This window comes from Actinomadura livida (assembly GCF_014648675.1).
Lineage (GTDB): Bacteria > Actinomycetota > Actinomycetes > Streptosporangiales > Streptosporangiaceae > Spirillospora > Spirillospora livida.
Genome location: NZ_BMRO01000007.1, coordinates 207,184 through 253,530, shown reverse-complemented (window position 1 = coordinate 253,530; position 46,347 = coordinate 207,184). Strand labels below are relative to the sequence as shown.

Genomic DNA, 46,347 nt, shown 5'->3' with positions numbered 1-46,347 from the left:
ACCAGTTCCCCGGTGTCCTTGTCCCGCGCCTGCACGAAGTTCTCCCGGGTCGACCGGTCGAAGTCCCGCACCGGCTCGACACCGCCCTTGATGAACGCGCCGTAGGGGAACACGTCGGCGAACGCGACCTTGAACGGACCTTGCACTGCCATCTCTGGCTACCTCCAGACATTCACCCATCCGCTTGTCCGGACGAGTGCATGCCTAGAAGATACCTCGCACACTCGACCGGACAACCTCCAACTAGAGTGACCTGTGTCACATCACGGGAACGGGCAGGTCAGCCGGACGCCGGTCAGTCCGGGACGCTGTACACGTCCTCCAACTCATGCAGCGACCCCGGCATCACAACCTGCGCCACGAACCGCACCGCATCAGAGGCGTCATGCAGACTCGCCAACGTCGACAACACCGGCTCACTCTCCTTGATCCCCAGCAGGCCGGGTTCGTCGCCGGCTGCAAGCCGGGCGGTCAGCCGCTCGGTGATGTGGTCGATGCGCAGGCCCTTGACCGTGCGCAGATGATCCCGCAGCCCGACCGGCAGGGGTTCGGGCTTGTCCAGATCGGTACCGAACGTCAGCTCTTGTGGGAACCAGCACGTCACCACCTCCGAGACGATGCCGTCCCGCTCAGTGACCCAGCGCCGCGCCAGCACCCGCGCCCCACCCGAATCAAGCAGCCCAGCGACCGGGCCAGGCGCCTCCACCTGACCGACATCGACCAGCCGCACCCCCGCCGAGGTCTCCGGCTGATCCAACACCGCAAGGCCCGGACGCGACGGCCGCGCAGCCGAGGCAGGGCGCCCCTTGACGAAAGAGCCGCGCCCGTGTTCACGGGTGATCCATCCATCCTGCTGAAGCATCTGCAACGCCCGGACCACCGTGGTACGGCCCACCGCGAACTCCCGGACAAGCTGAGATTCCGAGGGCAGCAGCGAGCCGGGCGGGTAGTCCCCGTTCTCGATCCGGCGCCGCACCTCCAGCACCACCCGCGCATACTTCGGAGGCTCGAACTCCAAGCTCGACATTACAACCACCTGACTACTAGGACGCTTGACCACACAAGCGGCTCACGTGGGCAGGGTAGCGACCACATCCGCAGACGTCACGCCCCCAGGGCCGCCGCAAGCAGTACCGACACCGCCACAGCCCCCACGACACCGAGCATTCAGCGAATCAAAGGATTCAGACCACGTGGTGCGGCACCGGGAAACCGGCGGCAACCAGAGCCGTACGCACCTCACCGACCCGCCGAGGTCCGATGTTGCGCACCTCGGCCAGCTCACGCGACCGCAGCAGCCCGAGCACATCCCCCACCGTCGCCGTACGCCCGCGATCGTTGCGCAGCGCGTTCAGCACGTGAGCCGACAACCCCAGACACTCCACCGGGCACGCCACCGTCACCCGATCACACTCATGCGGACCATCACCAGGCACCGCCACCGACTGCGCATGCAACCCCGAGGCCCGGCCCGCTTCCACCAGCAGCCGCAGCAGATCACCGACCGTCCGCACCCCAAGACAAGAGACCGGGCACTCTGGCCCGATCTCTTCATGCCCCGCCCGATGTGTGCGGTGGTCTGTGTCGATCATCTCGGCCACTGCCACCCCCGCGCGTGCACGATCGCCTCCCGCAACTGCCCAGGGTCGCCCGCCTCCACCAAGCGCACATCACGGCGGATACGCACCATCGCCCACCACGCCCCGGTCGCTTGCCCGTACCAGGCCACCACCCCGGAGAACTCCCGCTCAATCTGCGCCGCCACCGGCCGCCGCGCCGTCTCGTCCGACGACGCCACCCACGAGACACCCATCACCCACACCCACCCGACGAGACCGAGGCGGACGAGGGGCCGGCGAACGGCACCGCCAACACCCGCGCGATCCGATCCGCCGCGGTGGCCGTGTCCGCCACCGGGCACAACGGCTCCAACTCCACTGGCGAACTAGGCGTCGGCCCCGACCACACCCACAGCCACCACAACACGCCCTCACGGGGACGGCAAAGCACCTCTTGCCGCAGCCCCGGGGCGAACACCTGCCCCTGGGGGTCATCGGTGTCCGGCTCACCGGCCGGGTTGCGGACCCGCACCGCGCCATGCCCCCACACCTCGGCCACCAGGCCCCGCGCCTCCAGCGCATCCACCAGCGCCAGCGCCCCCGACCTCCACGACTCACCCAGCGCCACCCGAGCCACCACACGACCCACGATCACCACTCCACTCCCAGAAGAAGACAAAGCGGGACCGGCAGGGCGACGACCATCCGGAGGAGACCCACCAACCCCGAACGCGCAGCCACCTGACGGGGATCAGGCCGCGCCATGCCGCCGCAACACCCACCGGCCCCGCAGCCCGCTACGCCGCACGCACCCCACGAGCCGGAGCGCACCAACCACACGGCACCCGCTCCACCACCGGACCCGAACCACCCGGCACACCCACCAGCACCGCCCGACGAGGATGGACGAACTTCCACCCCCGGCCGCTGCAGGACCGGCAGCCGGTGTCGCCTGTTCCTTGCTGCTGCGTCATGACGACCACGATCGAAGAAATTCGGCCCGGCACCCATTCCCAGGCGGTATCCCACGACGGGATATACCCTCAGCAATGACGAGTCACGCGAAGGGAGACCCGATGTCGGGACGGGCGTCAGACCCGATCGCCATCCCCGAATCACTGTGGCAACGCCCACAGATGACCCAGGCCCTGACCTCCCGCGACATCCGGACCGTCTTCCACCTGGTGCGCCAGTACACAGGCGCCAGCCAGACCCAAATAGCGATCGCATGCGGCATGACCCAGGGCAAGGTCAGCGAGACCATGAAGAAGGGCGGCCGCCAGATCCTCACCCTGGAAGTCTTCGAGCGCATCGCCGACGGCCTCCAGATGCCCGACACCGCCCGCATGACACTGGGCCTGGCACCCCGCCACTTCCCCCCGCCGACCACCACGAACGCGGCGGTCATCACACCGCGGGATGAGCCCGCGGGGTTGGTTCCTGCCTCATTCCTGGGTTCCCTGGACGTAGAGCCCGACGTCGAGGAAGGGGACCCCGTGCGTCGAAGGACCTTCACCAAGCTGGCGGGGGCAAGCCTGTTCAGCGCCATCCTGGCCGACCTACCCGACGACGGCGCGCCCCTCGAAGGCGTCGAGGCATTCGCCGCCGCTCTCGCCGGCTACCCCGCTCTCAGCAGCGACCCCAGCCCGGCCGCGCTCAGCATGCCCCGCCTGACCAAGGCCGTAGCCACCGCCAAACGCACCTACCAAGACTGCCAATACTCCACCGTCATCAAGTCTCTGCCGCAACTCCTGGCAGACCTGCGCACCGCATGCGCCACCTACGAGGGAGACACCCGCCTCCAAGCCGAAGCGCTCTCAGCCGAGGCCCACCACGTGGCCGCCAGCATCCTGCTCAAGCTCGACGAGGAAGGCTTGGCATGGGTCGCCGCCGACCGCAGCATGCAGGCCGCCCGCAACAGCCAGGACCTCACGATCATCGGATCAAGCGCCCGCATCATCACCCACGCCCTGATGAACGACGGCCACCACGGCGCAGCCACCCAAACCGCCAGCACCTATGCCGAGCGCATCAGCCACGACACCGACCAGCGCACCCCCGCGTTCCTGTCCGTCTATGGCGCCCTACTGCTACGCGGCGCCGTAGCCGCCGGACACCGCACCGACCGCCACACCGCCGCCACCCTCCTGGACGAGGCCCAGGACGCAGGCCGCGAACTCGGCGGAGACTTCAACCACCGCTGGACAGCATTCGGCCCCACCAACGTCCAACTCCACCGCGTCAACATCGCCCTCCAGCTCGGCGACGCCGGAGCCGCCATCCAGGAAGCCCGCCGCATCGACCTGGACCGCATCCCCCTCACCGAACGCAAAGCAACGCTCCTCATCGACACCTCCCGCGCCCTCACCCAATGGGGCAAGCACGCCAAGGCATACGACGTCCTACGCTTCGCCCACCAGCTTGCCCCCGAAGAAATCTCAGCCCGCCCCGCCGTACACCGCATCCTGCGCGACCTCATGGCCACCGCCCCACCCAGCACCAAACGCCAACTCAGGGACTTCACCACAGAAATAGGGGTGCACCTGTGACCGACGAGCCCGACCGCCGCAAAGTCCTCTACGTCATCGTTTGCGCAGCAGGCCCCGCCGGCGACGTCGGAAAACTCGTCACACTCGCCCACCAACGAGGCTGGGACGTCCAGATCATCGCCACCCCCTCCGCCCTGGACTTCATCGACACCGAAGCCCTAGAAGCCCAAACCGGCCGCCCCGTCCGAAGCGAATACCGCAAACCAGGCGAACCCCGCTCCCCCAAAGCAGACGCCATCATTGTGGCCCCCGCCACCTACAACACCATCAACAAATGGGCCAACGGCATCAGCGACACCTACGCCCTAGGCATCCTCGCCGAAGCCCCGGGACTAGGCATCCCCGTAGTAGTCCTCCCCTTCGTCAACACCGCACTCGCTAACCGCGCCGCCTTCCAACGCAGCATGAACACCCTGTGCGATGAAGGAGCCCGCGTCCTCCTAGGCCCCGGCAAGTTCGAGCCTCATCCACCTAGGAGCGGCACCGATCACCTAAGCGAATTCCCGTGGCACCTAGCTCTCCGCCAGGCCGATAGGGCGGTCCGACAGTCATCACCCTAGTCGGAGCCGTGCATCTCCTGCCATAGCTTCTTGATCTTAACGTCAGGGTGTTCCTGCAACAATTCACGCGCTCCACTGACTCGTGAAACTATGGTCTCTCTTTCATCCAAATCGAGGGACTGGAGTCCCAGGAGTACGGACAGCGGAATATCGACACCATCGACAGCTAGGAGTTCGCCAATCTTCGAGAGAATGACTTCACGCATGCCCTCATCAACCATAAAGGCCAACGGGGGTAGGTATCTCGCTGAAGCTGCTCTCACCACCACAGAGGCATCGCGCGCCAGTTCCATTGCGACAGAAGCGACGAATTCTGGAGAGACGATAGGTGCCATGAGAGTCAAGCTCCTGGCACACTCCAGTCGACTCTGATTATCAGGTGCTGAACAAAGAGTATCTATAGCTCTATAGACTTCCTGGGAATCGATAGCCCCAGCTCTACATCTGAATCGCAGTGCAGCTGCGGACTTCTTCCAGTCAAGGAACTCATTGCGATGTTCGGGCTTACGCTGCAAACCACCCGAGTGAATTACAAGCCTTTGTCTTACTTCACCCGGAACCTTATCTAGATTCGTCGTCACCCATTCCAAGGACGACGCCTTGTCGGAGTCAGGAATAAGAGGGTCTGTAAGACAAGAAGAGATCTCTTCCCAGGTTTCATGACTCTCACACAGATGCGAGAAAACAGTAGCAAGATAGATAACGTCTATACCCCCGACACTGAACGACCCATGGGCGGCATCATTCCGCTTCTTACGCATCGCATCAAGAACTAGATCACGAATGCTGTGACGGGCGTCATCGCTGATAGAAAATGAAGTACGTGTGGCGATATCAACCAATCCAGCGGCGAGAAGCGGCGATCCTGCGTCCGTCGACATGGCTTCTTTAATGGCATCCGCGAGACGAAGGTCTCCGGTAATAGCCAGTCTCTCAGCAATAGAAACACTGAGCTCAGCGCCATCTCCTGCGAGATTATCCGCAGCCCACTCCAACCACCACTCTCGCGACTGATCGTCAATAACCGACCAGTCCATCTTGCTCGCTACATCAGCGAGTCTGCGCAGGACGAGGGAATCGCTACTCTCGTTGACTGCGTCAAAGAGGTAACTATGAATGAAGCCGCTATCGGACACATAAGGCGTAAGAGCACTTACTACGGACCAGGCCTCATCATCCAAGCGGTACATACCCGCAGCATCGATAGCAATCCGATTGCTACCATGCTGGAGAACTCGTGCAATGAGCGAATCCACTACTTCGCTCGGAATCAGCGAAGAGGCACCACGGATAATAGCTAGATGGCTCCTACCCAGTTGACGTGATGAATGTTGAAAGATGTCATCCGCCAACTCCTGGAGTGCAGCAAGCGGCCCTTCCCGCCGGATCAGCCGTACAGCCCGAGTTACAGCTTTAGAATCTCCGCTCCGCAAGAGAAGCGCCAATCCATCCTTGCGATAGGAGAACGAGTTTGCGTCCGGGCGTTGAAGGAAACGATCTCGCCCTAGGACCTTTCTAGCTTCGCGCGCACGAGCCCAGTCACCCGTAATCTCTGCCGCCAAGGCATTCGACTCTAGTGTCTTGTAAAAAGAGGCTCCTCCACTGAAGATTCGTCGCTGACCTAGTCTTGCAGCAGAATCGATGCGCTCATCGAACTCCTTCGACTGCCATCGACTTAGCGAAGACAGTGAGCCGCGATCGTGCGTAAGCCAAAAGCGCGAAACCGCCCTTCGTACAGTCTCCGTCCACGCGTCATCATCGCCCAGTTTCATACGAAGATTGACAATATTCAAATGTGCCGAATCAGCCAGTCCCTCCTTAACGAAGGCTAGTACATCGGTACTCGTCGTAGTTGAGCCCTCCGAAAGTTCGAATGACTCGTACTGGTCTGTATGCAGATCAGCAAGATGCACGGACGCATCCTCGTACGCCGAAAGCGCGTCTTCGTAAGCATCGAGGTCTGCTCTCCTGCATCCAGTCTGGAGATGAAGAACAGCTTTCGTTAGAGGGTCAAGTTGCTCCATCACAGTGTTGCCCGTGAATGCTTCCACCACAGCCAAGGCAGCTTCGGGATCGTTCATGTCGGAGTAAGCGCAAGAAGCGAGCACAGCTGCAACCGCTCTGCCCAAGACCGGAAAATCTTCGGACTGCGAGATCGAATTAAGATCACTAGACCCCAGCGGCTGCGTCTCTACAAAAAGCGACCTTCCAAAAGCTTGAACCAATTTCCAGTCCTGGGTCCACTCAGATGAACCCTTGATTGGGTCGGGGACAGCGCCTTTTCGCGCCAGTTCACCGTACTCAGAAAAGTGGTGAAGGCAAAGCATTCCCAAAGCCGCAACCGGGTCGACACTATGGACAGTCCAATTCGGATGCGGCGCTATTTCAGCCGGGTAGAGGATCGAAACAAGCAATCTGAGGTTCATGTCTTTGGCATCCTCTTACGGAGTCGCTGTATCCTGCTTCGATCGTCTTCCGCTGGAAGCGGACTTGGTCTTTGAGAAAAGATACCCCGGTCAGCTAGGACCGCAGTTCTTACGAGTGCTGCCCATACTACGGAGACTATGCCGGCTCTTCCAGAGGTACCAATGAACTCATACGCGCCCGGTTCCCCCACCTCTCTCAGCCCTTGAGAGAGGGCGGCTGACGGGTGTTGTGTATCCAGGAGTACATATAGCGGTATCCTGGATTCCACTGCCGAGGCCCCGAGTTGCGCGCATCCACTCGGTAGACCACTTTCATCGCAAATAAGGAAAGCGGCCTGCGCTTGCTCAACAAGCAAATCGACATCTACTTCCTCAGCATAGGCCCCGCCGGTCTCACTCTTGTACCTCATTGTTGACACGAGTGGTCGCGGATCTGGCCAATGCCTATCCAAGGAAAGCGTAACTTCGTTGAAGAAGTCTTCGGTTTCATTTCCAGTTGCCCCGCAAGCCCAAACGATGTTGATGCGAGGGCGAGTCGCCTCCTGAACGTTCGTTTCGTCCAGCGGTCTCATCTATTTTCCACGACCGCACTGATCCAGGATCGCTGCACAATTACGTTCTTGCCAGCAAAGCATGAACTTTTTGAGCTTACTGAGATAGAAACAAATGGGCTCTTAAGATCGTCTTTATTGATTACACCGTCTAGATTAGCAATCTGTCTTTTGCATGTGCTGGTCAATGTCGCACTGCCCGCCTTAGTCATTACAATCAAACCATTTACTTCCTGCTTAGGAGCATAGAAGGTTGACGCAATGAAAGCCATGACGGCGAACAAAATTGCAGCAAAAGAGGCAGCATTCGCTCCACGAAGCCGCGCAAGTACGACCGCACGAGCCTCCTGTACTTCCATCATTCCAGCAACCGCTAGATCGCCAACATCTATTTGTTCGTCCACAAAGGATTGCTCATCGGAACTTGCTTCATCATCATCATCCTGCTTTGCACCCGAAGAGACTGCGGCAAGATACAAGAAGGTCGCAAGTATCCACAGCAGGACGGCTATTATTGCCAATATTTTGGTCGGTACAGCTTGAGCTTTCAGACCTGCAGTGAAGAATATTCCAATGCCAACTGTTGACAGTGCACTAGTAATCGTGTAGGCGATTTGCGCCCTAGATCGCGAGGATTCGTCTGCTCGGATAGCGCGGAGCCAGTATTCCCGCGCAATCTCTGCCGCGTCTTCGTCCGAGAATCGAGGGAGGTCAAGAACCTCCTGCTTCGAAAAATAGCCACGGATACCCGCGAACACGCCACATCACCAACGTCCTGAGTCAATCACACATCGTAGCCCTGGTGGCTGGAACAGCTCAACATGGCAGCGAACTAATGGACGCCACAAGGTCAGTGCACTGTCGCTGTGTCGCTTCACAAGCCGTTGCCGAATCTAGCTTTTTGGGATCAAGGGGCGGCGGCGCTTAGGCCGCTGCGCGGCCCCGCGCCAGGCCGCCCGGAGCGTGCGGCGTGGGCGCCGGTCACCGGACGGCCGCGCCGGGCCGCGCATCGCGACACGTCCGCCGGCCCCGCTCCGACCGGCCGCCACGGGGTACGCGCCACCGCCCAGAGCTGGCACCAGTCGACACCGAAGAACCATCGCCGGTACAGGGACGTTGCCACTTGGTGTGGAATGGCACAGGGTTCCCCCGACCCGATGTCTTGAGGATGGCGGCGGCCGGAACCTGTCAAGGGCGCCCTTCGGGCGTCACTACGTGATGGCTACGCCACCCTTGACAGAACCCGTCCGCCGCTAGGTACGGGTCTCGACGGGTCGGGGGAAGGAAGGTGGGGGAAGAACAGCGGCTACGCCGCTACCCCATCCACAGGATGTCGATGATGCGCAGCGTCTCAGCATCGTCGTCGACCAGCAGCGTGAGCATGCCCTCGCCGTTCGCACCGAAGAAGGCGTGTCTGATGGCTGTCTGGCCTGGCCGTTCAGGCACCGCGTCCCACGGCGTTTCCAAGAGGTCGAGGAGGCGCTCAAGTAGTAGGCCGTGACGGACTTCGTTGGGGAGTCCGTTCAGCTCGTACAGCGCGCGTCCGTGGAAGCCGTCCCAGCGGTACGTCACACCCGGCCTTCCCAGCCCGGAGGGGTGTAGCGGACGAAGCTGTCCTCCCTGCCCTGTAGGGCGTCCTGCACCGCATCTTCGTAGCCGGGACGGCCGTAGGCGATGGCCCGCAAGCGCCACTGCCGAAGGAGGCTTTGAACCTGCTTGAAGCGCGCCAGGTCGTGAGCCGCGTCGAGTGCCTCGTCATACTCGGCCCGGAACTGGTCACGATGCGTCGGCGGGAGCGCATCGAAGATCGCGGCCGGATCCTCGCCGGGATCGCGCGGCGCGGTCGGTTCCTCGGGCTGGGCGGTCATGACGTCCAATCTACCTGTGGCCCCCGTCAGGCGTGGAGACTCTCCAGAGGGCAGACAACAGCCTCACGAGCAAGATCCGGAGCATGTGCGGAATGATCTTGCTTGCCCGGCGTCGCCGCTGGAGAGTACGCGCAGGTGAGCCAGGGTGCGGAGCCGCCGGAGATCCTCGGACTTCTAATCCGACGGTCGCGGGTTCGAATCCTGCCGGGCGCGCCCTACCTGACCTGCGGTCTTACCACTGCCAGGATCCGAAGTTCCGTCCCGGTTCGTCCCCGTGGCTGCTCAATGTCTGCTCGGCTGTCGCTGAGCCGTTCCCAAGCTTGTTGATCATCGGTGTCGAGCGTCCTTGGCCAGTGCGTCGGCGCGTGTGAGAGAAGTCGTGGCTGTGCGGGCCTTTGGGACTTTGGCCGACCGCCTGTCCTGCGACAGGTGCCGGGGTCCGCATCCAGCCTTCGGCTCGGATGCGACCCCGAAACCAGGAGTCCGTTGGTCAGCTTCTGCCGGTCATCGGTTCGACGTTTCCACCAGGTGGACGACGCGGCCCGCTGCTGTCGTTTCGTCCGGCTCGGGACCGGTGCGGGCGTTGAGGATGACGGCGGCGTCTTCCGCGGATTGGCGGGCCAGGGCGGGTAGGACGCTGAACTCCTCGGAGTAGACCTTCATCCCCACACGGGACCCCTCGCAGACCTCGAAGATCCAGGGCGCTCAAGGTGTCCACATCTCGGGGGAAGGCCCCACCGGCCGTGCCCCCTTTCACACATTCTCTAGGGCTCAGGGCGGTAGACGTGGCCACGCTCGCTCCGCGCGAACAGCGTGTCTGTGGTCTCGGTGCCCTGAGCCCGGAGCTCGCGCTTGAGAACCTTGTTCGTCGCCGTACTCGGCAGTTCGGTGGCGATCCGGACGAATTTCGGCCATGCCTTCGGCGACAGGTCCGGCTGGGCACTCAGGAACTCCTGGAGATCGACGGGCGTGAGGGTCGCGCCGTCGCGCAGCACCAGCGCGCACATGAGCTGGTCGCCCGGGGCGTCGGCGTCCGGTATGCCGTACACCGCGGCCTGGCTGACCGCGCCGTGGCGCAGCAGCACCCGTTCGATCGGCGCCGCCGCGAGGTTCTCGCCGTCGACGCGCAGCCAGTCGTCGGTGCGACCGGCCAGGTACACGAAGCCTGCTTCGTCCCGATAGGCGAGATCGCCGGACCAGTACATGCCCCCGTCGAGCCGATCGGAGGTCGCCTGTTCGTCGTTGTAGTAGCCGGCGAAGAACCCGGCCCCGGTGGTGTTGACCAGCTCGCCGACCGCCTCGTCCAGGTTGGTCACCCGGCCCAGGTCGTCGAAGACGGCGCGCGGGCACTCGGTGCGGGTGTCTCGGTCGTAGACGGCGACGCCGTCGAACGGCTGTCCGATGGAGCCGGACGGCGTGTCGTCGGTGCGGGTGATGATGACCGCGGTCTCGGTGGAGCCGAAGCCGTCCCACACGGTGCAGTCGAAGCGACGGGCGAACTCCTCGATGTCGCGGTCGCTCGCCTCGTTGCCGAACGCGACACGTAGTGGGTTGTCCCGGTCGTCGGGCTGTTCCGGCGTCGCGAGCAGGTAGGCGAGCGGCTTGCCGACGTAGTTGAGGTAGGTCGCACCGTAGTGGCGCAGGTCGCTGAGGAACCGGCTTGCGCTGAACTGGGCCGGCGCCAGAGCGGCGCCGGCGTGGGCGTGCACGGCGTATCCGGCGAGGATGGCGTTGCTGTGGAACATGGGCATCGAGGAATAGACGATGTCCTCGGTCGTCAGGTCGAACTTGTCGGCGAGCGTCGCCCCCGACATCACCGCCATGAAGTTGGCGACCCGCACGGCCTTCGGCTCCCCGCTGGTGCCGGAGGTGAAGATCAGCATGAAGGTGTCCATCGCGTCGACCGTCGGGAACCCGGCGGTTCCACGCGGTGCGTCGGCCACCCGCTTCAGCCAGTCGGCGTCGTCGGTGTCGACTACCGTCGCGCCACCGAGGTCGAGCCCGCCGAGCAGGGCCAGGTGCCGATGATCGGTCAGCAGGATCTGGCAGTCGGCCCGGCGTACGTCGGCCGCGAGACTCTCGCCGCGCCGGGTGGTGTTGATGCCGGCGGTCACGTGCCCGCCGAGCGCACCCGCCGCGATCGCCATCGCCATCTCGGGACTGTTCTGCATCAGCACGCCGACGTGGACCGGCCGGCCTGGGTCGGCCATCGCGTGCAGCACGTGCGCACGGGCGGCGCTCTCGCCGAGGTAGTCGCGCCAGCTCCGCACCTGGTCGCCGTACTTCAGGCCGGGCGTGTCCCGCTCGGCGTGCTGGAGGAGGAGGGCCTGGACGGTGTCAGACACGGGACGGCTCCGATGCGGTCGCCGTGGGCGGGGTGGCGGCGGAGGGAACAGTCAGGTGGCGGCTCAGGAACGCCACGACGTGGCGGGTGGCGGCCTCGTGGAACGGCTTGCCGGCGAAGAGGTCGAAGTGGTCGCCGGGGTAGTGCCGCACCTCGGCGCGACCGGCGAAGGCCGCCTTAGCCGCGGCGTGCGGCGGCGCGCTCCTGTCGAAGTCGCAGATCTGCACCAGCCACGGGACCCGCAGCGACTTCGCGTCCTTGGCGGGCGTCCGGCCGCCGAGCTCCATCACGACGTCGGCGGCGATCTCGTTGCGCCAGGTCGGGCCCGCGAGCGCGAAATAGTCCTCGTAGGCGCCGGGCAGGGTCAGCGCGCCGAGCTCCCCGGGACGAGCCACGACCGGGATCATCGTCGGCGCGCGGCCGGCCTTGCGTCGTACGGCCGAAGCGATGCCGCGGCCGGTCGAGGCGAGCAGCCGGGCCGGGCGGTGGTGCTTCGCGGCGAGCCGCGCGGCGGCGAGCCCGTCCACGAGCGGCACCGCGGAGACGACCGCCGCGACGTCGTCACGCGCGGCGGCGACGGAGACGACGTGGCCGCCCGCGAGCGAGATGCCCCAGGGCACGACCCGTCCGGCGTCGACGCCCGGAAGGCGCTTCGCCGCCTCGACGGCGGCGTGCCAGTCGGCGACCTGGTCGGCGACGGACACGCACTGGCGCGGTCCACCGTCGCCGGCGTCGCTCGCGCCGAAGCCGCGGTAGTCGAAGGTGACGGCGTGGAAGCCCGCCGCCGCGAACGCCTCGGCGAACGGCTGGAGGCCGGAGTCCTGGGTGCCGGCGAGGCCGTGGCCGAGCACCGCGACGGGCGCACCGTCCGCGCCGGCGTGATGCGTGGCGGCGCAGCGCACACCGGCCGAGGTGAAGTCGAAGGTGGTCATGCGATGCCTCCGTAGATGCTGGTCATCCAGACGTGCGTGAGCGCGTCGACGTGCTGGTCGCGCGGCGGCTCACCGCCGAGGACATGGCGCTCAAGGGCGTGGTCGTTCAGATCGAGGAGTACGGCGGCCAGGCCCGCCGCGTCCGGGCCGGCGGTCGCGTGCCCGGCAGCCCGCTCCCGCTCGATCATCTCCGCGACCATGCCCGCGAACTCGGCGCGGCCCGCGTCCCAGCCCTCCCGGACCTGCGGGTTCGCGGCCCTCGCTTCGAGCAGGGCGCGGTAGGTGTGCGGCGAGGCGTCGACGGAGTCGAAGAGCGAGTCGAGGACCTGCCGGATCCGCTCGCCGGGATCACCCTCCGCCTTGACCAGCAGGTCGGTCGCGTCCGACGCGGCGTCGTACAGGCCGGTCATCAGGGCGAGCACCGCGGTGGCCTTGCTCTCGAAGTAGAAGTAGAACGCCGAGCGGGTGACGCCGGCCCGCCGCGAGATCTCCGCGACGTTGACCTGGTCGAGGGTCTTCTCGCGCAGCAGGTCGTCGAGGGCCTGGAGCAGGGCCGAGCGGCGCTGGTCGCCGCGGTTGACACTGCGGCGGTCGACCAGCCGCGCCCAGGTGCGCTCCTCGCTCACCCGCGCACCTGCGCGGGCCGCCGCGCCTGCCGCCGCCCAGCTCGCTCCATGCCCGCGGGGATCTCGCGGGTGCGCAGGTCGTGCTCGTAGAGGAAGTAGTCGAGCTGCTGGGTGTGCCGCGGCCGCTGCACCATGTGGGCGGTGTACTTCTGCTGGTCCTCGTCGATCACCCGCTCCATCTCCGCGACCGGCGGCGGCGCGTAGCGGCCGACGAGCCAGGCCGCGACCAGCCGGGTCTGGCACTCGACGAACGGGAACAGTGTCGGCGTCGCCTGGGCGAACCCGATGAAGGCGAGGTCGTCCATGCCCGGCTTGAAAATCCGCTTGTAGAGGCGGATGTGGTTCTCGGGCGCGCTGATGAAGTCGGGGTCGAAGAACGGGAAGGTGATGTTGTAGCCGGTGGCGTGGATGACGACGTCGAAGTCCTCGGCGGTGCCGTCGGCGAAGTGCACGGTAGGACCGTCCCAGCGCTCGATGTCGCCCTTGGCCCGCAGGTCGCCGGAGCCGAGCCGCAGCGGAAGCTCGACCGACTGCGTCGGGTGCGCCTCGAAGAACTTGTGGTTGGGCTCGGGCAGGCCGTAGTCGGTCGGGCGGCCGGCGGTCAGCGGCTGCAGCACCTGCACGAACTTGCGCTGCCACGCGAACGGGATGTGCGGGGAGGTCCGGTAGTACTTGTCGGCCGGCGTTCCGGCGAAGTACTTCGGCACGATCCACGCACTGGACCGCGTCGAGATGACGACCTCGTTGTCGAGTGTCTTGCTGGAAAGCTCGACCGCGATATCGGCGGCGCTGTTGCCCAGCCCGATGATCAGGATCCGCTTACCTGTCAGGTCGTACGGCGTCCGCGGGTCGATGTAGGCGTGCGAGTGCATCGTCAGGCCGGTGAACTCTCCCGGCTTGTCGGCGAAGCGCGGGTCCCAGTGGTGGCCGTTGGCCACCAGGAGCACGTCGAAGCGACGTACGCCGGTGCGCTCGGTCTCCAGCAGCCAGCCGCCGTCGGGGTGCCGCTCGGCGTGCACGACGCCGTTCTCGAACTCGATCCGGCGCCGGATGTCGAACGCGTCGGCGTAGCTGTCGAGGTAGTCCTTGATCTGGGTGTGGTGCGGGAAGTCGGGATAGTCCTCGGGCATCGGGAAGTCTTTGAAGGACAACTGGTGCTTCGAGGTGTCGATGTGCAGCGAGCGGTAGGCGCTGCTGTGCCCGTTGGGGTTGCCGAAGGCCCAGTTGCCGCCGACGCGGTCCGAGGACTCGAACGTGGCGTAATCCAGCCCGTAGTCCTCCAGCATCTTGCTCATCGTCAGCCCACTGATGCCGGCACCGATCACGGCGACCGTCGGACCACTCATCGGCTACTCCTCGGCATCTGCTTGACATCCTGGCGTGACGCACGTCACGTTAGGACTGCAATTGACACGTGTCAACAGATACCGACGAGCGTCAGGATGGTGGCGGATGGGTGAGCAGCGCACGGTCGTGGTGGTCGGGGGCGGGTCCGGCCTCGGAGCGGCGACGGCCGCGCTGCTGCGGTCGCAGGGCGACATCGTGGTCGTCGCCGACCTCCCCGGCACGGCCGCCGACGTCGAGACCGACGTGACCGACGAGGGAGGAGTGGAGGCGCTCTTCGAGGGCGTCGTCGCCGAGCACGGGCGCTTCCACGGCGTGGTCAACTGTGCCGGCACGAGCACGCTCTCGCGAGTCGTCGACCACGACGCCGCGGAGTGGCGCAGGATCGTCGACGTCTGCCTCACCGGCGCGTTCCTCGTGCTCAAGCACGCCGGACTCCGGGTCGCCGACGGAGGCGCACTGGTGTCGCTGACCTCACTCAACGCCCGCCAGCCCGGCACCGGCCTGGCCGCCTACTGCGCCGCGAAGGCCGGCCTCGTGGCGCTCACGGAGGTCGCTGCGCTCGAGTTCGCGCCGCGCCGTGTGCGCGTCAACGCGGTGGCGCCCGGACTGGTCGTCACGCCGCTGACGGCGCCGGCGATGGACATACCCCGGGTGAAGGACGAGTACGTCGCCAACACGCCGCTCGGCCGACCGGGAAGCCCGGAGGAGATCGCCGCATCCGTGCGCTACCTGCTGTCGGACGACGCGGCGTGGATAACCGGCGAGACCCTTGACATCAACGGCGGTGCCCACCTGATGCGCTACCCGGATCTCGCCGGACTCGTGGAGAAGGCGTTCGCATGAGCCTCGCGAGCAGATCCGCGATCGTCACAGGCGGCGGCTCGGGCATCGGAGCCTCGCTCACCGCGGCACTCGTCGGTGCAGGCGCCGACGTGGTGTGCACGGACCTCGACCTGGGCGCCGCAGAGAAGACCGTCGCCGGCCTCGCCGGACCGGGATCGGCACGTGCGGCGGCCGTCGACGTGACGCAAGCGGCCCAGGTGCAGCAGGTCGTCGACGAGGTCGTGGAGGCGCACGGACGGATCGACCTGATGTTCAACAACGCGGGCATCACCTATTTCGGCGACACGGAGGACCTGACGCTGGACCAGTGGAACTCGATCATCGACGTCAACATCCGTGGCGTCGTGCATGGTGTGCACGCGGCGTATCCGCAGATGGTCCGCCAGCGCGGCGGGCACATCGTCAACACGGCCTCGATGGGCGGTCTCATGGCCGCGGGCCTGATGACGTCGTACGTCGCCACCAAGCATGCCGTCGTCGGGCTGTCCCTGGCGCTGCGGACCGAGGCCGCCGCCCACGGCGTCGGCGTCACCGTTGTCTGCCCTGCGGCCGTAGACACCCCGATCCTCGACAAAGGCGAGATCGGCCCCTACCGCGGTCGCGACTTCTACCTCGACGGGCAGGGGATCAAGCGCCCGCTCGATGCGGGCGTGCTCGCCCGGCGGGTCCTGGCGGCCGTCGAAGCGAACGAGGCAATGGTCGTGGAGCCGCGCCGGGCGCGGCTCGCGTGGCGCGTCGGCCGGCTCTCGCCGACGTTCGTCAACAGGACGACCACTCGGTTCATCGACAGACAGCGCGCCCAGGCGCGGAAGGGATCGGCATGACGGCGACGCTGCCCGGGCGGACACGCTGAGGCGCACAGCGAGCACGGGCCACCGGGGGGCTATGTTTGCTCGTTGTTTGCTCGTATGTCGCGGAACGCATTACCAGTAGACGGCATAAGGAGCCGCCCGAGCATTGCCGCCCGACTGACGGCAGTCACGGGGACGCGCCACCGCCGGCCCCTGCACAAGATCGGGCCTCTCCTGCTGCAAGCTAGCGAACATGACGACCATGCCAAGCCACCCACACGCGTCTGAACTCGTCGATTGCCACATAGTGGAGGTCGGAGAGCGCCAGGCATGGCCGTTCCTGACCTTCGCCCATCCAGGACACGACCCCGAGACCCGCCTCTACATCGATGCGGAGATCACGGTCGCCCCCTCCCCCCGGCTACCCAATGATCTCGACTCGCACCTGAACGTGCTGGTCACGCTCTCTGGACTGAACGGTGCCACGGTCGCATCAGCCACAATCGACCAGAACAACGCCCTGATCCTCACCTTTGACGACCAGCCCCGTACCCGGCTGACCGTGTCGGGACAGCCAACCGAGGCCACAACCGGAGAGCCCTGGTGGCTCAGACGCACCTGACCGCCCCTGCAGCCTGAGCTGGAAAGGTGCGGGGCTCCCCCGACCCGATGTCTTGAGAAGAAGGCGTGTCTGTTGACAGCTGTCTGGCCTGGCCGTTCAGGTACCGCGTCCCACGGCGTTTCCAAGAGGCCGGGGAGGCGCTCAAGTAGTAGGCCGTGACGGACTTCGTTGGGGAGTCCGGTCAGCTCGTACAGCGCGCGTCCACGGTGCGCCCGCGGGAGCGCATCGAAGATCGCGGCCGGATCCTCGCCGGGATCGCGCGGCGCGGTCGGCCCCTCGGACTGAGCGGGCATGATGTCCAATCCACCTATGGCCCCCGTCAGCCGTGGAGACTCCCACGCGGCATGCAACAGCCGCACGGGCAAGATCCGGAGCATGCACGGAATGATCTTGTTTGGCCGATGACCTCGCCGAAGAGCCCGCGCAAGTGAGTCACGATGCGTGGCTGCTGCAGAGCTTCGGACTTCTAAGCGACGGTCGCGGGTTCGAATTCTGCCGGGCGCGCCACCCCCACCGGCCGATCGCGTTCTTGGCCGCAAGGACGTTACAGGCAGTCGTGTGCCTCGGGTGGGCCGGCTCGCATCGGTGGGGTGATCGGGTCAGGTGGTGTGGCCTTCGGTGAAGGCCCTGGTGAAGGCTTCGGCGCCTAGGACGGAGTGTGCCGTGGTCGTGATGCGGTCGACGTCTCCCCGTTCCTCGGGCGGCAGGGGTGCGCCTGTGGACTCGCGCAGGGCGGCGGCTTCGCCGAGGAGTCGTGCCGCTTCCGCGGGGGTGCCCGTCAGGGCCGCCACGCCGGCCAGGCCTTCGAGGGTGAGCGCGATCGCCCTCGGGTCGCCGATGTCCCGGGCGACGGCGAGGGCCTCGCGGTGGAGTTCCCCGGCCGCGGCGGCGTCGCCTCGTTGCTCGGCGGTGAAGCCCAGTTCGGCCAGGCCGAGCGCGATGGCCGGTGCGTACCGCACCTCGCGTGCCCTGGCGAGGGCGTCGCGCATGTGGGCCTCGGCGGCGTCGAGGCGGCACGCGCGGCGGGCGGTGAGGGCCAGGCCGGTGAGGGCGAAGGCCTCGCCGGGGCGGTAGCCGTGCTCGGCCGCAAGGAGCCTGCCCCGCTCGTGGCGCCGGTCCGACTCGGCGTGGTCGCCCGCCAGCAGGGCGATCCGGCCGAGTCCGGACTGGAGCAGCGAGACCTGGAGCCACAGCCCGAGTTCCTCGGCCAGCCGGAGCCCGTCGCGGCACAGAACGGCCGACCTGCGACGGTCGCCCCTGATCTCCGCGAGCCGGGCGAGCAGGTCAATGGCCCGGACCTGCCCCCACCGGTCTCCCAACTCTCTGAAGATGGCCAGGCTCTCCTCCCCGGACCGTTCGAGCGTGCCGAGGTCACCGCGGACGAGGGCGTGGTTGGCCTCGGTGGCCAGGGCTGCGGCGGTGCCCCAGCGGTCACCGAGCCGCCGGAACACCGGCAGCGCCCGTCCGACCAGGTCCCGGCTGAGGCCCAGGTCGCCGGCGCCGAGCAGCACGTCGCTGAGAAACCACTCCGCTCTGGCGCGTTCGCCCGGGTCGGCGATGGTCTCCGAGGGCGTTCGGACGTCCGCTGAACCCTCGCCCAGCAGATCCAGGCCGGTCTGCCAGGCCTCGGCCCGTGCCCGGGTCGCGGTAGGGGCCCCGGTCCGGATGCCCAGCGCCATCGCGAACGCGCGCCGTCCCTCGCCGATCCTGCCGCGCAGGTACCAGTACCAGGCCAGCGCGTTGACCAGACGCAGCGCGGGGCCGGCGTCGCGCCGCCGCACGGCCTCCTCGAGCGCGCCGCGCAGGTTGGCGTGCTCGGCGTCCAGGCGCCGCAGCCAGCGCCGCTGTTCGGGGCCGTGGAGCCCCGGCTCCGCGCGTTCGGCCAGTTCGGTGTGGAAGGCCAGGTGCCGCACGCGGACCCGCTCGGTCTCACCGGCCTCTTCCAGGCGGTCCAGGGCGTAGGCCGCGACCGATTCCAGCAGCCGGTAGCGGGTCCGCCCTGGGCTGTCGGCCCGGACGACCATCGAGCGGTCGACGAGGCGGGCCAGCAAGTCGAGGACGTCCTGGGGCGTGACGTCGCCGTCCGCGCAGACTTCCTCCGCCGCCTCCAGCGTGCAGCCCTCGTAGAACACCGCGAGCCGACGCAGCACGAGGCGTTCGGGCCCGGACAGCAGCTCCCAGCTCCAGTCGATCATCGCGCGGAGGGTGCGCTGCCGCGCCGGTGTGCCGCGGTGGCCCCAGGAGAGCAGCCGGAACCGGTCGTCGAGCCGCTCAGCCAGGTCGTGGACGTCCAGGGCGCGCAGGCGGGTGGCCGCCAGCTCCAAGGCAAGCGGGACACCGTCCAGCCGGCGGCAGATCGCGGCGACCGCGCGGGCGTTGGCGGCGTCGATCGCGAACCCCGGGACGGCGGCCGCCGCGCGCGCCTCGAACAGCCGGACGGCGCTGAACCTCCGGAGGGTCGCGGGCCCGTCGCCCGGTGAGTGCGGCGTCTGCAGCGGCGGGACGGGCCAGACCGACTCCCCGGCGAGCCGCAGGGGCTCCTGGCTGGTGGCGAGGATCCGCGCCTCCGGGGCCGCTCGCAGCAGCCGCTCGCCGAACGCGGCGACTTCGTCGATCACGTGCTCGCAGTTGTCCAGGACGAGCAGCGCACGGCGCGTCCGCAGCGCTTCGGCGAGCCGTGCGGCCGGATCGGCGGGCAGCCCGGAACGCGGCAGGCCGGGGGCGGTGTCGTCGCGGATGCCGAGCGCGGCGATCACGGTCTCCACGAGCCCATCGCCCCCCGGCGCCCTCGTCGTCCGGTCGAGGCCGGCCAGTTCGACGAGCCACACGCCGTCCGGATGGTCCGCAGCGGCGCGCGCGGCGGTCTCCAGGGCCAGCCGCGTCTTGCCGACACCGCCGGGACCGGTGAGAGTGACCAGGCGGGCCGCCTTCAGCAGCGCCTGGACCTGGGCCACCGCCTCGTCGCGTCCGACCAGCTCGCTGATCTGTGCGGGGAGGTTCGTCTGCGGCGCTGGCCGCGTTCGTCCTCATCGAGGCCCGCACCCGGCACCCGCTGATGCCGCTGCGGCTGTTCGCCAACCCCAACCTCCGCGCCGGCCTGCTGGTGATCCTCACCTTCGGCATCACCATGCAGAACCTGGTCTACTTCCTCACCTTGTACTTCCAGGACGTGCTCGGCTATTCGGCGCTGCGGGGCGGGCTGGTCTTCCTGACCCTCTCGGTGGTGATCGGCATCGCCAACTTCGTCGCCGAACGACTCATCATCCGCGTCGGAGCCCGGACCACCCTGGCCATCGCCCTGCTGCTCGGCTCCGGCGGCGGCGCGCTGATGGCCGCCGGCATGCGCACCGACGGCTCGTACTGGACGATCCTCGCCGGCCTGGTCGTCTACGGCATGGGCATGGGGACGATCTACCCGACCATGTTCGGGACTTCCGGCAACGGCGTGGCCGACGCGGACCAGGGCGCCGCCGGGGGCATGGCCAACGCCGCCCTCCAGATCGGCACCAGCGTGGGCCTGGCCATCCTGGTGAGCGTCTCCACCTCCGGCCTCGCCGGCCTGACCGGCGAGGCCCTGCGCGCCGCGACCTCCGGCGGCCTGCGCAACGCGGTCTACGTCGCGGCCGCACTCACCCTCGCGGGCGTCCTCGCCGTCCTGACCGTTCCCCGCCGCACCGCCCCGGCTCCCGCCCCCGTCACCCCCACTCCCAGCCCGCGAACGGATCACGCCGCCTCTCAACGGTGACGTCAAGGGAGAGAAGCGGGGCGGCCGGAGGCCTCTCTGCTCCAGGTGTGGCGGGCCAGGAGGCGGTGGGCTGCGGTTGCGACTGCTGGGTCGATCATTTCTCCGTTCAGCGACACTGCGCCCGCGCCGTTGTGTTCGGCGTGCTTCATTGCTGCCTGGATCATCAGGGCTTGCTCCACCTCGTCGGGTGTGGGGGTGAAGGCCTGGTTGACGTCTGCCAGTTGGCGGGGGTGGATCGCCCATTTGCCGTCGAAGCCCAGGGCCCGGGCGCGCTGGTTGGCGGCGCTCTGGCCTGCGTCGTCGGTGTACGCCAGGTAGGGGCCGTCGATGGCCTGCAGGCCGTGGCGTCTGGCGGCCAGGAGGACGGCGTGCTGGGCAGGGAGCCACAGGTCCAGGTCCCGGTAGGACATGCCGAGCGCGGCTCCCAGGTCCGCGTAGCCGAGGATCAAGGTTCGCAGACGCGGCGAGGCCGCCGCGATCTCGTCGATGCGGTGCAGGCCTTCGGGGGTCTCGATCAGCGCCTGGATGCCGATGTGCCGGTCGGAGCCGGCGGCCGCCTCGATCCCGGTCAGCAGGCGGTCCAGGAACGCGATGTCGCCCGGGTCGGACACCTTGGGCAGGACGAACGAAGTGGGCGCCGCGTTCTGCGTCAGGCTCAGGATCTCCTGGTGGCACCACGGGGTCCCTACCGGGTTCACTCGAATCGCTACGGTTCGCCCGTCGCGTGTCAGGTCCGGCAGTCGGGCGGCCAGGGCGGTCCGGGCCTGCGGCTTCGCGTCCGCGACGACCGAGTCCTCCAGGTCGAAGACGATCTCGTCGGCGGGGAGCCCCACCGCCTTGTCGACCTTTCCCTGATCGGACGCGGGAACGGACAGACATGAGCGACGTACCGCAACATCCGGCGACAACGGTCACCTCCGGTTCGGGCTGGTCGAGCCAGCAAGGGGTCAGGGGACGAGCCCGGGGGGATCCGGGTGGAAGGCGGCATCTCGTTCGCGTAGCGCGGGTGCGAGGCCGATCTCCCCTACGCGCTCGCGGAAGGCGAGGGCGGGCGGGGCGGTGTGCGCCACCGCGTCCTCGGTTTCGGCGATGCGGGCCAGCGTCGCGCGGCCCATCAGGTCGATGCCGCGGTTCAGCACGTGCTTGTTGCCGATCAGCATCTCGCGCCCGACCTTCGCCATCCGGTTCGCGAGCGTCAGGACCGCGTCATCGAGCGCCTCGGGCGCGTGGCTCTCCATGGCCAGGCCCAGTTGGTGTGCCTCGGCGCCGGTGATCGAGTCGCCGGTGAGCAGCATCCGCTTGGCCATTTGCGGGCCTAGGCGGTACAGCCACATGTTCGTCGGTGGCACGCCCAGGTTGCGCACCGGCGGGAAGCCGATGCGGGCGTCGCGCGCACACACCAGGAAGTCGCAGTGCAGGGCCAGGTCGGCGCCCCCGGCTATGGCGAAGCCGTGCACCTGCGCGATCACCGGCAGCGGCGTGTTGAACACCTCGTCCAGGGCGCGGTTCGACCGGCGCAGCCGCTCACGGTCGGACCAGATCGTCCGCGGGCCGTTGTAGCCGGCGCTCAGGTCGAACCCCGCGGAGAATCCCTTGCCCTCTCCGCGCAGGACGATGACCGAGATGTCGGGATCGTCGGTAGCCTGCTCAAGCGCGCCGACCAGCTCCTGCAGAAGCTCCACGGAAAGGGCGTTGCGGCGGTCCGGGCGGTTGAGGGTCAGCCGGCGGACTGGACCGAGCGTCTCCCGGAGGACGAGTTCCGACGCGCTCATGCGCCGAACCGGAACGTCGTGCCGACCGCGGGCTGCACGTAGCGGTCCGCCAGTTGGGTCGACAGGGCCGTGTGCGCGGACAGGCCGGAGCAGTGCATCGGCACGGCCATCGCCACGTCGAGTTCGGCGAAGGCGTCCACCGTTTTCTGGACGTTCTCCGCCGGCGTGGTCGGGAAACCGAGATGGAATCCGCCCAGGACGGCGCGGATCGGCTTCTCCCCGCCGGCGATCTCGCGCGCCCGGGTGATCGTGTTCACGACGCCGGCGTGCGCGCACCCGGTCAGGACGACCAGGCCCTCTCCCTTGACGTCGATGACCAGCCCCTGCTCGTCCCATACCTGGTCGGGGACCCGGCGTCCCTCGCCGTCCACCTGCCACAGGCCGGCGGCGTGGGTCTCCATGGTCTGCGGCGGCCCCTCGAAGTCGTTGACGCGCGGGATCTCGCCGGTGGTGAAGACCCCCCAGCCGAGGACCATCGGGTCGCGGGTCAGCACCTGGCGCCCGCCCGAACGGGCCAGGTCGTCCTCGCGGAACGCCTGGTTGTACTGGGGGGCCGCGCGTCCGTCGCCCATCACCGCGTAGCGGGGGAGAAACGCGTCCGGGTGGGTGATGACCGGCAGCGGCGCCTCGATCGCGTCGAGCAGGCCGTACACGCCGCCGAAGTGGTCCGGATGGCCGTGGCTGACGACGAGGTGGTCGAATTCGGTGGGGTCGATCCTCAATGACCGCAGGTTGTGCGCGAGGACGGTACCGGTGAGCCCGGCGTCGAACAGGACCCGGGTGGCGCGTCTGCCGCTGTAGGCGGTGACCAGCAGGCTCAGCCCGTTCTCCGCCGCCGGCGGGACCAGCCTCGGGTCGAAGTGCTCCACCAGCCCGAACCGCGAAACGCAGTGCCCGCCGGGCGTGTCGAGTTCGGGCAGGAGCATGTCCACCCAGTTCTCGACGAGCACCGTGATCTCAAGGCGATCTGCTTGCCACATCGTCTGTTCCTCTCTATTCCGTCAGGTTCGGTCGGCCGGCACGCCGGACCATTGGCCGAGCACCATCGGGAGATCGTCGGCCATGGCATCGAGGTGCTCCGCCGGCGTACCGGCGAGCCGCTCGTTGTACCTGCTCCTCCGGGCATGCAGGTGCGCCGCGACCTCGCGGGTGAAGCCCGTTCCGCCGTGCACCTGGATGCCCGCCGCCGCCGTCCGGACGTGCGCCTGGTCGGTGACGGCCTTCGCGACGTGGGCGCTGAACGCGGCGTCGGCCGCGCCCGAGTCGAGCGCGGCGGCGGCGTGCCACGTGGCCGAGCGGGCATTGTCGACGGCCACGTGGGCGTCGACGAGCAGGTGCTTCACCGCCTGGAAGCCGCCGATCGCCTGACCGAACTGGCGGCGTTCCTTCGCGTACCGCACGGCGTCGTCGAGGCAGCGCTCGGCGCTGCCGAGGGAGTCGAAGCACAGCAGCACGGCGGCTTCGAGCAGGACGCGCCGCCAGCTCTCCGGCTCGAGTCCGTACACCCGCGCCGGAATGCCGTCGAGATCGACGGCCGTCCAGTCACGGCCGGTGTCGATCGCGCCGGCCTTTTCCGGCGAGAAGCCGAGCGAGTTCGTGTCCACGCAGGCGACCGCCGGGCCGGTGACCGGCAGGACGAGAACGTCGGCCTGCCGTCCCTCGGCTATCGCCCCGGCCCGGCCGTGCAGGACCCCGTCCGGCTCGACGGTGACCGCGGCCGGGTCGAGTCGCCAGGACGCGGCCAGCCGGTGTCCGGCGGCGTCGGCCTCGGCGAGCGGGCCGGCGGCTCCGTCCGCGGCGAGGAGCAGCCGCTGGCCCAGCGCATGCCCCAGCAGCGTCCCGGGGAGCAGCCCGCGGCCGGCCTCCTGCACCATCAGCCCGAGGTCGAGCAGCCCGGTGCCGGAGTCGGGCGTGCCGATCTGCGGCACGCCGATGTCGGAGAGGGCCTTCCATACGTCCGCGTCGTCGCCTTCGGCGCCCGCCTCGGCGAGCTCGATCACGCGTGCGGCACCGTGCCGCGCCTCGATCGCGCCGCGCACCGTCCGGCGCAGCTCTTCCTGGAGGTCGGTCAGCACCACGCTCATCAGCGCGCACCGCCCTTCGGTAGGCCGAGCACCCGTTCGCCGATGATGTTGCGCTGCACCTGGGATGTTCCGGCGGCGATGGTGTTCTTGAAGCCGTTCACCCACTCCAGTGGCCACGACGTCGTCCCCTGGTTGCCGGGGCGGACCTCACCGAGCACGTCCGGGGGCGGCAGGACGCTCAAGGCGAGGTCGACGATGCGCTGCCCCAGTTCGGTGCTGAACAGCTTCCCCGCCGAGGCGTCCACGCCGACTTCGCCCTTCGCCGTCACCGTCGACACCATCCGCTGATAACTCAGCCCCCCGGCGTGCGCCTGCGCCAGCAGTTCGAGCACCCGCGCCCGGACGGCGTTGTCGGCGCGGGCCTCCTCGGGCAGCGCCGTCCACAGCTGCGCGGCGAGGCGCCGCATCTCGAAGGCGCGGGTGGTCGCGAACCGCTCCCAGGACAGGGTGGTCATGGCGACCTTCCAGCCTTCGTCCACCTTGCCGATCAACGCGTCGGCGGCGATCGGCACCTCGTCCAGGAAGACCTCGCAGAACTCGGCCGACCCGTTGATCTGGCGAAGCGGGCGGACGGTGAGTCCGGGACTGTCCATCGGCACCGCGAAGGCGGAGATGCCCCGGTGCGGGACGTCCCCGACCGGCGTGGTGCGCGCGAGCAGGATCATCATGTCGGCGTGCTGCGCGCGGCTCGTCCAGACCTTCTGCCCGCTGACCCGCCAGCCGTCCCCGTCGGCGACGGCGCGGGTCCGCAGGCCGGCGAGGTCGGAGCCCGCCTCCGGCTCGGAGAAGCCCTGGCACCAGAGGTCCGCGCCGGTGAGGATGCGCCGCAGGTACCTGTCCTTCTGCTCCCGCGTCCCGAAGGTGATCAGCATCGGCCCGACCATCTGCGTGCCGACGATGCCGATGTCGAACGGCGCCTTCACCCGGTCGCGCTCCTCGACGAAGACCGCCTGTTCGAGCAGTGTCGCGCCGCGGCCGCCGTACTCGGCCGGCCAGGAGATGCCGGCCCAGCCTCCGTCGTAGAGGGTGCGCTGCCATCCGCGCAGGAAGCGCACCTCGGCGTCCTCGTCCGCGTGCGGGGCGAAGCGCTCGGTACCCCAGCCCGCCGGCAGGTTGTCCGCGAACCACTGCCGCAGCTCGCCGCGGAACGCCCGCGCGTGGTCGCCGTCGAAGGGACTGCTCACTGAAGGAACCTCCCTGTTGAAGAGTCGTCGGGATCCCCGCCGACGACGGCGAGGCCGTCGCAGATCAGGGCACCGGCCTCGGACACGATGACCGGATTGCATTCGAGTTCGACGAGGCGGTCGGTGGCGGCGATGATGTCGCCGAGCCTTACGAGCAGGTCCGCCACGGCTTCGGCGGCCGCGGGGCCGAGCCCCCGGTGGTGGTTGAGCAGCCGGCCCGCGAACAGCTGCTCCAGTGCGTCGAGCGCGTCCCCGCGCGTCAGGGGGGCCGCGCGCACCGCCATCTCACCGATGATCTCGGTGAGCACGCCGCCGAGGCCGACCACCACCACGGGGCCCGCCACCCGGTCGCGCCGCACACCGCAGACCAGCTCGATGCCGGCGGGCGCGCGCTGTTCGACGAGCACACCGTCCACGGCGGAACCGTGTTCGCGGCCGAGCGCGAACAGCCGCTCGGCCTGGCGCCGCACCTCGTCCGCTCCGCTGACGCCGACGACGACGCCCCCGATGTCGCTCTTGTGCTCCAGGCCGGGGGCGATGAGCTTGAGCACCACCTCGCCCTGGATCTCCGCCGCGATGGCGACGGCCCGGTCCGCGTCGGCGGCCAGGGCGCCGGCCGGGACCGGCAGGCCGGCCGCCTCAAGGAGTCTGCGCACGTCGTGCTCGTTCAACGTGACGGTCGACCGGCCCCCGGTCAGCTCACCGGGCAGCGGGTCGAGGAACGGCGAGGGGGCGTTCACCGGGCCGGTCGCCGCGGCGACGCGCCGTGCGGGCGCGAGCCCGACGAGGGCCTGGACGGCGCGGTCCGGGTCGTCGAAGGTCGCGACGCCGGCCCGCCAGAGCTCCTCCTTGAAGCGCTTGCTGCCGCCGCCCCAGGTCACCACCACCGGGACGGCCGGATGCCGTGCGGCGATCTCGGTGAGCGAGCGGACGAGCCGCGGCGCGATCGGGTCCAGGGTGCCGAGGAAGACCATCACCGCGTCGACCTCGCCGGAGGCCGCGAGGATCCCGGCCACCGCGCAGAACTCCTCGGGCCGGCTCTGGATGAAGGCGGTCGTGTCCACCGGGTTCGTCGCCGAGCCGAACCAGGGGATCACCTCGAACACCTTCTTCTGCAGCTCCGGCGACAGCTCCGGGAGGTCCAGGCCCGCCGAGGTCATCAGGTCGGCGAAGAGCGACCCGGCCCCGCCGGACGCCGTCACCACCCCGACGCGCCGCCCCCGCATCGGCCGCGCGACGTGCCGCGCCTTGGCGATGTCGAGCAGGTCGTCCAGCGTCGCCGCCTCGACGATGCCGCCGGCCGCGGCGAGGTCCGCGAGGACCTTCTCGTCACCGGCGACCGCGCCGATGTGGCTGCCCGCGGCGGCCGCGCCCAGCTGCGACCGGCCCGCCCTGCAGAACGCGATGACCTTCTGCGACTCGGCGGCCATCCGGGCGGCCGCCGCGAGCTCGTCCCAGCCGGACAGCGACTCCACGAAGCCGAGGACGGCGTCCACCCCGGACTCGGGACGCATCATCCACTCGACGACCTCACCCAGCGAGGTGGCGGACTCGTTGCCGAGCGCGACGAGGTAGTCCACGCCGACGCCGTGCGCCAGGCAGATCGTGTAGATGATCGCCGCCATGCCGCCGCTCTGGCCCACGACGGCGACCCGGCCACCCGCGTTCGCCTCCTGCACCGCGTTGGTGAAGGTGGCGAACAGCGAGTTCGGGCGGCTGATCATGCCCATCGAGTTCGGGCCGATCAGGGCCATGCCGTGGCGCCGTGCCGTCTCGGCGAGCAGGCCCTGGAGCCGCCTGCCCTCCTCGCCGGCCTCGGCGAAGCCCGCGGAGAGCACGATCGCCGCCTTCACGCCGAGTTCGCCGGCCTCGGTGAGGATGTCGAGCACCGACTCCGCCGGGGTCGCGATCACCACGAGGTCGGGCGGTTCGCCGATCGCGGTCAGCGACGCGGAGAGCCGGCGGCCCTCGATCTCCGGCTCGGCGGGGTTGACGCCGAACACCTCGCCGTCGAAGTGCCGGACGAGGTTGGCGAACGTCCGCGCGCCCGGGCTCGTCGGCGAAGTGGAAACTCCGACGACCGCCACGCTCGCGGGGCGGAACAGCGGGTCGAGAGCGTGCGCGGACTCGACAGTAGTGGTCATCTGATCTCCAAGGGGTTCGGCACGGCGGGCCGCGCCGGTCAAGCCGCTCCGCGGGCGGCGGCGAGCAGGTGGCGGACGTCGTCGTCGGTCACCGGTACCGGGTTCAGGGCGACGCCCCGTTCCTCGCGCAGGCCGCTGACCACGTCCTCGACGTCGACATGCGGCAGCCCGATCTCGGTGAGCGTGGTGGGCGCCCCGACGCGGGTCTGGAACTCGCGCAGCACCGCGCCCGGGGAGGTCTCGGTCAGGGGCGTGCCGAGCACCCGCTCGGCGGCGCCGCGGATCGTGGCGGCGCACCGGGCGAGCTGCCGGGCCGCGCCGGCCTCGTTGAAGTCGACGACGTAGCTGAGCATCACGGCGTTGGCGTCACCGTGCGCGACACCGTGGTGCGCCCCGAGAACGTGGCAGATCGCATGGTGCAGGCACACCCGCGCGGTGCTGAGCGCCCGGCCCGCCAGGACCGCGCCGGTGAACAGCTCCGCCTTGGCCTGTTCGCCGCGGTCTCCGGCGGCCAGGTAGCGGACCATGCCGGCGGTGAGCGCGTCGAGCCCGGCGACGGCGAGCCCGTCGCTGATCGCGTCGCCCGCGGTGGAGTACATCGCCTCCACCGCGTGCGCCATCGCGTTCATGCCCGTCGTGGCGACGACGGCCGCGGGCAGGTCGTTGTCGTCGGAGGTCTCGTAGAGGATCACCCGCGCGGACAGCGCCTGGTCCCAGAGCACGCGCTTCATGCCGTTCTCGGTGACTCCCGCGCCCGGTGTCAGTTCCGCGCCGGAGAGCGTGGTCGGCACCACGACGAGCGGCACCGGCCGCCCTCCCACCGCGGGATCGGAGACCGTGCCGTCGGCTCGCACCCGGGCGAAGAGCCGGGACATGTCGGGCTGGGCGTCGCCCCGGCCGAGTGAGGCCATCACCGCCGCGGTCGCCTTGCCCAGGTCGCTGGCGCTGCCTCCGCCGAGTGCCAGGATGAGGTCCACTCCGGCGTCGGCGAAGCGGCGACCGAGCCGCACCGCCGCCGACAGCGGCGTGTGCGGCTCGATCTCGTTGCAGACGACGCGGCCGGCCGAGCCGAGCGATCTCTCCACGCGTCCGCCCAGCCCGCCCCGCCAGACGCGGTCGCCGGCGAGGATCCCGACCACGGTGCCGCCGAGGCCGGAGACGATCCCGCCCACGCCGTCGACGACACCGGCGCCGATCTCGACGCGCTGTGCCGGGGTCTCGTGGCGGACGGTGGCCGACCGGCCGCGTGCCCGCGCGTGCTGCGTCACCGGTTCAGCCAAGGTGGTAGACCCGGGCGGCGTTGGTGTTCAGGAGCTTGCGCAGGATGTCCTCGTCGATGCCCTCCAGGCTGCGCTCGATGTGCACCTTCGGGCTGTCGGCGTAGGACGCCGGGCCGGGCTGCAGCGCGGTCGGGTGGGGGAAGTCGGTCTCGAACATGAGGTTGTTCTGGAACATGTCGCCCATCCGGCGCACCGAGTCGGACTCGAACCAGAACGTCCCGTACACCTGGCGCTCGATGTACTCGCTCGGCATCAGCTTCATCTCCGTGAACGCGTCGCGCGCGCCGGAGTTCAGCCACTGCCAGTCGAGCATCTCGGCGAAGTACGGCATCCACCCGAACCCGCTCTCGACCGAGACGAAGTTCAGCCGCGGGAAGCGGTGGCACACGCCGTACAGGGTGACGTCGGCGATCGTGCGCGCGTTGCCCATCAGGAACATCGCGCTCATCTTGGCGAAGTCCGCGCGCGACCGGCGGTACCCGATGGCCGAGCGGGCCTCCTCCTCCGTGATCTGGAACCCCGTGTGGAAGTTGATGGACAGCTCGTTCGCCTGTGCGGCCTCCCACACCGGATTCCAGTGCTCGTCGTAGATCAGCGGCAGGCCGACCGGTTCGAAGTTGGAGGGGAAGATGATGCCGCGGTGGCCCTTGGCCAGGCACCGCTCCATCTCGCGCACGGCCAGGTCGGTGTCCCAGAACGGCAGCCACATGAGCGGGATCAGCCGGTCCGGGTCCGGGCTGCAGAAGTCCACGAGCCAGTCGTTGTACGCGGCGACGCACTCGTAGCGCAGATCCGGGTCCAGGTCGAAGAAGTAGACGCTGGAGAACCCGAGGATGTTGGGGTAGAGCAGTTGGGCGTGGATCCCGTACTCGTCGAGCCGCTCCAGCCGCCGCTCCGGGTGCCACGCGGCGGCGTCGGCCTCCTCCAGCAGCTTCGGATACGAGGGCGGGAACTCCCGCCAGTTCGCGGTGGCGAAGTTGGCGACCGCCGAGCCGCGGCGCGCCCCGATCCACCAGCGGTCGACGCCGTGCTTCTCGTCGCGCCGCACGTGCGGGATCTGGTCGCCCCACTTGGCCGCGCTGAGCCGTCCCGTCCAGAGGTCCGGCGGCTCCATGACGTGGCTGTCCGTGTCGATGATCTTGATTCGCTCGGCGATCCCCGGGCGCTCCGCCGTCGTTGACCGTGCGTCCGTCTGAGCCGTCATGAGCTACCAGTCCCTTCGTGTGAACCCGTTGTCGTGCCTTCGGTCTTCGTCATCGCCGGTTCAGGGCTCGGCCCCGCTCAGCGCGTCGGTGTCCTCCGGCGCGTCGTCGGACGCGGCGGGCGGGGAGGCGACGATCCCCTTCGCGGCCCATCCCTCCAGGTCCGCTTCGCTGAAGCCCAGCTCGTCGACCAGGACCTCGCGGTTGTGCGCGCCGATGGCCGGCCCGAGCCAGCGGTGCCGCCCCGGCGTCTCGGACAGCAGCGGGACGACGTTCTGCAACCGCACCGGGACGCCCTGGTCGTCGGCGACGGTGGTGAAGCTCTCCCGCGCGAGGTACTGCTCGTCGACGGCGATGTCGGCGGCGGTGTACACCGGGAACGCCGCGACCTGGTGCTCCTCGGACGCGGCGAGCACCTCGTCGCAGCTGCGGGCGCCGATCCAGCTCTCGATGACCTCGTCCAGCTCGTCGATGTGCCCGAGCCGCCCGACATGGTCGGCGAACCACGGCTCGTCCAGGTACTGCTCCTGGCCGATCATCCGCATGAGGCGCTCGGCGATGGACTGCGCGCTGGCCGAGATCGCGATCCAGCGCCCGTCGGCGCTCTCGTAGAGGTTGCGCGGCGAGGTGAACGGCGCGCGGTTCCCCGTGCGTCCCTGCACCTCCCCGAGCTGGTCGTAGACCGAGAGCTGCGGGCCGAGCAGCCAGAAGACCGGTTCGTAGATGCTGAGGTCGATCGACTGGCCGCGTCCGCCGGGAGTCGTGTCCCGGTGCCGCAGCGCGAACATCGCCGCGCAGGCGCCGAAGATGCCGGTGATCGCGTCGCCGAGGGCGAACGGCGGCAGCGTCGGCGGCCCGTCGGGATGCCCGTTGATGTGCGCGAACCCGCTCATCGCCTCGGCGATCGTGCCGAAGCCGGGACGGTCGCGCCACGGCCCGGTCTGCCCGAACGCCGTGACCCGCACCATGACCAGGCCGGGGTTCTCGGCGGCGAGCTGCTCGTAGCCGACCCCCCACCGCTCCAGCGTGCCGGGACGGAAGTTCTCGATCACGATGTCCGCGGTCGAGGCCAGCCGGCGGAACGCGTCCTGGCCTTCCGGGGCGTGCAGATCGAGGGTGACGCACCGCTTGTTGCGGTTGAGCACCGTCCACATGAGGGACGTGTCGTCGCGTTGCCAGCCCATATGGCGCTGCCCGTCGCCCTTGGGGTGCTCGACCTTGATGACGTCGGCGCCGAAATCGGCGAGCAGGGTGGCGGCGATCGGCCCGGCGAACAGCGTCGAGGCATCGATCACCCGCAGGTTCGCGAGGGGGCCGGGACGCTCGTCCTCGGTCGTGCCCTTCAAGGTTGCCTCCTATACGATGCATCTGCATCGGATCGTCTTGGGGCTGGGAAACGTCCGGGGCCGGGTAACGAGGCCTCGCCGCCGGCCGACCGGCTGACGTGGGTCATGACGCCGTCCCGCTCTTGTCCAAGGCCACTCCCACGCCGCCGTCCCCGCCGTTCAGATGGCAGGCCGACCAGCCCCCGCCCGGTGCCGGCACCGCCGGCGGCGCGACCTCGGCGCAGATCTCCATCGCGTGCGGGCACCTCGTCCGGAACCGGCAGCCGGACGGGGGCGCCAGCGGGCTCGGGATCTCACCGGCCAGCACGATGCGCTCCCGGGACCGCTCGGAGGGATCGAGCCGGGGGATCGCCGACAGCAACGACCTGGTGTAGGGATGCGCCGGGTCCTCGTAGACCCGCTCCGCCGGCCCCTCCTCCACGATCGAGCCGAGGTACATCACGGCGATCCAGTCGCTGACGTGCCGCACGAGTGCCAGGTCATGGGCGATGAACAGATAGGTGAGGCCGAAGTCGCGCTGCAGGTCCTCCAGCAGGTTGATGATCTGGCTGCGGGTCGAGACGTCGAGCGCGCTCACCGCCTCGTCGCAGACCACGAGGTCCGGACGGGTCACCAGCGCCCGCGCGATCGCGATCCGCTGCCGCTGGCCCCCGGAGAACTGCTGCGCGTACCGGTTCAGGTGGGCGCTGGACAGGCCGACGTGCTCCAGCGCCTCGACGACCGCCTTCCGGCGCTCCGCACGGCTCGCGGACGGGTCCGCCGTGCCGAGCGGCTCGGCGACCAGGTCCTCGACCTCCCAGGACGGATCGAGCGACGAGTACGGATCCTGGAAGACCATGTGCATCCGCGGGCGGAGCGGGCGCAGCCTCCGTGCGCCGAGGTGCGTGATGTCGACCCCGTCGAAGGTGACCCTGCCCGACTCCGCGGCGGCCAGGCGCAGCACCGCCCGGCCGAGCGTCGACTTGCCCGAACCGCTCTCCCCGACCAGTCCCACGGTCTGATGCCGCGGCACCGCCAGCGAGACCCGGTCGACGGCGGTGAGCATCGCGCGAGGACGGCCGAAGACGTTCCGGCCGACGGGGAAGCGCACCGTGAGGTCCTCGACCTCGAGGATCGGGGTCATGTCCGATCACCTCCCGGCAGGGCCGGCCCGCCGAGCGGGGCCGCCTCCCGGGCGCCGATGCCGCCCGTGTCCGCGCCGATCCCGGTGAGCCGCAAATCCGCGCGGCGCACGCAGCGGGACGTGCGGCCGTCGCCGACGGGCTCCAGCGGCGGCTCGTCCGTATCGCACACGCCGCGCTGCGCGTAGGGGCAGCGCGGGTGGAAGCGGCAGCCCCGCGGCAGCGCCTCGGGGGTCGGCATGGTGCCCGGGATCGACCACAGCCGGGAGCCCGCGGTGTCGCCCTGGGGCACCGACCGGAGCAGCGCCTCGGTGTACGGATGCCGCGGTGAGGCGAACACCTCCGCGGTACGGCCCGTCTCGACCAGGTGGCCGCCGTACATCACCACGACCTTGTCGGCGATCTCCGCGACGACCCCGAGGTCGTGCGTGATGAACAGCACCGACATGCCGAACCGCTCCTGCAGTGCGCGCAGCTCGGACAGCACCAGGGCCTGGATGGTCACGTCGAGGGCGGTGGTCGGCTCGTCGGCGATGACCAGCTTCGGCTCGCACGACAGCGCCATCGCCATCATGACCCGCTGCCGCATCCCTCCCGAGAACTCGTGCGGGTAGGCCTTCAGCCGCTCGGCCGCCGACGGGACGCCGACCAGGTCGAGCACCTCCACCGCGCGATCACGCGCCGCCCTGCGCGAGACGCCGCGATGGCGCCGCACCTGCTCGGCTATCTGCTCGCCGACGGTGAACGCGGGATTCAGGCTCGTCATCGGCTCCTGGAAGATCATCGCGATGTCGTCGCCGCGCACCCGGTCGAGTTCGCCCGGCTTCAGGCCGAGCAGCTCGCGGCCCTCGAACCGCACCGAGCCGTGCGTGCGGGTGATCCGCGGTGGCAGCAACCCCAGCACCGACATCGAGGTCACGCTCTTACCCGAGCCGGACTCCCCCACCAGCGCGACCGTCTCCCGGGGGCCGACCGCGAACGACACCTCGTCCACGACGCGCACCACGCCGCGCTCGCTCCGGATGTCGACGCTGAGCCGGTCGATCTCGAGCAACGGGTCCGGGGCCGACGCGGTCGGCTTCGACAGGCTCTTCACTACCTCATCGCCCTTCTGCCGAGGCTGTCGCGCAGGCCGTCGCCGAGGACGTTGAGCGACAGCACGATGATCATGATTGCGAGCCCCGGGCCGATCGCGAAGGCCGGTGCGTCCCGCATGTAGCGGAACGCCTCACCGAGCATGGAGCCCAGGCTGGCGCTCGGCGGCTGCACGCCGAGGCCGATGAAGCTCAGCGACGCCTCGGCGATGATCGCGAACCCGAGGGACAGGCTGATCTCCACCAGCAGGGGCGAGAGGATGTTCGGCAGCAGGTGGCGGCGGATGACGCGGTGCGCCGGAACGCCCATCATCCGCGCCGCCTCCACGTACGTCTCCTCCCGCACGGCCATCGCCGCGCCGCGCACCACCCGCATGAACCGGGGGGCGTAGATGACGCCGATGGCGATCATGGCGTTGGTGAGGCTGGGGCCGAGGAAGCCGACGATGCTGATCGCGAGGATGAGCGGCGGGAAGCTCATCAGGGCGTCGTTCACCCGCATGATCACGCTGTCCCCGCGGCCGCCCGCGTAGCCGGCGAGCAGCCCGAACGGCAGGCCGATCGCCAGCGCGACCCCCACCGCGATCACGGCCGCGGCCAGCGACAGCCTCGCGCCGTACACCATGCGGGTGAACACGTCGCGGCCCAGGTCGTCGGTCCCGAGCCAGTGGCCGCCGCTCGGACCGGACAGGGCGTCCGAGAGGCTTCCCCCGGCGGGGTCGTGCAGGGTCCAGAACGGCGCGAGCACCGCCGCCAGGGTGATCACCGACAGGATCGCGAGGGCGGCGACCGCCCCGCGCTGCCGCCGGAACCGGCCCGCGAACCCGATCCGGACGTGGGCGTCCGGAACCGCGCCGTCGGCCGTAGCCGGGACCGAAGTGATGGAAGTGTCCTGTTTGACGCTCATGCGGCACGCAACTTCGGGTTGAGGTAGCCGTAGGCGACGTCGACGAGGATGTTCGTGACCACCACCACCAGCGCGGCGCTGATGGCGACTCCCTGGATGATCGGATAGTCGCGGTCGAAGACCGCCTTGACCGTCAGGGAGCCCAGGCCCGGCAGATTGAAGATCTGCTCGATCACGACCGTGCCGCCGATCAGGATCCGCACCTGCAGACCGAGCACGGTCAGCACCGGCGCGAAGGCGTTCTTCATCGCGTGCTTCCCGAGGACGCTGCGGACGCCGATTCCCTTCGCCCTCGCCGTGCGGATGTAGTCCTGGTCCAGGACGTCGAGCATGGACGCCCGCAGGAACCGCGCGATCTCGGCCGCCGCCGCGACGCCGAGGGCGACCGACGGCAGCACCAGCGCCTGGAACCATCCGGCCGGGCTCTGCTCGAACGGCACGTACCCGGTCGCCGGGAAGATCCCCAGCTGGAGCGCGAACACCAGCACGAGGAGCAGGCCGATCAGGAAGTTCGGCATCGCCACACCGCCGGCGGAGATCAGCATCACGACCCGGTCGGCGATGCTGCCCGGCCGCGTCGCGGCGATGATCCCGGCCGGCACGGCGATCAGCATCGCCACGGTGAGCGCCCCCGCCATCAGCGACAGGCTCACCGGGACGCGCTCGGCGATCGCGGAGAGCACCGGCTGGCCGCTGAAGATCGACTGGCCGAGGTCGCCGGTGAACAGCCCCTCGATGAAGTGCCAGTACCGCGTCCACAGGGGTTCGTCGAGTCCCAGCCGCCGGCGGGCCTCGGCGACGTCGGCCGCCGAGGCCATCTCCCCGCCCGCCGCGCGCCGCGCGGGGTCGCCGGGGGCGATCTCCAGCAGGAAGAAGACGACGAGTGTGACGATGACCAGAATCGGCACGCTCATCAGAAGGCGCCTGGCCAGCAGTCTCAGCATCGGTCATCGTCCCTTTGTCATGGTCGGCCTCATCATCGGGCGCTGAAAATCGGGACCGCGGCTAGTCGCAGTTCTTGCGGACGCCGACGCCCCGGTACTCGTCGGCGCCGACCATGTAGGGCGTGAAGCCCACCACGCACCCCTTGTCGGCGAAGATCGACCGCCGCGCGAAGATCGGGATGTCGAGCTGCCGCTGGGCGAAGATGGCGCTCGCCTCCTGGACGAGCTTGACCCGGGCGTCACCGGTCGGGGTGTTGTCGATCTTGTCCATCAGCGCCTGGAAGTCCGGCGCCGTGCCGCCGCCCGGGTTGATGAACCCGCCCTTGGCCGCGTTCGACTTCAGCGTGTCCGCGGGGTCCGCGCGCCCGCCCCAGCGGCCGAGGAACATGTCCACCTCGCCGTCGGTGAACATCGAGTACCGGGCCGGCTCGACCACCTTCAGGGACAGCTTGATGCCGACCGGCTCGACCATCCGCTGCAGTGCCTGGCCGAGCTGCTTGTCCAGCGGGCGGTTCAGGATGAGCGCCGAGAACTCGACGCCGTCGGGATGCCCCGCCGCGGCGAGCAGTTCCTTGGCCTTCGCGACGTCGAACGGGTACTTCGCCGCCGGCCAGTCCTGGGAGTACGCCTCGTACGACGACGGGAACAGCTGCACCGCGGGCTCACCGTGGCCGTGCCCCAGGGTCTCGACGAGGGCCTTGCGGTCGATCGCGTGGCTGATCGCCTGCCGCACCTGCTCGTTCTTCAGCTCGCCGCGGGTCAGGTTGAGGAACATCGTCCACGCGCTGACGGTCGCCTCCTCGGAGACCCGCAGGCTCGCGCCCTTCGCGTCCCGCACCTGGCTCTCGTCGATCAGCGACATCGTGACCTGGCCCGACTGCAGGGCGTTGATCCGGGTCTGGGCGTCCGGGATGGACTTGATGACGAAGCCGGCGAGCTTGACCGCGTCCGGGTCCCAGTAGCCGTCCCACCGCTCGTACGTGGCCGAGACGCCCGGCTTGAAGTCGACCAGCTTGTACATGCCGGCGCCGACCGCGGTGCGGTCCAGCGACCCGGACAGCGAGCCGGGGCTGATCATCATGCCGAGGTTCTGGGCGAGGTCGTACAGGATCGAGTACCGCGGCTTCTTGAGGGTGATCTCCACGACGTCGTCACCGGACGCCTTCACGTCCTTGATGGCCTCGGCGGGGGTCGACACCGCCGCGCCGGCGTCGGGAAGGTCGCGTGAGCGGTCGAGGTTCTTCACGACCGCGGCGGCGTCGAAGGGGGCGCCGTCCTGGAACTTGACGCCGGAGCGCAGGGTGAGCCGGAGGGTGGTCGGGTTCGTGAACTCCCACTTCGTGGCCAGCTGGGGCGTCAGCTCGCCGCTCGGAGCGATGCCGATCAGGCGGTCGTAGACGAGGTTGAGCTGCCGGGTGGGGAATCCGGAATCGTTCTTCGCCGGGTCGATCGTGTCGTTCTGGAACGGATCGGCGAAGGTGAGCGTGGCGCTCGTGTCGAGCTCCCCGGAGGCGGCGGTCGCGGAGATCGGAACCTCCGCCTTGTTCGCCGTGTCCCCACCTCCGCCGCCGCCGCACGCCGCGAGCGACGCCGCGGTCACGACCGCGGCAAGGGGGGGCACCACACGTGACCTGAGAGACATCCCGACTCCTCGAAGGTTGAGATTGGATGCATCCTGCATTAGGCATCATCGGGTGTCAACTACGTCACATCGTCGTCCTCAGTACGGCATTTGACCAGATGGGGGGCTTAGATGCAGGATGCATCCGAAGGAGGTGCCTCGATGGCACAGACGATGCGGGTCGATGAGGCCGAGCTTCAGGACGTTTTCACCGAGCGCGGATGGAGCGACGGCCTCCCGGTCGTCGCACCCACACCGGAGCGCGTCAGCGCGATGCTCGCCGAGTCCGATCTGCTCCCCGACGACGTCCTGGGGGCGGTGCCCGGCCGGGCGGCGGTGCTCACCGCCGAGATGCTCGCCGCCAACGCGGTCATGGCCGGCGCCCGCCCGGAGTACTTCCCGATCGTGCAGGCCGCGATGGCGGCGGTGCTCGATCCCGCGTTCAACCTCAACGCCGCGCTGACCAGCACCGGCGGGGCGGCGCTGACCATCATCGTCAGCGGCCCGCTCGCCGACCAGGTGGGCGTGCACGGCGGGCACAACGCGCTGGGGCCCGGCTTCCGCGCGAACGCCACCATCGGGCGCACGCTGCGCCTGGTCGCCCGCAACGCCTTCGACGCCCGTCCGGGCGGGATGGACGGCTCGTCGCTGGGCAACCCCGGCCGGTACTCGCTGTGCTTCGCCGAGGGCCCTCCCCCCGAGGGCTGGGAACCGCTGCGCGTGCGGCTCGGCTACGAACTCGCCGACACCACGGTCACCGTGATGGCGACGGAAGGGCCGCACCAGGTGGCCAACCACCTCAACGGCGACGCCGGCGGGATCCTCGCGACGCTGGCCTCGGCGATGGCCGCGCCGACCACCTTCATCGCCGGCAAGGGAGGTCAGGGGCTGTTCGTCCTCGGGCCCGAGCACGCGGCGGTGCTGGCCGACGCGGGACTGACCCCCCTCGACGTCCAGGAGCATCTGGCGGTCGCGGGCAGGGTGGCCCCGAAGTCATTGCTGGACGCCGGCATCCGGATCCCGGTCGGCAGCGCGCACGACATGACCGCCGGGTCCGACGGCCTGCTTCCGGTCGTGAAGACGGCACAGGACGTCTACCTGGTGACCGCCGGCGGTGCCGGAGCGGGCTGGTCCGCCTACCTGCCCTCATGGGCGACCTCGGTCACCACCGCGGCGGTGTCGCGTCGCGTGCGAGTCCCGCACGAGCCCCTTCCCGACTGCGGGGACAACGTGTGCACGGTCGATTTCTGAGCTACCAAGTTCCTTCAAGGAGAACCCTGTGGCAGTCCTCGACATCGTCGTCCCCGAGCCCGCCGATCCGCCCGCCGACCTGGTCAGCCGGGCCCCCCGGCGCGCTCCGGGACCGCGGGACCGGCTGGTCCTGGTCGACAACGGCAAGCCCAGCGCGCGGGTCCTGCTCGATCTGGTCGCGACGGACCTGCGCACGCGGCTGGGCTTCTCCGACGTGGTCATGCACAGCAAGCCGAGCGCGGCCAAGCCGCTGACCGGCGAGGAGTCCGCCCGGCTGGCCGAGGGCGCCGGCCTGATGATCGCCGCCCTCGGCGACTGCGGGGCCTGTTCGGCCTGCAGCGCGAACGACGCCATCCAGTTCGAGCGCCTGGGGGTTCCCGCGATCGCCGTGATCACCGAGCCGTTCCAGTCACTGGTCGCCCGGTTCGCCGTGAGGCTCGGCCTGGCCGACGTGGGCACGACCGTGCTGCCGCATCCCGTGGCGTCCCGCTCGGAGGAGGAACTGGCCGCCTATGCGGGCCGGGTCGCCGCCGTGGTCACGGCCGAGTTCGCCGGATCGGCCGCCCCGCCCGAACCGCCGGCGGGACGAGCCGGTTGATGTACAACTTTCCAGGGTGCTCGACCGGGCCCATGCCGATGTGTGACACCCTGGCACGAATCCGGCGTACGGCACCGTGTCCATCGCCTATACTTCATTATCCGTCGCGTCGACTTCTTCACCTGACGGGCAACCCGTTCCATCTTTCAGGCTCACCTGGGCGGCACCATTGCCGGGCAAAGAGAGGCAGCACCATGATGGCGCTCACATCTCCTGGTCGCACTCCCGCGATGAAAGGGGACGGCTCCTTTCCCGGCAGGCGCCGCCCGGCGGCCTTCTCGGCTCTCCGGCGATAATGCGCCCGGTATACGCCCACCAGGACTTGTGAAGAAGCGGCTCCCAGATGGTTGAGTACCGATCGAAGACATCGCTCGCCGTCGACGCCATGCGCGAGATGATCATTGACGGCAAGGTCCAGGCCGGTGAGCGGTTCGACGTCCGCCGCATCGCCTCCGAGCTGGGCATGAGCATCACACCCGTGCGCGAGGCGTTGCGCATTCTCGAGGCCGAGGGTCTGGTGCTCTACAACGAGCACCGGTCGATCTCCGCGATGGAGCTCACGACCGAAGACGCCAAGGAACTCTATACGCTGCGGTCGTTCCTGGAGAGCATGGCCACGGAGATCGCGGCCGAGAACCTGACCGATGCCGATCTCAAGGAGATCGAGGCGGCCCAGCAGGAGATGGTCGAGGCGGCGCAGTCGGGCGATCCGACGCGCGCCTCGGCGGCGAACCGGAAGTGGCATTTCGCGATCTACAGATCCGGCCGGACGAAGTTCGTCGAACCGTTCATCATCCGGCTGTGGAATCAGTTCGCCTGGAGCACGATCTGGCGGGTTCCCGGGCAGCTGGAACGTTCTGTCGCCGAACACCAGGAGATCACCGCGGCACTGGTCGCGCGGGACGGCGCGCGCGCCGCGCGGCTAATGCGGGAGCACATAGCCGCCGGCCGGCGCGCCGTCGTGGACCGGCCGGAAAGCGCGGAGGAAACGAAATAGGGCGGCCCCGTCCGCCCCTCACCTGCACGACCGCGGATTCGGCAAGCTCAGCGTCGCGCGAGGCGTGCGGGTAAAGGCGTCGTCACGTGTGGTCGGTGCGCCTAGACCAATACCGCCGTGCCGGGCGCGACCTACGACGTTGACGGGGGCAAGCAGTTCACCGCGGGCGCGTGACCGCACGCCGGTTCCGGGCGGTGACCGGCCGCGGCAAATACATATGTCCAGGTAGGGACGGGTATGTCGAGGGTATCTGGGCGTTCTGCGCACGGATGACCATTGGCGAGAGCCTGTCGTGCGGATGGAGATGAACGATCATGCGGTCGCGGCGCGTGCCTTCGGCCGCCGTCCCCGGCGCCGGTCTCGAGCGGCTCGGGGCCGCCATGGTGCAGCTGATGTCGGAGGTCGGCGCTTCGGTCGGAGGGGTGTACCTCCTGCCCGAGGAGGAGCCGGTGCTGAAGCTGGCGGTGCTGTGCGGAGCCACCCGGCAGATCGTCGCCCCGTGGGAGCGGATCTCCCCGGACGACCCGCACCCGGTCCCCGTCGCCCTCCGCAGCGAGCGGCTGGTGTGGCTGAGCGGGCAGGAGGAGATCGCACGCTGCTACCCGCGGCTGGGGCTCACGGTGCCCTACGACTTCATGCTCACCGCGGTACCGATCGCCGACGGCACCGAGCTGGTGGGCAGCCTGGCGCTGCTGTGGCCGGTCTCGCATCCGGAGGGGCTCAGTGACGACGAGCGTGAGGCGATCAACGACTTCTGCCGGTGGGCGGGCCTGCTCGCCCACCGGGACGCCCCTGACAGGACGCGGCTGCGGTGCCCGCACGAACCGCACGTCCTGCCGCCCCCTCCCCCGAAGGTCAGCCGCCCGACGGCGCAGGAGGAGGCGCAGGCGGCGGCCTGGTTCGCCGAGCGCCTGCCCACGGGCTGCTGCTCCCTCGATCTGGACGGCCGGGTCGTCTTCGCCAATGCCGCCGCGGCCGACCTGCTCGGCATCGAGGTCGACGAGCTGAAGGGCGCCCGGCCGTGGGAGGCGCAGTCGTGGCTCCGCGACGACGCTCTCTTCGAGGCCTACTACAGGGCCGCCGTGATCGGCCGCCAGCCCGCCTCCTTCACCACCGTGCGGCCACCGGACACCGCCCTGAAGATCCACCTCCACCCCGACACATCCGGGATCAGCGTCCAGATCATGCCCGCCCGCGCCGAGGAGCCCACCGGCCGGACCCCCCGCCCGGACCCGCTGCCGCACGGCACCGCGGATGGGGCCGGGGTGGGGACGATCTACAAGATGACGCACCTGGCCGCCGCCCTCACCGAAGCCGCGGGGCTCGACGATGTCGTCGGCCTCGTCACCGACCATGTCGTGCCCGCCTTCGGCCCCAAGGGGATGGTGCTGATGACGGCGCAAGAGGGCAGGCTGCGCGTCGTCGGCAGCACGGAGTCCGTCTCCGGGCTCGCGGACTATCTGGACGGTACGCTCCTGACCTCCGGCATACCGGCCGCGCGGACGCTGGCGTCCAGCAGACCCCAGTTCTTCGCCAGCTTCGCCGACCTGAAACGGGCCTACCCCCAAGCGGTCCACGCGGAGGGCATGGACGCCCGCGCCTTCCTGCCCCTGATCGCCTCCGGCAACATCATCGGCACCCTCGTCCTGAACTACGCGGACGCCCACCACTTCCCACGAGCCGAGCGCGCCGTCCTGCTGTCGCTGGCCGGACTGATCGCCCAGGCGCTGGACCGCGCCCGTCTCTACGACGCCAAGCACCAGCTGGCGCGCACGCTGCAATCCGGGCTGCTCCCCCACGCGCTGCCCGACGTCCCCGGCCTCGACCTGGCCGCCCGCTACCAGCCCGCCAACCGCGGCATGGACATCGGCGGCGACTTCTACGACCTCATCCGCATCGACCCGACGACCGCCATCGCCGCGATCGGCGACGTCCAGGGGCACCACACGACCGCGGCCGCGCTCATGGGCCAGGTCCGCACCGCCGTCCACGCCCACGCCACCATCGGCACACCGCCGGGCGACATCCTCGCCGGCACCAACCGCCTCCTGATCGACCTGGACCCCGGGCTGTTCGTCAGCTGCCTGATCGTCCGGCTCGACCTGACCCGGCGGCGTACCCAGCTCGCCACCGCCGGCCACCCGCCGCCCCTGCTCCGCCACCCCGACGGCCGCACCGAACCGGTCTCCCTGCCGGCCGGCCTGCTGCTGGGCATCGACCCCGACGCCGGCTACCCCACCACCGAGATCCCCCTCACCCCCGGCGCCGTCCTGGCCCTCTACACAGACGGGATGGTCGAAATCCCCGGCATCGACATCGACGAGACCACGGCCGAACTCGCCCGCCAACTCGCCGAGGCCGCGGACGGGACCATGGACGCGGTCGCCGACTCCCTCCAGAAGAACGCCCCCACCTCCGAGCAGCGCTACGACGACGCCGCCCTCCTCCTGATCCGGTTCGGTTGACGGGCAAACCATTTGGGGAACAAGTCGGCTGCGTACCATCGACGTATGGATGGTCGAGATGTGGACGCCGACAGGAGCGCTCCGACCGCGGGCGTCCCGGGGTCGAACCTCGGCTGGTATCTCGGGGTGATCCTGCGCGGCTGGCACGAGGAGGTGGAGCGGGCGGTCGAGGGGGTGCCGCACGGGACGCGCGGCTATCAGATCCTCTCGGTCGTCGGGCACAACAGTCCGCCCACGCAGAGCGGGCTGGCCAAGCACCTCCAGATCGACAAGACCGTGATGCCGTACGTGATCGACGCGCTCCAGGACGCCGGCCTGGTCGAGCGCAGGACGGACCCGAAGGACCGGCGCGTCCGCCGGATCGTCCTCACGCCGCACGGTGAGCGGACGCTGGCGGAGTTGGAGGCGAAGGTCCGAGCGGCCGAGGACGCCGTGTTCGCGGGCATGCCCGCCCAGGCGAGGCAGGCGTTCGTCGAGCATGCCGCGCAACTCGCCGTCTCGATCCACAGTGCCCACCCCTCGATCGATCCCTGCATCGCGGTGCTGGACGCCCTCGTGGACCCGGAACCGGGGGCCGCCAAGCGTTAGGCCCGGCCCCGGCCGGCTCCGCGCACCCCGCATCTCGCGGCGGGCCTTCCCGTCTGCCCGGTGCCCTTCACGCCCACCTTTCGCGTGATCTCACAGTTCTCCGTACGGCCGGAATAGTATGAGGAACATATTAGTTGTGGAACATACCAATAAGGGGGTGCGGTATGGAGATCGGCGTACAGCTCGACGCGGACAGAACCGGCGCCGAGGAACTGGTGGCCCTCGCCCGCACGGCGGATGACCACGGGATCGGCATCGCCGTGGTCACGGGACGCCGGCACGCGGACGCCTGGGCGGTGGCGACCTGGATCACCGGGGTGACCGAGCGCATCCGGGTCGGCGTGGCACCGCGGAGTGAGCCCTCTGACCCGTTCGACGCCGATTCCGCGGTGCCCGCGGTCGCGGAGAAGGCGACCGCCACCCTGGCGGCTCTCGCGCCGGACCGCACACTCCCGCCGGGCGCACGGTGGACACTCGTGGACGCGGACGTGGAGGCGGTCCGCGCCGCGTCCGGATCGAGCATTCCCGTCGTACCCGTTCACGACGCGGAGGACATCGCGCGGATCGCACCGCTCGCCGCGGCGCCCGGGCCGGCGGCGCCGGCAGGACGCCGGCGGCGTTCCGCACTGGTGCTCGCGCAGCGCGTCCCGGGGATCGACTACGACGCGGTGCCGGCGAGCCTGGCCGACCGGGCGGTCGAGCCCGGCGACCCGGAACACGCCAGTGTCGCGTCGACGTACCTGCGCGGCGGCGCCCCGGGCCTGGTCCTGCGTCCGGGGACGGTGAGCGAGGTGGCCGACGCGATCGCGTTCGCCCGCGATCACCCGCACGTGCCGCTGGGAATCCGCAGCGCCGGGCACGGGATCAGCGGCCGGTCCACCAACCGCGGCGGCCTGGTCATCAGCGTCGGCTCCTTGGACGGGCTGGAGGTCCTCGACGAAGACCGCCGGCTGGTGCGCGTCGGGCCGGGCCGGACCTGGAAGCGCGTGGCCGAGTCCCTCGACCCGTACGGCTGGGCGCTCGGCTCCGGGGACTACGGGGGCGTCGGCGTCGGCGGCCTCGCGACCGCCGGCGGCATCGGCCTGCTCTCGCGCAAGCACGGCCTGACGATCGACCGGCTGCGCGCGGTGGAGCTCGTCCTCGCAGACGGCACTCCCGTCCGCGCCTCGGACACCGAGAACCCCGACCTGTTCTGGGCGGTACGGGGCGCGGGGGCGAACTTCGGCATCGCGACCGCCTTCGAGTTCGAGACCTCCGTGGTCGGCCAGGTCGGATGGGCGCAGCTGACGCTGGTGTCCACCGACATCGAGCAGTCCCTCCACCGGTACGGACAGCTGGCCGGCGAGGCCCCGCGCGATACGACGGTCTTCTTCGTCACCGGCCGGCAGCGTGACGGTGTGTGGATCGTGTCGCTGTACGCCGTGGTGGACGACCCCGACCCGGACGTCGTCGTCGACCGGCTGACGCCGTTCCTCGACCTGGGACGGCCGGTACGCCGGCAGGCCGTGCTGACCCCCTACTCGGGCGTCATGGGGAACGCGGCCGACATCGGGCCCGAAGGGCAGCGGGGCTTCGGGCAGCCGGTGTCCCGGTCGGCGTTCGTCCCCGAGCTGACCCGCGGGTTCGCCCGCGACGCGGCAGAGCTGCTCAGCACCGGTCTCGTCTACTTCTTCGAGCTGCGCGCGATGGGCGGCGCGATCAGCGACGTCTCCCCGGACGAGACGGCGTTCTCGCACCGGTCGCCACGGTTTCAGGCGACCGCGATGAGCTCCAGCGACGACCTCCTCACCGCCGAGTGGGACCGGCTGCGGCCGCACTTCGACGGGCTGTACCTCAGCTTCGAGACAGACCGGCGTCCCGAACGGCTCACCGACGCGTTCCCTCCGGACGTCCTGGAGCGGCTCCGCCGGCTGAAGGCCCGCTACGACCCGGACAACCTCTTCCGCGACAACTTCAACATCCCCCCGGCCCCGATCGCCGCAGGCACGGACGCCGCTTCGCTCACCGAGGACGCCGCATGAACGACTACGGCCACGATCTGCTGTTCGGCAGCTTTCCCAGTCCCGTCCGCCGTCCCGCGCGGCAGGCGGTCGACCTGGCGGTCGCCTCCGAACGCGCGGGCCTGGACCTGGTCACCTTCCAGGACCACCCCTACCATCCCGGATTCCACGACACCTCCACTTTGCTGGCCTACGCGGCGGCCAAGACCCGGCGGATCGCGCTGAGCGGGAACGTGACCAGCCTGCCCCTGCGCCCGCCGCTCGGCCTCGCCCGCGCGGCGGCCACCGTCGACCGCCTCTCGCAGGGCCGGTTCCGCCTCGGGGTCGGCGCGGGCGCGAGCTGGGACGGCGTCGAGGCGATGGGCGGCCGGAGACTCGGCGCCGGGCAGAGCATCTCCGCCCTGCGGGAGGCCATCGGCATCATCCGCGACGGCTGGGACGCGGACCGGCCCGAGCCGCTCCGCCATGAGGGGCGGTTCTACCGCGTCGTGGACGGTGACCGCGGGCCGCGCCCGTACCACCCGATCCCGATCTGGGTCGGGGCCTACAAGCCCCGGATGCTCGACCTCACCGGCGCCGTCGCGGACGGATGGCTGCCAAGCCTCGAGTACATCGAGGACGGACTGCGCGGAATCACCGACGGCAACGCCCGCATCGACGAGGCCGCGGTCCGGGCCGGACGCGAACCGTCGTCCGTGCGGCGCATGATGAACTTCATGCGCACGGGCCTCGGCCCGGCCGGCCAGGGCTTCCTCGACGGTCCGCCCGAGATGTGGATCGACCGCCTCACCGCCCTCGCCCTGGACCACGGCATCAGCGCCTTCATCATCGGCGGCGACGATCCCGGACTCATCATCCGGTTCGGTGCCGAGATCGCCCCCGCCGTGCGCGAGAACGTCGCGCAGGCACGAGGAGTGCGGCAGCACTGACCGGGTCCTGCCGAAAGCGCCGAATCGGCCCGGAAAACGCCCCGAGGCGCCGGTGGC

41 protein-coding genes are annotated in these 46,347 nt (G+C 69.4%); 13 read left to right on the top strand and 28 right to left on the bottom strand.

The window, feature by feature from the left end; all coding sequences use genetic code 11:
- Positions 1-295: 295 nt before the first annotated feature.
- The 4 genes from IEZ03_RS18605 to IEZ03_RS18590 form a co-directional block, all read right to left on the bottom strand.
- A complete protein-coding gene (locus tag IEZ03_RS18605) occupies positions 296-1,027 on the bottom strand; it encodes a GntR family transcriptional regulator (protein WP_184881854.1) in 732 nt (243 codons plus the stop codon).
- A gap of 157 nt (positions 1,028-1,184) precedes the next feature.
- Entirely contained in the window at positions 1,185-1,601 is a 417-nt protein-coding gene (locus IEZ03_RS18600; protein WP_184881853.1) for a hypothetical protein, read from the bottom strand.
- A complete protein-coding gene (locus IEZ03_RS18595) occupies positions 1,589-1,813 on the bottom strand; it encodes a hypothetical protein (protein WP_184881852.1) in 225 nt (74 codons plus the stop codon). Before IEZ03_RS18595 ends, IEZ03_RS18600 begins: the two co-directional genes overlap by 13 nt.
- Entirely contained in the window at positions 1,813-2,187 is a 375-nt protein-coding gene (locus IEZ03_RS18590) for a hypothetical protein (RefSeq protein WP_184881851.1), read from the bottom strand. The genes IEZ03_RS18595 and IEZ03_RS18590 overlap by 1 nt, the downstream gene beginning before the upstream one ends.
- Positions 2,188-2,695: 508 nt before the next feature.
- Here IEZ03_RS18590 and IEZ03_RS18585 point away from each other — a divergent pair.
- Together IEZ03_RS18585 and IEZ03_RS18580 are read left to right on the top strand one after the other, a co-directional pair.
- Entirely contained in the window at positions 2,696-4,108 is a 1,413-nt protein-coding gene (locus IEZ03_RS18585) for a helix-turn-helix domain-containing protein (RefSeq protein WP_229808383.1), read from the top strand.
- A complete protein-coding gene (locus tag IEZ03_RS18580; RefSeq protein WP_184881850.1) occupies positions 4,105-4,668 on the top strand; it encodes a flavoprotein in 564 nt (187 codons plus the stop codon). Before IEZ03_RS18585 ends, IEZ03_RS18580 begins: the two co-directional genes overlap by 4 nt.
- Here IEZ03_RS18580 and IEZ03_RS18575 read toward each other — a convergent pair.
- The 9 genes from IEZ03_RS18575 to IEZ03_RS18535 form a co-directional block, all read right to left on the bottom strand.
- Entirely contained in the window at positions 4,665-7,094 is a 2,430-nt protein-coding gene (locus tag IEZ03_RS18575; RefSeq protein ID WP_184881848.1) for a hypothetical protein, read from the bottom strand. The genes IEZ03_RS18580 and IEZ03_RS18575 overlap by 4 nt on opposite strands.
- A gap of 568 nt (positions 7,095-7,662) precedes the next feature.
- Positions 7,663-8,403 carry a hypothetical protein gene (locus IEZ03_RS18570; RefSeq protein WP_184881846.1) on the bottom strand — a complete coding sequence of 247 codons (741 nt, stop codon included), beginning with the start codon at positions 8,401-8,403 and terminating at the stop codon, positions 7,663-7,665.
- A gap of 556 nt (positions 8,404-8,959) precedes the next feature.
- Complete coding sequence (locus IEZ03_RS18565) at positions 8,960-9,217, bottom strand: hypothetical protein (RefSeq protein ID WP_138636069.1); 258 nt, start codon at positions 9,215-9,217, stop codon at positions 8,960-8,962.
- Positions 9,214-9,513, bottom strand: a complete 300-nt coding sequence (locus tag IEZ03_RS18560) for a DUF6247 family protein (protein WP_184881844.1) — start codon at positions 9,511-9,513, stop codon at positions 9,214-9,216. The genes IEZ03_RS18565 and IEZ03_RS18560 overlap by 4 nt, the downstream gene beginning before the upstream one ends.
- Before the next feature lie 504 nt (positions 9,514-10,017).
- Positions 10,018-10,176, bottom strand: coding sequence for a hypothetical protein (locus IEZ03_RS18555; protein WP_184881841.1), 159 nt, complete (start codon positions 10,174-10,176; stop codon positions 10,018-10,020).
- Between the two features lie 101 nt (positions 10,177-10,277).
- Positions 10,278-11,858: a fatty-acid--CoA ligase FadD1 gene (gene fadD1, locus IEZ03_RS18550; protein WP_184881839.1), complete on the bottom strand. Its 1,581-nt coding sequence runs from the start codon at positions 11,856-11,858 to the stop codon at positions 10,278-10,280.
- Positions 11,851-12,789 carry a serine aminopeptidase domain-containing protein gene (locus tag IEZ03_RS18545; protein ID WP_184881837.1) on the bottom strand — a complete coding sequence of 313 codons (939 nt, stop codon included), beginning with the start codon at positions 12,787-12,789 and terminating at the stop codon, positions 11,851-11,853. Before IEZ03_RS18545 ends, fadD1 begins: the two co-directional genes overlap by 8 nt.
- Complete coding sequence (locus IEZ03_RS18540) at positions 12,786-13,415, bottom strand: TetR/AcrR family transcriptional regulator (RefSeq protein WP_184881835.1); 630 nt, start codon at positions 13,413-13,415, stop codon at positions 12,786-12,788. Before IEZ03_RS18540 ends, IEZ03_RS18545 begins: the two co-directional genes overlap by 4 nt.
- Positions 13,412-14,761, bottom strand: coding sequence for a flavin-containing monooxygenase (locus IEZ03_RS18535; protein WP_184881833.1), 1,350 nt, complete (start codon positions 14,759-14,761; stop codon positions 13,412-13,414). The genes IEZ03_RS18540 and IEZ03_RS18535 overlap by 4 nt, the downstream gene beginning before the upstream one ends.
- A 106-nt stretch (positions 14,762-14,867) precedes the next feature.
- Here IEZ03_RS18535 and IEZ03_RS18530 point away from each other — a divergent pair, with 106 nt between their 5' ends.
- From IEZ03_RS18530 to IEZ03_RS18520, 3 genes are all read left to right on the top strand, one after another.
- Complete coding sequence (locus tag IEZ03_RS18530) at positions 14,868-15,605, top strand: SDR family NAD(P)-dependent oxidoreductase (RefSeq protein WP_184881831.1); 738 nt, start codon at positions 14,868-14,870, stop codon at positions 15,603-15,605.
- Entirely contained in the window at positions 15,602-16,429 is an 828-nt protein-coding gene (locus IEZ03_RS18525) for an SDR family NAD(P)-dependent oxidoreductase (RefSeq protein WP_184881829.1), read from the top strand. The genes IEZ03_RS18530 and IEZ03_RS18525 overlap by 4 nt, the downstream gene beginning before the upstream one ends.
- A gap of 220 nt (positions 16,430-16,649) precedes the next feature.
- The gene (locus IEZ03_RS18520; RefSeq protein WP_184881826.1) at positions 16,650-17,018 is read left to right on the top strand and encodes a hypothetical protein; all 369 of its coding nucleotides are present in this window, start codon (positions 16,650-16,652) and stop codon (positions 17,016-17,018) included.
- 599 nt (positions 17,019-17,617) lie between these two features.
- Here IEZ03_RS18520 and IEZ03_RS18515 read toward each other — a convergent pair.
- Complete coding sequence (locus IEZ03_RS18515; RefSeq protein WP_465251097.1) at positions 17,618-19,993, bottom strand: ATP-binding protein; 2,376 nt, start codon at positions 19,991-19,993, stop codon at positions 17,618-17,620.
- 11 nt (positions 19,994-20,004) lie between these two features.
- Here IEZ03_RS18515 and IEZ03_RS18510 point away from each other — a divergent pair, with 11 nt between their 5' ends.
- Entirely contained in the window at positions 20,005-20,763 is a 759-nt protein-coding gene (locus IEZ03_RS18510) for an MFS transporter (protein ID WP_184881822.1), read from the top strand.
- A gap of 2 nt (positions 20,764-20,765) precedes the next feature.
- Here the strand turns inward: IEZ03_RS18510 and IEZ03_RS18505 are convergent, their stop codons facing one another.
- From IEZ03_RS18505 to IEZ03_RS18440, 14 genes are all read right to left on the bottom strand, one after another.
- Entirely contained in the window at positions 20,766-21,671 is a 906-nt protein-coding gene (locus IEZ03_RS18505) for an HpcH/HpaI aldolase/citrate lyase family protein (RefSeq protein WP_184881821.1), read from the bottom strand.
- Between the two features lie 39 nt (positions 21,672-21,710).
- Positions 21,711-22,535 carry an enoyl-CoA hydratase-related protein gene (locus IEZ03_RS18500; RefSeq protein WP_184881819.1) on the bottom strand — a complete coding sequence of 275 codons (825 nt, stop codon included), beginning with the start codon at positions 22,533-22,535 and terminating at the stop codon, positions 21,711-21,713.
- Entirely contained in the window at positions 22,532-23,515 is a 984-nt protein-coding gene (locus IEZ03_RS18495; protein ID WP_132046425.1) for an MBL fold metallo-hydrolase, read from the bottom strand. Before IEZ03_RS18495 ends, IEZ03_RS18500 begins: the two co-directional genes overlap by 4 nt.
- A gap of 21 nt (positions 23,516-23,536) precedes the next feature.
- A complete protein-coding gene (locus IEZ03_RS18490) occupies positions 23,537-24,619 on the bottom strand; it encodes an acyl-CoA dehydrogenase family protein (RefSeq protein ID WP_184881817.1) in 1,083 nt (360 codons plus the stop codon).
- Positions 24,619-25,803: an acyl-CoA dehydrogenase family protein gene (locus IEZ03_RS18485; RefSeq protein ID WP_184881815.1), complete on the bottom strand. Its 1,185-nt coding sequence runs from the start codon at positions 25,801-25,803 to the stop codon at positions 24,619-24,621. Before IEZ03_RS18485 ends, IEZ03_RS18490 begins: the two co-directional genes overlap by 1 nt.
- Positions 25,800-27,947: an acetate--CoA ligase family protein gene (locus tag IEZ03_RS18480; RefSeq protein ID WP_184881812.1), complete on the bottom strand. Its 2,148-nt coding sequence runs from the start codon at positions 27,945-27,947 to the stop codon at positions 25,800-25,802. The genes IEZ03_RS18485 and IEZ03_RS18480 overlap by 4 nt, the downstream gene beginning before the upstream one ends.
- A gap of 38 nt (positions 27,948-27,985) precedes the next feature.
- Positions 27,986-29,215, bottom strand: a complete 1,230-nt coding sequence (locus IEZ03_RS18475; RefSeq protein WP_184881810.1) for an iron-containing alcohol dehydrogenase family protein — start codon at positions 29,213-29,215, stop codon at positions 27,986-27,988.
- 4 nt (positions 29,216-29,219) lie between these two features.
- Entirely contained in the window at positions 29,220-30,431 is a 1,212-nt protein-coding gene (locus IEZ03_RS18470; RefSeq protein ID WP_184881809.1) for an amidohydrolase family protein, read from the bottom strand.
- A 60-nt stretch (positions 30,432-30,491) separates the two neighbouring features.
- Positions 30,492-31,775, bottom strand: a complete 1,284-nt coding sequence (locus IEZ03_RS18465) for a CaiB/BaiF CoA transferase family protein (RefSeq protein ID WP_184881806.1) — start codon at positions 31,773-31,775, stop codon at positions 30,492-30,494.
- Positions 31,776-31,878: 103 nt separating this feature from the next.
- Entirely contained in the window at positions 31,879-32,898 is a 1,020-nt protein-coding gene (locus IEZ03_RS18460) for an ABC transporter ATP-binding protein (protein ID WP_184881805.1), read from the bottom strand.
- Positions 32,895-33,992 carry an ABC transporter ATP-binding protein gene (locus IEZ03_RS18455; RefSeq protein ID WP_229808382.1) on the bottom strand — a complete coding sequence of 366 codons (1,098 nt, stop codon included), beginning with the start codon at positions 33,990-33,992 and terminating at the stop codon, positions 32,895-32,897. The genes IEZ03_RS18460 and IEZ03_RS18455 overlap by 4 nt, the downstream gene beginning before the upstream one ends.
- Positions 33,992-34,897: an ABC transporter permease gene (locus IEZ03_RS18450; protein WP_184881803.1), complete on the bottom strand. Its 906-nt coding sequence runs from the start codon at positions 34,895-34,897 to the stop codon at positions 33,992-33,994. The genes IEZ03_RS18455 and IEZ03_RS18450 overlap by 1 nt, the downstream gene beginning before the upstream one ends.
- Positions 34,894-35,841, bottom strand: coding sequence for an ABC transporter permease (locus IEZ03_RS18445; protein ID WP_184881801.1), 948 nt, complete (start codon positions 35,839-35,841; stop codon positions 34,894-34,896). Before IEZ03_RS18445 ends, IEZ03_RS18450 begins: the two co-directional genes overlap by 4 nt.
- A 61-nt stretch (positions 35,842-35,902) precedes the next feature.
- Positions 35,903-37,462 (bottom strand): ABC transporter substrate-binding protein, encoded by a 1,560-nt coding sequence (locus IEZ03_RS18440; protein ID WP_184881799.1) that lies wholly within the window; start codon positions 37,460-37,462, stop codon positions 35,903-35,905.
- A 162-nt stretch (positions 37,463-37,624) separates the two neighbouring features.
- Here IEZ03_RS18440 and IEZ03_RS18435 point away from each other — a divergent pair, with 162 nt between their 5' ends.
- From IEZ03_RS18435 to IEZ03_RS18405, 7 genes are all read left to right on the top strand, one after another.
- Complete coding sequence (locus IEZ03_RS18435; protein WP_184881797.1) at positions 37,625-38,713, top strand: hypothetical protein; 1,089 nt, start codon at positions 37,625-37,627, stop codon at positions 38,711-38,713.
- A gap of 28 nt (positions 38,714-38,741) precedes the next feature.
- Positions 38,742-39,311, top strand: coding sequence for a UGSC family (seleno)protein (locus tag IEZ03_RS18430; RefSeq protein WP_184881795.1), 570 nt, complete (start codon positions 38,742-38,744; stop codon positions 39,309-39,311).
- Positions 39,312-39,654: 343 nt separating this feature from the next.
- Entirely contained in the window at positions 39,655-40,308 is a 654-nt protein-coding gene (locus tag IEZ03_RS18425; protein ID WP_132046438.1) for a GntR family transcriptional regulator, read from the top strand.
- Positions 40,309-40,622: 314 nt separating this feature from the next.
- On the top strand, positions 40,623-42,773 hold the full coding sequence (locus IEZ03_RS18420; protein WP_184881793.1) for a SpoIIE family protein phosphatase: 2,151 nt from the start codon (positions 40,623-40,625) through the stop codon (positions 42,771-42,773).
- Between the two features lie 45 nt (positions 42,774-42,818).
- A complete protein-coding gene (locus tag IEZ03_RS18415; protein ID WP_184881791.1) occupies positions 42,819-43,361 on the top strand; it encodes a MarR family winged helix-turn-helix transcriptional regulator in 543 nt (180 codons plus the stop codon).
- A gap of 164 nt (positions 43,362-43,525) precedes the next feature.
- Entirely contained in the window at positions 43,526-45,382 is a 1,857-nt protein-coding gene (locus IEZ03_RS18410) for an FAD-binding oxidoreductase (RefSeq protein WP_184881789.1), read from the top strand.
- Positions 45,379-46,290: an LLM class flavin-dependent oxidoreductase gene (locus IEZ03_RS18405; protein ID WP_184881787.1), complete on the top strand. Its 912-nt coding sequence runs from the start codon at positions 45,379-45,381 to the stop codon at positions 46,288-46,290. Before IEZ03_RS18410 ends, IEZ03_RS18405 begins: the two co-directional genes overlap by 4 nt.
- Positions 46,291-46,347: the final 57 nt, after the last annotated feature.

What these genes read in the sequence shown, in the direction of transcription:
- IEZ03_RS18605 (WP_184881854.1), bottom strand. Translation starts at nt 1,027, where the DNA reads ATGTCGAGCTTGGAGTTCGAGCCTCCGAAGTATGCGCGGGTGGTGCTG.
- IEZ03_RS18595 (WP_184881852.1), bottom strand. Translation starts at nt 1,813, where the DNA reads ATGGGTGTCTCGTGGGTGGCGTCGTCGGACGAGACGGCGCGGCGGCCG.
- IEZ03_RS18585 (WP_229808383.1), top strand. Translation starts at nt 2,696, where the DNA reads ATGACCCAGGCCCTGACCTCCCGCGACATCCGGACCGTCTTCCACCTG.
- IEZ03_RS18575 (WP_184881848.1), bottom strand. Translation starts at nt 7,094, where the DNA reads ATGAACCTCAGATTGCTTGTTTCGATCCTCTACCCGGCTGAAATAGCG.
- IEZ03_RS18560 (WP_184881844.1), bottom strand. Translation starts at nt 9,513, where the DNA reads ATGACCGCCCAGCCCGAGGAACCGACCGCGCCGCGCGATCCCGGCGAG.
- IEZ03_RS18555 (WP_184881841.1), bottom strand. Translation starts at nt 10,176, where the DNA reads ATGAAGGTCTACTCCGAGGAGTTCAGCGTCCTACCCGCCCTGGCCCGC.
- IEZ03_RS18545 (WP_184881837.1), bottom strand. Translation starts at nt 12,789, where the DNA reads ATGACCACCTTCGACTTCACCTCGGCCGGTGTGCGCTGCGCCGCCACG.
- IEZ03_RS18535 (WP_184881833.1), bottom strand. Translation starts at nt 14,761, where the DNA reads ATGAGTGGTCCGACGGTCGCCGTGATCGGTGCCGGCATCAGTGGGCTG.
- IEZ03_RS18530 (WP_184881831.1), top strand. Translation starts at nt 14,868, where the DNA reads ATGGGTGAGCAGCGCACGGTCGTGGTGGTCGGGGGCGGGTCCGGCCTC.
- IEZ03_RS18525 (WP_184881829.1), top strand. Translation starts at nt 15,602, where the DNA reads ATGAGCCTCGCGAGCAGATCCGCGATCGTCACAGGCGGCGGCTCGGGC.
- IEZ03_RS18520 (WP_184881826.1), top strand. Translation starts at nt 16,650, where the DNA reads ATGACGACCATGCCAAGCCACCCACACGCGTCTGAACTCGTCGATTGC.
- IEZ03_RS18500 (WP_184881819.1), bottom strand. Translation starts at nt 22,535, where the DNA reads ATGAGCGCGTCGGAACTCGTCCTCCGGGAGACGCTCGGTCCAGTCCGC.
- IEZ03_RS18495 (WP_132046425.1), bottom strand. Translation starts at nt 23,515, where the DNA reads ATGTGGCAAGCAGATCGCCTTGAGATCACGGTGCTCGTCGAGAACTGG.
- IEZ03_RS18490 (WP_184881817.1), bottom strand. Translation starts at nt 24,619, where the DNA reads ATGAGCGTGGTGCTGACCGACCTCCAGGAAGAGCTGCGCCGGACGGTG.
- IEZ03_RS18480 (WP_184881812.1), bottom strand. Translation starts at nt 27,947, where the DNA reads ATGACCACTACTGTCGAGTCCGCGCACGCTCTCGACCCGCTGTTCCGC.
- IEZ03_RS18470 (WP_184881809.1), bottom strand. Translation starts at nt 30,431, where the DNA reads ATGACGGCTCAGACGGACGCACGGTCAACGACGGCGGAGCGCCCGGGG.
- IEZ03_RS18460 (WP_184881805.1), bottom strand. Translation starts at nt 32,898, where the DNA reads ATGACCCCGATCCTCGAGGTCGAGGACCTCACGGTGCGCTTCCCCGTC.
- IEZ03_RS18450 (WP_184881803.1), bottom strand. Translation starts at nt 34,897, where the DNA reads ATGAGCGTCAAACAGGACACTTCCATCACTTCGGTCCCGGCTACGGCC.
- IEZ03_RS18445 (WP_184881801.1), bottom strand. Translation starts at nt 35,841, where the DNA reads ATGCTGAGACTGCTGGCCAGGCGCCTTCTGATGAGCGTGCCGATTCTG.
- IEZ03_RS18435 (WP_184881797.1), top strand. Translation starts at nt 37,625, where the DNA reads ATGGCACAGACGATGCGGGTCGATGAGGCCGAGCTTCAGGACGTTTTC.
- IEZ03_RS18425 (WP_132046438.1), top strand. Translation starts at nt 39,655, where the DNA reads ATGGTTGAGTACCGATCGAAGACATCGCTCGCCGTCGACGCCATGCGC.
- IEZ03_RS18420 (WP_184881793.1), top strand. Translation starts at nt 40,623, where the DNA reads ATGCGGTCGCGGCGCGTGCCTTCGGCCGCCGTCCCCGGCGCCGGTCTC.
- IEZ03_RS18415 (WP_184881791.1), top strand. Translation starts at nt 42,819, where the DNA reads ATGGATGGTCGAGATGTGGACGCCGACAGGAGCGCTCCGACCGCGGGC.
- IEZ03_RS18410 (WP_184881789.1), top strand. Translation starts at nt 43,526, where the DNA reads ATGGAGATCGGCGTACAGCTCGACGCGGACAGAACCGGCGCCGAGGAA.
- IEZ03_RS18405 (WP_184881787.1), top strand. Translation starts at nt 45,379, where the DNA reads ATGAACGACTACGGCCACGATCTGCTGTTCGGCAGCTTTCCCAGTCCC.